General features: G+C 36.0%; 44 protein-coding genes and 2 pseudogenes (1 of these 46 cut by a window edge). 28 read left to right on the top strand and 18 right to left on the bottom strand.

The window, feature by feature from the left end; all coding sequences use genetic code 11:
• Nucleotides 1-289: 289 nt before the first annotated feature.
• Nucleotides 290-775, bottom strand: coding sequence for a helix-turn-helix domain-containing protein (locus tag P397_RS17690; protein WP_081776937.1), 486 nt, complete (start codon nt 773-775; stop codon nt 290-292).
• Nucleotides 776-1,239: 464 nt separating this feature from the next.
• Between P397_RS17690 and P397_RS17830 the strand changes: the two genes are divergently transcribed.
• From P397_RS17830 to P397_RS17890, 4 genes are all read left to right on the top strand, one after another.
• Nucleotides 1,240-1,737: a zinc metalloprotease gene (locus tag P397_RS17830; RefSeq protein ID WP_152539579.1), complete on the top strand. Its 498-nt coding sequence runs from the start codon at nt 1,240-1,242 to the stop codon at nt 1,735-1,737.
• A gap of 22 nt (nt 1,738-1,759) precedes the next feature.
• The gene (locus tag P397_RS17520) at nt 1,760-2,353 is read left to right on the top strand and encodes a hypothetical protein (protein ID WP_051523846.1); all 594 of its coding nucleotides are present in this window, start codon (nt 1,760-1,762) and stop codon (nt 2,351-2,353) included.
• Between the two features lie 405 nt (nt 2,354-2,758).
• The gene (locus P397_RS0100565; protein ID WP_028105299.1) at nt 2,759-3,940 is read left to right on the top strand and encodes a hypothetical protein; all 1,182 of its coding nucleotides are present in this window, start codon (nt 2,759-2,761) and stop codon (nt 3,938-3,940) included.
• Nucleotides 3,912-4,055, top strand: a complete 144-nt coding sequence (locus tag P397_RS17890) for a hypothetical protein (protein ID WP_156508421.1) — start codon at nt 3,912-3,914, stop codon at nt 4,053-4,055. Before P397_RS0100565 ends, P397_RS17890 begins: the two co-directional genes overlap by 29 nt.
• A 402-nt stretch (nt 4,056-4,457) precedes the next feature.
• Here the strand turns inward: P397_RS17890 and P397_RS0100550 are convergent, their stop codons facing one another.
• From P397_RS0100550 to P397_RS0100540, 3 genes are all read right to left on the bottom strand, one after another.
• Nucleotides 4,458-4,658, bottom strand: coding sequence for a hypothetical protein (locus tag P397_RS0100550; RefSeq protein ID WP_028105298.1), 201 nt, complete (start codon nt 4,656-4,658; stop codon nt 4,458-4,460).
• Between the two features lie 197 nt (nt 4,659-4,855).
• On the bottom strand, nt 4,856-5,059 hold the full coding sequence (locus P397_RS0100545; protein WP_235183937.1) for a hypothetical protein: 204 nt from the start codon (nt 5,057-5,059) through the stop codon (nt 4,856-4,858).
• Nucleotides 5,060-5,182: 123 nt separating this feature from the next.
• Complete coding sequence (locus P397_RS0100540; RefSeq protein ID WP_028105296.1) at nt 5,183-5,416, bottom strand: hypothetical protein; 234 nt, start codon at nt 5,414-5,416, stop codon at nt 5,183-5,185.
• Nucleotides 5,417-7,464: 2,048 nt separating this feature from the next.
• Between P397_RS0100540 and P397_RS17885 the strand changes: the two genes are divergently transcribed.
• The 4 genes from P397_RS17885 (at nt 7,465) to P397_RS0100515 (ending at nt 12,304) form a co-directional block, all read left to right on the top strand.
• Nucleotides 7,465-7,608 (top strand): hypothetical protein, encoded by a 144-nt coding sequence (locus P397_RS17885; protein ID WP_156508420.1) that lies wholly within the window; start codon nt 7,465-7,467, stop codon nt 7,606-7,608.
• Between the two features lie 540 nt (nt 7,609-8,148).
• Nucleotides 8,149-8,730: a PBECR4 domain-containing protein gene (locus tag P397_RS0100530; protein WP_028105294.1), complete on the top strand. Its 582-nt coding sequence runs from the start codon at nt 8,149-8,151 to the stop codon at nt 8,728-8,730.
• A gap of 950 nt (nt 8,731-9,680) precedes the next feature.
• Complete coding sequence (locus P397_RS0100520) at nt 9,681-10,694, top strand: tyrosine-type recombinase/integrase (RefSeq protein ID WP_028105293.1); 1,014 nt, start codon at nt 9,681-9,683, stop codon at nt 10,692-10,694.
• 71 nt (nt 10,695-10,765) lie between these two features.
• Nucleotides 10,766-12,304: a PIN domain-containing protein gene (locus P397_RS0100515; RefSeq protein ID WP_028105292.1), complete on the top strand. Its 1,539-nt coding sequence runs from the start codon at nt 10,766-10,768 to the stop codon at nt 12,302-12,304.
• Nucleotides 12,305-13,307: 1,003 nt separating this feature from the next.
• Here the strand turns inward: P397_RS0100515 and P397_RS0100510 are convergent.
• The 4 genes from P397_RS0100510 to P397_RS0100500 all read right to left on the bottom strand — a co-directional run bounded on the left by P397_RS0100510 (nt 13,308) and on the right by P397_RS0100500 (nt 15,985).
• Nucleotides 13,308-14,339 (bottom strand): DUF7014 domain-containing protein, encoded by a 1,032-nt coding sequence (locus P397_RS0100510; RefSeq protein ID WP_028105291.1) that lies wholly within the window; start codon nt 14,337-14,339, stop codon nt 13,308-13,310.
• Nucleotides 14,336-14,611: a hypothetical protein gene (locus P397_RS0100505; RefSeq protein WP_028105290.1), complete on the bottom strand. Its 276-nt coding sequence runs from the start codon at nt 14,609-14,611 to the stop codon at nt 14,336-14,338. The genes P397_RS0100510 and P397_RS0100505 overlap by 4 nt, the downstream gene beginning before the upstream one ends.
• 311 nt (nt 14,612-14,922) lie before the next feature.
• Complete coding sequence (locus tag P397_RS18160) at nt 14,923-15,264, bottom strand: ParA family protein (RefSeq protein WP_081776935.1); 342 nt, start codon at nt 15,262-15,264, stop codon at nt 14,923-14,925.
• Between the two features lie 163 nt (nt 15,265-15,427).
• Nucleotides 15,428-15,985 carry a recombinase family protein gene (locus P397_RS0100500; protein WP_028105289.1) on the bottom strand — a complete coding sequence of 186 codons (558 nt, stop codon included), beginning with the start codon at nt 15,983-15,985 and terminating at the stop codon, nt 15,428-15,430.
• Nucleotides 15,986-16,263: 278 nt separating this feature from the next.
• On the opposite strand from P397_RS0100500, the gene P397_RS0100495 reads away from it, so the two are divergent.
• The 3 genes from P397_RS0100495 to P397_RS0100480 all read left to right on the top strand — a co-directional run bounded on the left by P397_RS0100495 (nt 16,264) and on the right by P397_RS0100480 (nt 19,791).
• On the top strand, nt 16,264-16,686 hold the full coding sequence (locus P397_RS0100495; RefSeq protein WP_028105288.1) for a hypothetical protein: 423 nt from the start codon (nt 16,264-16,266) through the stop codon (nt 16,684-16,686).
• Between the two features lie 788 nt (nt 16,687-17,474).
• Entirely contained in the window at nt 17,475-18,497 is a 1,023-nt protein-coding gene (locus P397_RS17515) for a DUF4062 domain-containing protein (protein ID WP_051523845.1), read from the top strand.
• A 739-nt stretch (nt 18,498-19,236) separates the two neighbouring features.
• A complete protein-coding gene (locus P397_RS0100480) occupies nt 19,237-19,791 on the top strand; it encodes a hypothetical protein (protein WP_028105286.1) in 555 nt (184 codons plus the stop codon).
• A gap of 127 nt (nt 19,792-19,918) precedes the next feature.
• On the opposite strand, the gene P397_RS0100475 is transcribed toward P397_RS0100480, so the two are convergent.
• The 3 genes from P397_RS0100475 to P397_RS16975 form a co-directional block, all read right to left on the bottom strand.
• A complete protein-coding gene (locus tag P397_RS0100475; RefSeq protein WP_028105285.1) occupies nt 19,919-21,370 on the bottom strand; it encodes a HEPN domain-containing protein in 1,452 nt (483 codons plus the stop codon).
• Nucleotides 21,371-21,586: 216 nt separating this feature from the next.
• The gene (locus P397_RS18090) at nt 21,587-21,715 is read right to left on the bottom strand and encodes a hypothetical protein (RefSeq protein ID WP_268745009.1); all 129 of its coding nucleotides are present in this window, start codon (nt 21,713-21,715) and stop codon (nt 21,587-21,589) included.
• Between the two features lie 20 nt (nt 21,716-21,735).
• Nucleotides 21,736-22,059 carry a Fic family protein gene (locus tag P397_RS16975; RefSeq protein WP_268745010.1) on the bottom strand — a complete coding sequence of 108 codons (324 nt, stop codon included), beginning with the start codon at nt 22,057-22,059 and terminating at the stop codon, nt 21,736-21,738.
• A gap of 398 nt (nt 22,060-22,457) precedes the next feature.
• Here P397_RS16975 and P397_RS0100460 point away from each other — a divergent pair, with 398 nt between their 5' ends.
• A complete protein-coding gene (locus tag P397_RS0100460) occupies nt 22,458-23,222 on the top strand; it encodes a hypothetical protein (protein ID WP_028105284.1) in 765 nt (254 codons plus the stop codon).
• Between the two features lie 1,431 nt (nt 23,223-24,653).
• On the opposite strand, the pseudogene P397_RS18155 reads toward P397_RS0100460, so the two are convergent.
• A pseudogene (locus P397_RS18155) lies at nt 24,654-24,761 on the bottom strand (helix-turn-helix domain-containing protein); the annotation flags it as partial.
• A 225-nt stretch (nt 24,762-24,986) separates the two neighbouring features.
• Between P397_RS18155 and P397_RS16965 the strand changes: the two are divergent.
• The 9 genes and pseudogenes from P397_RS16965 to P397_RS0100405 all read left to right on the top strand — a co-directional run bounded on the left by P397_RS16965 (nt 24,987) and on the right by P397_RS0100405 (nt 34,071).
• Nucleotides 24,987-25,719, top strand: a pseudogene (locus P397_RS16965) (SDR family NAD(P)-dependent oxidoreductase).
• 146 nt (nt 25,720-25,865) lie between these two features.
• Nucleotides 25,866-27,299, top strand: coding sequence for a hypothetical protein (locus P397_RS0100440; RefSeq protein WP_028105283.1), 1,434 nt, complete (start codon nt 25,866-25,868; stop codon nt 27,297-27,299).
• A 1,090-nt stretch (nt 27,300-28,389) separates the two neighbouring features.
• Nucleotides 28,390-29,466, top strand: a complete 1,077-nt coding sequence (locus P397_RS0100435; protein WP_028105282.1) for a hypothetical protein — start codon at nt 28,390-28,392, stop codon at nt 29,464-29,466.
• 648 nt (nt 29,467-30,114) lie between these two features.
• Nucleotides 30,115-30,903: a ParA family protein gene (locus P397_RS0100430; protein WP_028105281.1), complete on the top strand. Its 789-nt coding sequence runs from the start codon at nt 30,115-30,117 to the stop codon at nt 30,901-30,903.
• Nucleotides 30,887-31,579 carry a DUF3102 domain-containing protein gene (locus P397_RS0100425; RefSeq protein ID WP_028105280.1) on the top strand — a complete coding sequence of 231 codons (693 nt, stop codon included), beginning with the start codon at nt 30,887-30,889 and terminating at the stop codon, nt 31,577-31,579. The genes P397_RS0100430 and P397_RS0100425 overlap by 17 nt, the downstream gene beginning before the upstream one ends.
• Complete coding sequence (locus P397_RS0100420) at nt 31,576-32,352, top strand: ParA family protein (RefSeq protein WP_028105279.1); 777 nt, start codon at nt 31,576-31,578, stop codon at nt 32,350-32,352. Before P397_RS0100425 ends, P397_RS0100420 begins: the two co-directional genes overlap by 4 nt.
• On the top strand, nt 32,349-33,155 hold the full coding sequence (locus P397_RS0100415; protein ID WP_028105278.1) for a hypothetical protein: 807 nt from the start codon (nt 32,349-32,351) through the stop codon (nt 33,153-33,155). The genes P397_RS0100420 and P397_RS0100415 overlap by 4 nt, the downstream gene beginning before the upstream one ends.
• Before the next feature lie 42 nt (nt 33,156-33,197).
• On the top strand, nt 33,198-33,689 hold the full coding sequence (locus P397_RS0100410; protein ID WP_064506624.1) for a DUF6036 family nucleotidyltransferase: 492 nt from the start codon (nt 33,198-33,200) through the stop codon (nt 33,687-33,689).
• Nucleotides 33,690-33,720: 31 nt separating this feature from the next.
• On the top strand, nt 33,721-34,071 hold the full coding sequence (locus P397_RS0100405) for a hypothetical protein (protein ID WP_028105276.1): 351 nt from the start codon (nt 33,721-33,723) through the stop codon (nt 34,069-34,071).
• 161 nt (nt 34,072-34,232) lie between these two features.
• On the opposite strand, the gene P397_RS0100400 is transcribed toward P397_RS0100405, so the two are convergent.
• Nucleotides 34,233-34,988, bottom strand: coding sequence for a hypothetical protein (locus P397_RS0100400; RefSeq protein ID WP_028105275.1), 756 nt, complete (start codon nt 34,986-34,988; stop codon nt 34,233-34,235).
• Between the two features lie 723 nt (nt 34,989-35,711).
• On the opposite strand from P397_RS0100400, the gene P397_RS18150 reads away from it, so the two are divergent.
• A complete protein-coding gene (locus P397_RS18150; RefSeq protein ID WP_407636690.1) occupies nt 35,712-35,798 on the top strand; it encodes an IS3 family transposase in 87 nt (28 codons plus the stop codon).
• Between the two features lie 120 nt (nt 35,799-35,918).
• On the opposite strand, the gene P397_RS0100395 is transcribed toward P397_RS18150, so the two are convergent.
• From P397_RS0100395 to P397_RS0100385, 3 genes are all read right to left on the bottom strand, one after another.
• Nucleotides 35,919-36,617 carry a hypothetical protein gene (locus P397_RS0100395; protein ID WP_152539577.1) on the bottom strand — a complete coding sequence of 233 codons (699 nt, stop codon included), beginning with the start codon at nt 36,615-36,617 and terminating at the stop codon, nt 35,919-35,921.
• Between the two features lie 252 nt (nt 36,618-36,869).
• Nucleotides 36,870-37,793 carry an FRG domain-containing protein gene (locus P397_RS0100390; protein ID WP_051523831.1) on the bottom strand — a complete coding sequence of 308 codons (924 nt, stop codon included), beginning with the start codon at nt 37,791-37,793 and terminating at the stop codon, nt 36,870-36,872.
• 99 nt (nt 37,794-37,892) lie between these two features.
• Entirely contained in the window at nt 37,893-39,197 is a 1,305-nt protein-coding gene (locus P397_RS0100385; protein ID WP_028105272.1) for an amidohydrolase family protein, read from the bottom strand.
• Between the two features lie 478 nt (nt 39,198-39,675).
• On the opposite strand from P397_RS0100385, the gene P397_RS16960 reads away from it, so the two are divergent.
• The 4 genes from P397_RS16960 (at nt 39,676) to P397_RS0100360 (ending at nt 42,933) form a co-directional block, all read left to right on the top strand.
• Entirely contained in the window at nt 39,676-40,566 is an 891-nt protein-coding gene (locus P397_RS16960; RefSeq protein ID WP_051523829.1) for a Cof-type HAD-IIB family hydrolase, read from the top strand.
• Between the two features lie 65 nt (nt 40,567-40,631).
• Nucleotides 40,632-41,168, top strand: coding sequence for a YczE/YyaS/YitT family protein (locus tag P397_RS0100370; protein ID WP_028105271.1), 537 nt, complete (start codon nt 40,632-40,634; stop codon nt 41,166-41,168).
• A gap of 17 nt (nt 41,169-41,185) precedes the next feature.
• Entirely contained in the window at nt 41,186-42,157 is a 972-nt protein-coding gene (locus P397_RS0100365; RefSeq protein WP_028105270.1) for a LacI family DNA-binding transcriptional regulator, read from the top strand.
• A 41-nt stretch (nt 42,158-42,198) separates the two neighbouring features.
• Nucleotides 42,199-42,933 (top strand): hypothetical protein, encoded by a 735-nt coding sequence (locus P397_RS0100360; RefSeq protein WP_028105269.1) that lies wholly within the window; start codon nt 42,199-42,201, stop codon nt 42,931-42,933.
• An 826-nt stretch (nt 42,934-43,759) separates the two neighbouring features.
• Here P397_RS0100360 and P397_RS0100355 read toward each other — a convergent pair.
• Nucleotides 43,760-45,028 carry a helix-turn-helix transcriptional regulator gene (locus P397_RS0100355; protein ID WP_028105268.1) on the bottom strand — a complete coding sequence of 423 codons (1,269 nt, stop codon included), beginning with the start codon at nt 45,026-45,028 and terminating at the stop codon, nt 43,760-43,762.
• Between the two features lie 188 nt (nt 45,029-45,216).
• On the opposite strand from P397_RS0100355, the gene P397_RS0100350 reads away from it, so the two are divergent.
• The gene (locus tag P397_RS0100350) at nt 45,217-46,467 is read left to right on the top strand and encodes an MFS transporter (RefSeq protein ID WP_028105267.1); all 1,251 of its coding nucleotides are present in this window, start codon (nt 45,217-45,219) and stop codon (nt 46,465-46,467) included.
• A 1-nt stretch (nt 46,468) separates the two neighbouring features.
• Complete coding sequence (locus P397_RS0100345) at nt 46,469-46,960, top strand: nitroreductase family protein (protein WP_028105266.1); 492 nt, start codon at nt 46,469-46,471, stop codon at nt 46,958-46,960.
• Nucleotides 46,961-48,261: 1,301 nt separating this feature from the next.
• Here P397_RS0100345 and P397_RS0100325 read toward each other — a convergent pair.
• A protein-coding gene (locus tag P397_RS0100325) for an NAD-dependent epimerase/dehydratase family protein (RefSeq protein ID WP_028105264.1) crosses the window boundary here: on the bottom strand, nt 48,262-48,865 show its 3' portion. 260 nt of this gene lie beyond the right edge of the window; the window shows 604 of its 864 coding nt (coding positions 261-864); the start codon falls outside the window, past its right edge — the gene reads right to left on this strand; the stop codon is at nt 48,262-48,264.

Below are 48,865 nucleotides of genomic sequence, written 5' to 3'. Positions count from 1 at the left end.
CAAGGCGGTGGGTTTAGAGCACGTTCCCCCACGAACTCTGATATCCGGTACCGGATATCTGTCTAGGGTTTTTCGATGACCCTCAACGAATAGGTGACCTGTGGGCGAGTTTTAGGAGAATCCCGCCAAACCATTTCTGCGTATATCCCGCTCATCCGGTCACAGATGAGGGACACGCCGGTATGTGATTGGAGTGACTGTCCTTAGCGATATGCTGCTACGGTCATCAATTCCTCTTGTCATTGATTAATGTTATTTCATAAGCAAATACCTATACATAGATGGCTTACTAATGAACTAGTATTTTACGTGAGACGTGAATCAATTCATCAGTCGGATGCTTTCGTTTCGCGATAACTTGATTCTCACCGACAACGGTCCGAATTCGGTAATAGAGTTGCGAGATTTCTTGTGTCTCCTGACTATCGCGCTCGATGGCAATCCTGCCATGGAGCTGATACGTCTTGCCGTCAAATGTGCGGACGGAATCCGCAAGCGGGAGTTCCGCTAGATCAAAGCGTTCTTGCTTGAGGTTCGACCAGTTCCGTTTCTTCTCCGTCCGGAAGTCGAATTCATCCCAAGGAATGGATCCCAACGTCTGATCACAGGCTGTCGCAAGAATCTGGACATCTAGGATAGAAGGAAGTGAACGATTCCGCTCATATGCGCTGATCGCTGCCTGCGAAATCTCGCCATATGTCTTTTCTGCTAACTCTACCTGACTCCAACCATGTTCTAAACGTTCACGTCGTAACCACTCTCCGAATCGGTACATACATATGCTCCTTTCCTTCGAGAACCACTGTGTGACAATGTTTTCCTGTTGATAGTTAGAATATAGCAGATTGTTCTGTTAATTCAATTCTTATTTTAATATGTCAAATACTTTACAATTGTCGATTGATGTCGAAACAACTAATGACAAGGGAGCAAGAACTAATAAATTTGAAAATTGCTGAATGTGTAGCAGAATTGTAAAAAACAAATCCAAAAATCCATATCGAATTTAAAAAGACAAATGGGGTAAATAAATTATAAAGATAGAAATATTTACTACTTTACTTTTATTCACGTAAATCTTTTTTTGAATTTCCTTCTCTTTATGAGTAAAAATATACATGCTTAAGTAAATAAACAGATATCTGAGGACTTAAGAACTATTTAGTTAATTTTGAATATTATGTAAAATTAAGTTATGAATTTCTTGATAATTCAAATAACTTATTTAGGAGCAAATCCATGCGAAAAACTGTACTTGCACTATCAGTAGTAGCAGCTACACTTATTCTTCCTTCAAATGTCGATGCTCATTTCTTAGGACATTCCTCTGTAGATGGGAAAGAAATCAGATGGGGCACCGCAAAAGGTACAACTGGATGGACTACAGCGCGAAATCACTCAATTAGTGTATGGAATACGATGGGGACTATTAAAATCGCAGGAGACACTACTTCAACTGTTGAAGATTTATCTTTTAAAGATGTTGATCGGAGCGATGTGACTTGGAGTGGCAGTCATTCCCCTCAAACTGGAGCAGACGTCATCTCCTACAATGATTATTATTTTTATGACTTCACGAGTTCTCAAAGAAAGCACACAGCACTTCATGAAATGGGACATGCTCTTGGATTAGATCATCACGGACTTGCTGGAAACGTGTTGAGATCTGGCTTTTACAGTTATGAAGTTTTAGGTTCGCACGATAAGTCAGATTATCGAACTCTTTGGGGCTATTAATCCAATATAAGGAGCGTTAACTATGAAAAAATTCTTAATAGGTTCAGTAGCAGCAGTTATTGGCCTGACTGTTTATGGATTTGATCATTACCAATCAGAAAAGAAGCCCGTTAAAATTGTTGATGCATATTTAAATGAAGTGGCTGATTTTTCTGATGATCGAATCTTAGTTGGTGCTGCTCAAAATGTGTTTGTAGGAGAAGTTATCAAAGAAGTTGGGAGTAAACGACTTGATGGAACACCAGAAACACAGTATTCAGTAAAAGTGCATAAAAATTTAAAGGGAAAGTTAAAAGGAGAAGTCATTGTTAATCAATTTGGAGGATATGATAAGGATTCGGAAGGAAATAGCGTTTTGATTTTATATAATGAAGATGAAATGTTAAAAGAAGGTCGTCAATACATGTTTGCTACACGTTATTTAGAATCTGAGGACTGGCATACTGCAATTACTAACCAAGGTACGGTAGAACTTAAAAACGCTGAAGAAGAAAACACTTCAGTTGGAGAGATCATGAGTGCTTTAAAATCACCAATTGTTCCGGAAGCCATGAAAAATAAAGAAAAGTACAATAATCGGAATAATGACGATAAATCAAAATTAGATAAGGAATGATTAAAAAAAGTCCCTCAGATTATAGACAAACCCTCATTTCAATTACGAAATGAGGGTTTGTTGTATGTATCCGTCATTAAAACGTTCAAGGTGCTTTTATTAAACTGCCCAAACTCAAGGGCTCAGTTTATATTAAGAATATCTTTCATGTTTTTTAGAACAGATTCATCATATGTTATACAGACACAAAAGTCGAAAATGATTGATGTATTGAACCGCACAAGCCTGCATTCCTTTTTTGCATTACACAAGTGTCCGCACTATTCCGATCAATCAGTTTTATAAGATACGTTCATTCGATTTAATATATTTTGAAGTAGAATCAAACTTAGGATCTATACATACATTTAAAGTAATCGATAGTACCCGTCATCTTTTTTTTTATTTTTTCAAGTATTTGGTATGATGAATAAAAAAACAGAGGTGTCTTATTTGGAAGTAAATAAAAATTTTAACACTCCTTCGAACGTTACCATCATCGTCTTCGGTATAATAATCATCCTTTCGACAGCTTCGTTACTGTATGTGTTCCCTGATAAATTTGAAATCATCTTCGGTATCGGAACGGTGTTGTTTGTTTCGCTTGGTATTTTCGTTAACTTGAAATCACTCGCGACAGCTCAATCAGCACGAGAGGATTCAAAAAGCTCCGCTGCCTCGGCAAAAGATTCTGTCAGGGTGGCGGAAAATGCTTTGGAGATTGCGAAAAGTGAAGCTGATGCAAATGCCATGCGATATCGTATTGAAAAAGGATCGTTCTTAGCTTTGAAGAAGAAAGAATTCCTTGTTCCGCTATTCGCTCCTCATTCATATAAAGCGAGGTTTCACACAACAGAAAGTTTGGACGCGTTACACAATCCGGGTGCGATGCTCTTAGAGAATAAAGGAATGGGGACAGCAACGAATGTCAGTTATAGCTTCCATCTTTTAAATGCGGACGACTATCGAAATTTAAAATTCGAATCAGATAATGTTGCGGATGATAGTGCGATAAACGAAAGCTTTTATCATTCCTACCACAGAGGATTTCCTAAGTACACTCTATACTCCAAGTTGTACACGGACCGCAAAAATGAACGTACTGGATTACTATTGACGTGTACAGAGGATCAGGGCAATTTTTCAGAACAGACTAGTCCGAGAAACAAAAAAGCTTTTCAAAGGTATATTGAGTCACCTGAAGCAATCCAAATCGGATATTTGGATAACAAAGAAGGGAAATGGATTCATCTACCATTATCATTTCGTGTTTTGAGTCATCAATACTTTTTAGAACAAAGAATCTTGAAAGAAGAATTTCAAAAAACCGCGAGTCCTCAATTGCTACTACGGGTCTATTACACGGAAGAAATCTCGGAACATATGAATCAGTTTGAAGAGTCGAGACGTGTGAAAGAATTTTTGATTACTTCTTCGAATAATATAAAAGTCGTACCCGAACCTGCCGACACTACACACGATCGGACCGGGAAAATGCTTTTGTGCCAATATGTAATTAAAGCATTAGGAAACGAACCGCTTTCAAGCTATGAATCAGAACAAACGGAGGTGTTGACAGATGGAAGCACTGGACCGACTGAAGGATGACTTGGCGAACAGCGCTGATTGGAACGTGACGATCACAGTCAGCAAGAAAGACCTGGAGAAGCTGGTCGCCGCCTATGAAGCATTAAAACAGGAACTAAACGAAAAAAAGAAATAAGATGAAACGTCTTCCAAGCCGGAGGACGTTTTGTTTAGTGATGGATGACGGCTTGATAGTGTCGGTAGGTCTCGTCCTTACAATGCAATATATAAATCTTGTCGTTCTAGTTACGACTGACGAACAACGAGGCGTAGAAATCGCCACGTCTGAGGTCTGAGCGTCTTGAAGAGGGTACCACCCGTAAACAGACTGCTGAACGTGCCACTGTCGGTGAACACGATATCGTCTTTGAGTGCAGATAACTGTTCCACCTAGAAATGTTGGCTGTCGCGGAATCCGAGCAGTTGATGACTAACAAGTCACAAAGTCACAGTTAAATCAGGCATAAAAAAAGAAGGGACGTATTGTCCCTGAAATCGCTGTGTGGATTCGGATGCAGATCATCAAACCCAAACGATTTCATTTGATATTCAATTCCTTCTTGCTCCAGCTCCAGCATAAGTCGAAATAGGTACCGATGACCTTCCCTTCGACGCAGATGAATCCTCGCTTGAGCAACGACAGCAATAGGTAGTTTCTTTCATGCCGCATCCCGACGAGACCTCTTTCTTCTAACTCGGTGTACCGAATGATTGGTGCTTTGACTGATTGTCTTCTCACTGATATCCCTCCTAACAGCTAGATATTCTTCATTGATTCCCGATATCCCGCTGTCTACACATCAAAAAGACGCGAAAGTCATTCTCCGGCGCCCGTAGCTTCTTATTGGTCTCGATCATCGACGAAATGCGGCAGGCTGAACTCATAGTCCTCGCCCCCACCAAACTGTGTTTGGAAGACGCGGAGGTTGTATTCTGTCACGACTTCACCATTTTCGTGATTGCTGTGATATTCTTACTCGTCAAGCGGGCAAATCCATACGTGAGTACCGTCTTCATGCCGTCTTCTACTGTCTGCGAGATGTGGACGTCGCTTCCACCGCTCACGAGATTCTTGATTTCCGTCAGAGTGATCGGGCGTGATGTCTTCTTTTGTTGACGTATCTTGTGCTGTGTCGTCATTGCCATCCGCTCCATTCCAAAGATGATCACCGCTTTCCTTGGTGTCTCCTTCATTATAAGGCGAGCGGAAGTCGATTTTTCAGCGGGTTACTTTGATCAAAAAAAGCACGACCGCAGTCGCACTCAATATTCACCGACTCTCCCTTCGTACCAGAGTTGGCCGTAGAGTGGTTCGTCGGTGTAGCGGGCATTGAATTTGTATTTCTTTTCTTCGATGATCCAGTAGAAGTGCGGGAAACATTTCTTCTTCCATATCCATGACCATTTGCCGATCTGATGAATCTTGGCTTTGCCGCGGGAGCGGATCTTTGACTTGAGTGCCTCGATTAAACAATTGATGTGCTTCGTGTTGTTCATGATGATTCCTCCTTTTTGTGTGTGGTTCACCTTATTAATCACAGTTATCAGGACGAATCATCGAGCACTCGTTTTGGCTTTTTGCGCGGGTGGGTTGACGACGAGGGGTGGAGTGTTTATCCTTACTTATCCTCTTTCTTTACATCCGCTCATTTTCCCATTTCGACGCCAGCGAAATGAACGAGACAATCTTGTAAATTGGAAATACACGTTAACTTTTTTACAGGTAAATGGACGAACCGACACAAAAAAATGACATCATGTTTTGGGAAAATTTCAGACTTCGAAAAATGGGTTGACACCGGCACACCAAGTGCTTTAGATGAAAAGGCGTCGGTGGTACCAACACTTTTTATTACGCGGTGGCCTCTGTGTTTCAGGTTCGTTCTCACCATCTTTACGGTTCGTTCTGAAACGCGAATCAGGTGAGACATAGACAAACGAGCAACGTTGTACACTTACCGTACTCGTTAAAACCGCGGATTCATTTGTTATGATCGAAATTCGTCGATCCCGTTCCAACCACGCACCCATTTACTGTGATCATCTTTCGTTCGAACGGTTCGCGGTCACAGTTTTCATATATGCTCTAAATATCTCTTGTGAAGATGCTGCCGATTCAGCTGGTCGGTGGCGGATTCTTCCACGTCGTGACACCATTTGAGTTCCAATCATATCGTTATATCTCTCGAAAAGGTAATGAAAAGCGAATCTAAGGTAAAGTATCCATACGAATCATTGGCGAGTCTCATTGCCACTATTTTTCCGTCATTTTGTATCGTTGAATTGTTTGCTGGTGACGGCGGCGTTTCGTTACATTTATGGCGTTACGTTTATGAAGTTTTTCGTTTGCGGATGTCCTTTTTTCTCTCGTAATTGCAAGTACGGGTGTAGAGGGGATTCATCGCTGGTGATAAGTTTGGTCGAACTGGGTACTGTTTCTACAGAAAAACACCAAAAAATCGCAAAAAACTACAGTTATTTTAAGGATTTACTCGATATCATTCATCAATGAGTCGAACTCTGGTCGGAACCCTGTCACAATAGGATACTCGTCATGCAGCGCTGAGACCTTCTATATGAATGGTGATCTTAATTCAGAAAGCATATCATTCCGCCATCGATTCTTTATTAGTCGTCTAACCCCCTCCCCTTATATCAGGGTGAGTATCTGTTGTACAATAAAACACATGTTCAGAGCGGATGATGTCCTTTGTATTTCGAAACCAATCAATTTACCGCAATGATATTAGAGCCATACCAGCATAAAACCTATCAGAATCAATGGATGGTTCGTTGCTTTGATTTGCGCGACATCTGCCGGCTTCGTTTTAAATGAATTTTTCGTAGTACAATTAAGAAACCGGTCCGAACGGAGTATTTCTTCAAATTTCGAAGATGGCTTCACGTCGCTATCTGATGGATGAGATTCAAGAGACTTTTCGGATAATGATTTCTTTTTGAAATTTCCGTAGTACAATACCGTATCGGACAAATCACTTCATGTTGTCTGAAATGGATTTATCATACGTTTAATGGGTGACAAGATCGGATTGGCCGTCCGTCGAGTCGCCGCCCTTCTATTTTCAATAGCGAAATGTTTTCATTAATCAATCATATCTATAATGCTAACTTTATTTTTGAGCTCACTTAAAAAGCAGTACTTTGTACTATATATTGTCTTGTAACGTTACCACGTCGTTACACGGTGCTTCGACCATCCTGATCAAATGGTTCTAGCCATCGCGTTCGATCGGTTTTATTCGAATCGAGGGCGAAAAACGCAGAAATCACGCAAAAAAGAGCAAAAATCACCGAAAAGTGACGCATAGATCGTCAAAACGTGTCGAGAGCCGTGCTAGCGGACTCTCACACGCCTTATGTGAAATGGTTTTCTTTTTTTTTATGCTTCATACTAAAAATAACAAGTTGCACGGTGCTTTCGCCATTCTCTTCGGGTATCAGTTGAGCGGGATTGCGGATCACGATTCCGGGGTAAAATAAGAACTTATGTTCTTATTTTTCGAAACCTAGAGGAGATGAAACACATGCCACGCTATGTCGACCGTGGAAACTTGGAATGGATACCGTTCCTCATGCCGGAACATAAGGCCATGCTCAAACAGTATTACCGGGAAGTACATCCAACTGGATGTCCCGAATTACGACAAGCGTTTGGACCCACAGATTGAAAATGTACTGAATGATGCAATCTTTAATGGAGGACTCCTCCGGATCGTCGTGCATCGCAACGGTATCGAATTCAAGTTCGATGCATACTTTGAGAAGCTCGACTACCAGACGGACACCATCACGCTACGCAAGAGTAACTATCAAGAAGAACTCGTAAGGTTCGATCAGAAGATCGGAGTATCTAAAGTATTCCGAGTATATGCCTGATATGCATGGTGATTGCCCCGCAATGCGCGGATTCGTCACATGCCAATACGACCTGAAACGTCCGAATCAGACACTAATTTGTCGAAAACGGGCGGAAAATGAGCAAAAACGCTTGTTTTGATTGTCGTATTCGGGGTAATATACTTATAGAAGGATACAGGTACTATCCGGACCCGCCCAGGGGCAGCATGTCTAACGCGCTGAAAAAACATACTGAGGACTATCCTGACTGGTGATTGTCCAGTCGTACCTTACGTTTAATTCTCGAGAGTGACTCTGCTGATGCGGGGTCACTCTTTTTGCGTAGAATCTAAACTAAGGGGTCATTGATCATGACTAATGATAAAAAATATTCGACGTTCAATCCTGATATTACGTTGCAAGAAATCGCGGAGATGTACCGGGACACATTCGTGGGGAAAATCTTTCAGTTCGACGTGGTAGATCAAGACACGCCGATCCGCGTCAAGTTTGACGAAAGTAATTTGAAACACTTGATCGGTTTGCATTACCTGTATCCGATGAAGGGGAAACGATTCCGTGCAGAAAAAATGTACCGTAGCATGCTTGACGGCAGTCTCACGTTAGAAATGCTGGAAAAAAAGAACCCCCAGGAATATCGTAAACGATTGATGCGGATCCAATGCTTCCAGCTCTTGCCGGAAGTACTCAAGCAATCGTATTGCGGCGTCGGGACGGCAACTGGACATCTGAAGAGTGTCAATTTCTTCTTCTTTGACGAGGCGATCGGTCGTTACCTCTACCTCGGAGTCATGCTGGAGGAAAATACTGGACTGTACTTGCCGATTACCTTCGTCGAGAACAGAAGTAAGAAGGTTCAATACACAAAAGATGGTGAATCGCTGATCAACGGACTACGGATTCTTGATCATAACGCCGTACTAGATCAGTAGAGACAACGAGGGACGTCGTCATTACATCCTTTTACTTAGCGATGAAGCGTCTTGTATACTATTAGGTACATCGTGCCTCTGTTGTAGTGAAGTGGGAACTCTCCACGTATAAAAGTTGAACGACAAATCTTACGTCTGAAAATTATACACATGTTTCTTGACAGGATGACCATCGTCACTCCATCAAACATCGGCGAATCATGTCCGAGAAAATCATAGTGCTCATCAAAGCGGTCTCACTCATCCTGATCGCGATCAGTACGACATACATTGCTTGGCACCTCGATGAGATCATCGATGTACTCAACCAAATCGCTGGAGGTAGCTAGACGATTTTCTCTATTCGGAAGAGGGAAGGCATAATTCTTTAAAGTAGGGGGATTTGAAGCTTACGACGTAAAAAACGCGTATTGTATCAGTTACTTCGACAAGCGGTACATGGCACCAATACATTTTTCGAGTCTTTCCTCTTCACTCATCGTCATCCTTGATAAATGGACGTGATCTGTCGATTAGCCACATGCTGCGTGACTCCCATACGTCGTATGAGTAACAACATGCAGATAACTGTCATCCACGGCTTTACAGCACAAAACTCCTCTTTATGAGACAAATTCGTTTTGACAGACTCTATAGGATAGTTAACGAGATTGTACTCGTATTCCATTTCTCCACCCTACCGTCATTTTCGCAATAATCAAGTTATGTCAACTGAATTTCCTATTTAAATTTACTTGTGATAATTAACTGTTATCACAAGTAGTTGTTTGTTATACTAAATATAAAGATTTTATGTAATACACTATTTAACTGTTTTAATTAGCCATAAATACATATGTATATCAGTCATAACTTTATATAATACATGATTATATAGTTAATTGATCAGTAAACTTAAAAAGAAGTCATCAAAAGAGGAAGCGTTGGGCAGATAGATGGGAGGATGGACCATGAATGAAAAAGGAATGATCGTGATCAGAGAAGAAGCAGTATTAGCATTTGCCGATAGTCGAGAGAAGTTACTGGCCGTGCTCGAGGATGATCACTTGAATATGGAGGCACTGAGCGACCTCGAAATCTTCGAACTATTTTGGGCCACAGAGTTATTTCCGATCTACAGCGCAAAAAGCCCGCATACGAAGCGGGCCTACAAACAAGATCTCGATTATATCTTACGTTTCTTTGTGACGAAGACGCAGGGCGTCAAGCAGCTGACGATCCTCAATCTACATGAGTACTTAAAGGACGTTCATGACCAATACGCGCCACGGACCGTCAAACGCCGCAATGCCATGTTGCGACGCTTCCTACGCTTCCTCCACATCAACGACTATCACACGCGTGATTTATCAATACAGGTGAAGGACCAGATGAAGCCGGAGCCGCTCCGTCGCGAGATTGACTTCGACGAGATGGAGGCAATTGCACTCGCCTTTCGACATACAGTAAAGCAAGAAAAACATCGTGAATTATTAAAAATGAGAAATGAAGTCATAGGATATCTTCTTTTAACAACAGGATTACGAGCATCTGAATTATTATCTTTAAAATTCGAAGATTTTATTAATAAAACGTATATAGAAGTTCAAGGAAAACGAAAGCAATGGCGGCGTGTTCCGCTCACAACAAAAACCTTGTCTTTAATTGATAGATTATCAGAACTATTAAGAATTGAAAATAAAACTCGAAATTATATATGTTTTAATTTACGTGATGATAGTCAACCTATTACTTATGAAAATCTTCGTTTAATTACTAAATCAGCAGTAAGCCAGTTATCTAAAGAAAAAATGCCTCCTCATTGGTTCAGACGTTCTTTTATCACTCAAATGTTATCTCACGGAATTCCGCTTTATGAAGTTATGCAAGTAGTTGGACATCAATCAATTAATACTACTAATCATTATCTTCAAGATAACAAAAATTCAATAATCTATAAACAATTTAATAATGTATTCGAATAAATAGACTGTACTTAAGTTAATCACGCTTATTAATTTTGTAAATACAAAAGTATATTATTTAAGGAGTTATTATGCCAGAATTAATTTCATTTGAAAATTTTAATACGTTTTGGGATGAAGATCCCATCGTTATAATCGATAGTTGTTCTCTTCTAGATTTGTATCGTTATGCTCCTAATGCCTCTAAACGAATATTAAATAATCTAAAAGAAATTCAAAGTTCTATTTGGATTCCATCACAAGTTATTAATGAATATTTAGAAAACAAAAGTGTAGTAATTGCAGATGCACATAAAAAATTTGAAAATGTTTCTAAAGATGTTCAAAAAATTATTAAAGATGCTGATTCCGATATCACAATGAAATTTCACAGATATGGAAAATTTAAATTTCCCAATATAAATAGATTCAGAAATGATATTAGTGAAAATATCGGCGAGTTACTAGAGAAAGTAGAAGCTTTTAAAGAAATAGTCACAAATGAGATTCAAGAAAACAAAGTAAATTTAATTGAAGATGATGTTAATTTATTTATTGAATCTTTGAATAAATTAACTCAAGTTGGAAAACCTTTATCATTTCACGACTCTTTAAAACTTTATGAAGAAGGAGCTCTAAGATATAACCATCTTATACCTCCAGGATATATGGATGCTTCTAAGGATAAAAAGGATACTACTAAGCTTAAAAAATTTGGAGACTTGATTATTTGGAAAGAAATATTGCTAATGGTATCTAAAGAAAAAAGGAAAGTAATATTTATTACAGATGACGAAAAGGAAGATTGGTGGGAAATTAAAACTAAAAATACACCTAATGGGATAAAAGAAACATTGATTGGACCAAGAAAAGAACTTCTTTCAGAGTTTAAAGATTATTACAATGAAGATTTTAGTTTCTTAATGCTAACACTTCCCGAATTTAATAAGCATATTTCAAAAGTCATTAGAGAAACAAATTACAAAGAAGCTTATTTGAATGATATTGAGTTAAATCCTTCAAAAATAGTGGAAGAACTTATTAAATCAAAAGACTGGTCATTAATTCTTAATAATTCAAATAATTTAACACATTCCCTTTTAAATGATGGTGAATTTCAAGAATTAATAAACGAGATATTAATTGATGTCGAGATATCAGATTATTTTGATCCGTCATTTGAAGATCTATATGTAGATTATGAAGATAGCTCTGAAACAAGTAAAATTTCTATTGAAGGTCGATTTAAATGTAAAATTGAAGTAAACATCGAAACAGCACTTTCCAAAGAGTATCATGAAACAAAAGAATATTTTCTATATTTATCCGGAAATATCAGCTTAGAGTTTGAATACTTCTACGATGAAGAACATGATCTTTATAAATCGTTTAATGAACAAATTAGTGTAGATAACACTGAAATTTTTAATTATGAAGATTTGTCCTTCGGAAAAGATTATTCAGAAATTGAATGTACCGTATGTAAAATAGCCTCTGGAGCACATTTTACCAATGAGGGTGAGCAAGTTTGTAGAGAATGTGTTACTCACTTTGATATATGTACAAAGTGCGGGGTTTTGTATCCCCATAATTCCTTAGGTGGTCAGTTCTGTAACAATTGCGAGGATTAATTTTTATTATTTGGACACATCTCAATCCAATTTCGATGAACTGGGCACTATATTTTGACAATTTTATAAAAATACTTTCATTTTTTAAGCTACTATGAGATGACTTCTGTATTGTGTAAGAGCACAAAAACACTTACGCGCTACTCGAGCGCTATCGGGAGAAAAGGTGATTGACTCAGTCAGGTCAATCGCCTTTTTTCTTACTATTAAGCGTTTTTTATTTTTGAAGGTTGACAATTCGCTTCAAATTGTCTGATTTGATTTAAAGTGAAGATGAATCTTTTCATGAATACCTCTCCCGTCTAAATTGAATAGGTAGAGTATATCGATATCTCTAAACACAAAAAAACCGAATGGGGTCTTTTATCAAGTGTCCACTATTCAAGGTTCAGTTCACACTTTCAACTAACTGTTTTTTTATCCATGGTATCTATTCTTTACTTTGAAGAAGAACGAACCTGTTGAAGTTCCAAAAAAAAAAGCATCCATTAGCGTTATAGTCTGCTTCTTAATCGCTATATCCAACAACTCTAAGATATCTTTCGGTACGTAATACATACGTTTTTTGATTCTTTTTGCCACTTTGGTTCTAAAATAGTAAGAAGATTTTAATTATTTTAGATTTATTAGAGTTTAACCCCATTTGTTTCAAACTGTCACAAAGATCACCAAGTTCTTTGCTTTGAAATTCAGTTAAATTTAGTAATTTAACTTCTTTCTCAACATCGCTTTTATCACTCATTTTAGTACGCCGAATGCATCTAATCAATTGCGACTTGTCTAATCCTTTATCTAGAACCTCTCGTAGTTGTTTACTTCCTTGTCATCCAAACTTTTTTTCTTAAAAAGCACAATTAACGGATTTTGACACCTAAAAATTATAGCGTTTCATACAACAACCTCTCTTACTATGTTTAATTACATCATATAAACAACAAAGAGTAATTTTCTTTACTATTAGTACTACTGATATCACTAGCATAAAAAAGAGCAAAGCTGCTCTTTATCCATATGTCTTAATCAAATAAATAATATTTGATGCTGTCATATGAAGAGCAAATTCGCAATGTCTTTTGTGCGTTTCAATTATTTCGTTTCCTTCCCCATGACCTCCATGTGCATTTCTTAATGAAGCTAATGTTTGTAAGCTATTTCGCATTCCTTCTAATGCAGTCTTATGGAATTTTTCTAAATCTCCATGTTCTAAAGTTGTATCTATTAGCAAATTTAATTGAGCATGTTCTAAAATTGTATCGATCAACAAGTTAGCGCTAGCTGCTTGTACACTTGGTGACTTCTTTTTGGGATTCCGATTAACAATTGACCAATTATTTTTATGAATAATAATTTTCATTGTACTTTCAAATGCTTTATTTGCTTGATGAATAGCGTCCTTAAATTTATTTTCTCTAAATTTTGAAAAAGCATCTAACATTTCCTTATTAGCTGTTGAATAAAGAGGATCTGATAAATATAAGAGAGCTGGACGGATTATTTCTAAATGAGTGATTTCATTTCCTTTATGAATCACGTGCCCTTTAACCAATTCATAACCTATTCCATTATGTCGAAATACTTCGTTAATTAATTCATCAATTTTTTCTGAGGACCCCTTTTTAAATCGTTCTAAAACTGAGTATGAAAGCAGATCTATCATATCTAAAATCAACAAATAATCTTTTTCGTCTGCATAAATGAGCAACTTAAAAAATTCTCCCTCATCTTTATCTCTCGAAAAAACACCATAGTCTTTTGTACTTCTCCGATTCATTTCTTGAATTGATGCTTTAGATAATAAATCAGCGAAATCTGTTACTCCTTTTCTTCGTTTAAGATTACTCATAAGTCCATAGTAAAAAGATCCTATATCATCGTGCTTACTACGAAATGTAAAAGTACGCAACATTGAACTTACTTGTTGAAAAATTTGAACACGTGTCTTCCGACTAATAACCTCATATGCTAATACATCATACTTAGTAGGAAACATTCTTTCAGAATACAATTCTCTTCCCAAGTAGCCTTCATTACTCATAGATGACCCTCTCTTTTAAATAATTCTCTTAGCGCAAGATTTACAGTAGCAGACTTTACTCCTCGTTGCTCCTTTTGCTGAAAACCATTTAAATTTTTTGCTAAGTCTTCTTCTATATAAAATCCTGTATATACCGTATTACTTCTCTTAGTATGCAAAATTTCTTTAAGAACGCTATTATTTACATTTTCACTAATGCTATTGCTAGCGTTATCAAATGGATCATTAGCAACTTCATTAAATCTCTTTAGTCTTCTTTCTTTATTACTCATTTCATAGTCTCCTTATCCAAGCTTCAATATCCAAGCTTCAATTCTTTTAATAATTCACTGTATATTTTGCCCCTTTAGAAGTAGGAGCTGCTAGCGACAAAGGTCTCTGATCAAAACCAACACTGGATGCAAACTCGATTGTTGTCGGTATAAACGTTTTAGTGATCTTTATTTTCGAGTTCATTGTGTAATCTTGTAAAAGTTCCATAATCCCTAAGTGTTCTTTGACTTACTAGTGTAGGGACGATCGCTCGCAGACGTAACTCAGGATTCATTTGACTCTAAAAATCATTCACTATCTTCAAGGGTTTCTATAATGATCGCATACCATATTTTTCAGGTTGGAATGGAATAATCATATCCTGGCACGCCACTAAAATGTTTCCTGGTATTAACCCCAAACTTGTTGGCGTATCGATCAATACATAATCGTAATCCATCTTAATTTTTTCAATTACTTCTTTAAGTAATGAAGATCGCTTTTGTGTAGGAAATTGTCTTGCATCTAACAATACATCGAACTTAAATGAGAGCATATCATCATTCGTAACTAGAAGATCGATATTCTTATCAACACTAACTAACGCCTTTTTAGGATCTGCACCTTTAATAAGTGCATCGTATAAAGAAAACTCTACATCTTCTTCTAACAGATCCGAGTTTTAGCCAAACGTTACGGCCACATCTGATTGTATTTCCATATCAACGATTAAGACTTTCTTATCAATTAATGAGAGTTGACCAGCAAGGTTTATTGTCATGGAGGTTTTTAATGTTACTTATGACTGCAATTACTTCTCCAGGCATCATTACAGCTCATACTTCCTCAGCTTTTTTTTTGCGGTACTTATAGAACGTAGGTGGTTTCAGTGGTAAGACATTACAAATATCCTTTACAGTCATTCCAGCTTCGAACATCATGTTAGCTTTATCAATGACTGATTGCTCAATCGGCTTTCTACCACCGACTCTCCCTCTACTTCTTGCTGCAGCTAATCCTGCCTTAGTTCGCTCAATTGTTAATTCTCTCTCCATTTCTGCAAGACCTGCCATAATCGTGAAATACAGCTTACCAGCTGGTGTATTGGTATCAACACCTAAAGTAAGTATTTTCAGTCCTATACCGTTCTCTTCTAACCACTCTGATAACTCGAGTAACTTTTTAGTTTGACGACCTAAACGATCTAACTTCCAAACAACCAATGTATCTCCAGGACGTAAATAATTTAAACAAGCTTCAAACTCTGGACGTTCTTTTACTGAGCTCTTCTTTTCTTCAAAAATCTTTTCACACCCGGCCGCCTTAACTGCATCAAGCTGCAACTCTAAATTTTGTTCAATAGTCGATACTCTGACATATCCAATGTTCGCCATCTAGACACCTCCTGTTTTTTTGTTTGCTCGAGCAAACAACGATCTCGTAGCGAGGTTTTTTTATATAAAACGTCAAATACAATCAATAAATAGATATTGATTAATATACGAGAAAATATAAGACTTTCCTGCTCATTATACTAAATTTATTAACGTATTGGTTTTTATATTAAACGACCGTTTAATATAAAAGTATCGAATCAAAATTTTAGAAAAATAAAGTTTATATGTAGTATAATTTAATATGAAATATCTTAAAAATATGGGAGGTAACTTAAATGCCTGGTAAAACTATGTATATTGATTGTTTAATAGATTCCAAAAATGCTGTATTGAGGGTAAACGAGGATCTTCAAGAAGTTGGTTACATGACATATTTTACTTCTAACGGAATTATTGTAGGAAAAGTAAGTGAGGTAAATAGCTTAGAAATGACGGATGATGGTAACTCAGAAGAAGAATTAGCACGTCGGTTTAAGGAAAACATTCCTGTTACAGTATTTGATGTAGCCGATGGTATGTTTAAAAATTTAGTTAAGGATTCAGAAGATAACATTGAGAAAGATAGTAAATCCATTATCTTAGAAGATGTTCAAATCCTGACTTACCCAAAGCATATTCTTAAGCTCAATTTTTTGGTATTGTTTACTGATCAGATTATAGGGATTGCTCCAGGAAGAATTGATTTAAACACCATGTAACTTTAATCGGAATGGTTAAAATGTTACTAAAACAGAAGTATCTATATGCCATATAAAAAAAGATAAGTGAACATTCTTTCGTAAGAATGTCCACTTATCTTTTTAGATGCTCTAATAAAAAATATTTAGTAGCTAGATATTGTATCTACATTCATGATTTTTTCAAAAGGGAAAGCATGTAGACTATTTTGTGAATCAATCAGCTTAATACATTGATTGGAATAATCTATTTGATTTACGTACCCTTTATATGATTTCATTTGACAAGTTACTTCATCATAAATAGTTAATTTATTCCTCTTTTCGTTTTTGATGTTTTCGAATTTGGTTTTTCCGTTGTCTCCTCGGGGCGCTAAAAGCCTCAATAAGGCTTATTTTTGCCGATTTGACACCGAATGCGGACACTCGCTGCCTACGACGTGTCAAGGGATCTCTTGAGGAAACTTTTATTCTCTGATCTTCAGAGAATGATACAAAGTTTCCGTCCCTTGATGAGGAGTCCAGGTCTAGGTGCTGGAGGATCCCGAGAGGCGAAGCCGAGGCTCGGGTCCTCCAACATCAGCCCTGGTCAGTGAAGTGTACGCTCCGTGGCAGCCGTCAAACGAAGGACAGGAACGTACAGATCCTAGCGCCTATTGGCGCTTAGGACACGTCGTTATCGGCCCAGAGTAGGATGACAGCGGTAGTTAGGGTCCTGTCAGCATATAGATGCGTTACAGGACCTTCTATGAGCCCTAAAGCTATTAATGATATTATGTAGTTATCGCAAACAAGGGGGATAATTCATTTTGGAGAGAAAGATGCAAGTTTTTATTTCATCAACATACACAGACTTAATCGAGGAACGTCAACATGCTGTACAAGCTGTTTTAGATGCTAACCATATCCCAGCTGGAATGGAACTTTTTAAAGCAGGTGATGAGGATCAGTTAACGGTTATAAAAAAATGGATTGATGATTCCGATATTTACATGCTTATTTTAGGTGGGAGATATGGATCACTTGAGCCTAAAACAAAATTAAGTTACACTCATTTAGAATTTGATTATGCGTTGAAAAGTGGCAAACCTATTTTTGCTCTTGTTTTATCAGACAACATGTTAAAACATAAAACTCTTCCTTCATCCAATATTTCTTTGAATGATAAAGACGTGTATGAGCAAAAAAATAAAAAAAAGTACATTGAGTTCAAAAGCTTAGTTGCAGGTCCTAATAGAACTGTAAAATTTCCTGATAATGTAGATCAGTTAAAAATGTACACTTTAACATCACTATACGATATGATAAGGTCCAAAAATTTAAGTGGATGGGTAAAGGCAACAGATAGTGAATTGATTGCTGAAAACACAACATTAAGAAAAAAAATTACTGAATTAACTGATGAGATAAACTCTTTAAAAACTGTAAATACCAATTCTTTTTCAAGAGTTGATGCTGGTTTAGCTCCTGCTCCAACTATAGATAATATCGGTGGTTTTACAATAAACGAAATTGTCGATGCCATGAAAAATGTACACATTGAAATGTACTCTCTTCCTTATGACATTAAAGTTAATACTGGCATCATGGATACACATGTTACTGCTCTTGAACTCTTTGTAAATCCTTTTGTGACCAAAGCATTTTCAGGCGTATTAGAACTTTCATCGTATAAAAATGACGATTTAATAGAACTAGTTGTAAGTGATGTTGTACCCTTACTACTTCGTTTTAATCTTGTACATGAATATGTATCAACTAATGGATATACACCAACAGGATATGCACTCAATCCTAATGGCCACTTCTTTTTAGGGAAATTAATTGACTAAAGTGATTACAAGTCATCAATGACTTGTAATCACTTTAGATTCTATTTGAATTTGTTTCTTAAGTTTTTCATAAAAAATAGTGTCAGAATCATTTTCTATATCAATCCCTTTTCCTAGCCACTCAAGAACACCATCATCAGAAATAAAATCTTCATTCCATGTTTCTGAATGAACAAATACAATACCCTCACTTATTTCAAGCAGTGTTGAGTTACAAACTGAAGAAAATCTTCTTCAGTTTGTAATTCAATTACTTCTTCGTTTTCCCATAAATAACTTACTTCTATCAAATCCACTTCATTTCACCCTGACATTGATTTACTAGCTATTAAGCTAGTAAATCAATGTTCCCTTTCTTCTCAATTGTCCAAATACGAATCAGCAATGCTTGTACGTTGTCAATTGATACTGATTCATATTGATGTGTCTTTACTCTTTCTAGCTCCCAGTTGAAAATTTCATCAATAACGTTCACTTTATTGTTTGGTTCAAGAATAAAATCTGTGACATGAAACAAGAAATCATTACCTAAGAAATTTACCGATATTTTTTTCTTTTTCGGTCAACATGATAACCTGTTCCACCATATTCATAGATAAGCTTTTGAGATATTTCACTTTTTAAATGTTCAAACGACCGTTTTCTATAAAAAAAACTTCGAGGACTCAATTTTTTTATAGAAACTTTGTATTTCTACTTTCGTAGATTATTTTATAAAAATTGAAATGAGGAACTGTCTATGAAAATACCATCAATCATTGCACTAATAATATCCTTATCTGCAGGAATAATCCCTGGAATCTCTTTAGTGTCTAAAACAAAATTTGAAAGTACATTTCTGACTACAGAACAAATCCTGAAGAGACATTTTTTTATAGTATTTGTCGCTGCCTTATACTTAAGCTTCTTACTATCTTTTTTCTATGTATTGGTGAGCTACTTTATTAGAGATTTAAGTTATGAATCTATCAACTGGTCAACTGTAATCATCATCGCCGTAAGCACCTTCCTACTTAGCTTCGTTTTTTCTATTTGTTATGCAAAACCAATCAGTAATTTTATTATAAAAGAAAAATCGGTATACAAAGTGCGCTTAGAAAACTTAGGCGAACTTTATATAATTAAGATGTTAGACCACGAAACATGTATCTGTTCTTACGATCCTAATGCTAATCTAAACAGTCCAGGGACTCAGATATATTTAGTGAAAGTAGACGATTTAATTAAACTACCTTTATCAAAAGAAATAATCACACTTCCGTCTCGAAGTTTTTACAAAAAGTTATTCGATTAAACATATAGGACTAAATTTCCTTTCACTAGACTTATTGTTTTTTTTAGCAATAAAATCTATCAAAAATGACTCACAGTTCAATCTTCCAGAAGATGAATCGTGAGTCATTTAATAATGTTCAAAGATATCAATTTGATAAAATCATTTTCATATCAATCATCTTCGCGTCGGTATATTCTTTATTTTGTAAAATAACTACTATGCATTCCTTAAGATACATTACAGCTAAATCAGCAGTTAGTATGGAACCTAAGCTTTCAAGTTCTATTTTACGTTTCTTTTCCCACTTAAGATCGCCGTGAACTATTAATGACCTGAATGAATATATATGCTTCATATTAATAAAAATCTCAAGCTTACTTTGATTTAATGAAGACAACTGCAACAGAAAAGCTATTCTCATAGAAAGTTTGTGTGTAATTTCTCCTTTTTCTGAATCACTCAACAAAGATTCTAGACCAATAACTGCATCTATAATGATGTCTCGTTCATCTTTCCTTAGATAACAGCTTTCTAATCTTTTACACGCTAATTGAATTTTTTTGTTTCCTTTTTCTTTTAAGCCATTATATATAGCAATTATACTTCTCAATTCTTCCATAGAAATACTAGGTATTGAAGGCCGCAGCCAATAATTTTCTTTGAATTCATGTGGAAAAGCATCTATCAAACCCCCGCTGAGATTTATGAGGTCAGCTTTATAACTATAAGTCCAATCGATTTGTTTAGTAATAACTTGAGCGTATCCTGTAGGGTGATCTATTACCATTCTTAGCGCATTAAAAAAGTCATTAATTATTTCTAGTGGATAAGAATTAGGATTTTTTAAAATTCTTGAATTTTCAAATCTACTTCCATTTGGAAGGTTGTAACCATCAATAACTAAAGCATGGGTAGCACAACTTAATAAAGGCTCATTAATATTTTTAATAAATGAATTTATTCCATTTCTCGATAATTGCATTTTTTCGTCTAATTTTTCTATAAAGAGATTCTTATTAATTTCGAAAGAGTCAAAATCAAACTTTAAAAATAAGATAGGAATATAAAAAGAGACTGAGAGATTATCTAAATAGATACTATTTTCAAAAGGCATATAAATTTCGGAAAATTTTTCTTTAGTAAGTTCAACTTCTTCTCCCCAATGATGTAAAGATCTAGATACAAGTCCTTTTATATGATTATTTATAGTGATTTCTAATAAATTTAAATCAGATTTCTCTTCGTTTGTCTCATCAGGATATCTATAAACCATTTGATATTTTTCATTTTCATATAAATAAGAGAAAACTTCTTTATAATTAATTAATTCTTCTAAGACTATAGAAGGGGTTTTTTCATTTTGGCTCTCAAAAAAATTTTCATACTCAATTGGAGAAGAACTTTCACTAAAAAAAGTCGTAGAAAAATTAGGCATACCATTAGGCCAATACGTTACTATTGGATAATTAAAATAGTACGGTGTATAGCTATAGTTCTTTAGCTTATTATTGCCAACAACTACTTTTACTTTTTCTACCCCGTCTACTACTAAAGGATATAGTAAGTCGAATAATACTTTCTTTTGTGGTTTGCTCATTTAAAACTACCTCTTATCTTTAATAAGTATTAAATTCACTTTTTCTAAATATACTAAAATAACGAAAAGATGAATATATAAACTCAGAAATAAGATTCTTAATTGAACCAAATAAAATTGATTTTTTAATGAAAATAGGACTAAATCATCCACTTCGAAAGAAGCTTTGACTCAGTCCTTTAACTTTATCTCTATTTTTTAGTTTCATTCCCTTTCTTAGATTGCTTTTTTTAATTCTTCATAAGCACTTATCAGCTTTTCAAGATCTTTTTTAATGACTGTAATAGTTACATTCCAATCTGCACTATTCTCAATATCTTCTTTCAATCTTTCAATTTCCTTCATACATGTTCACCCTTTTTTTATTACCTCTCTAAATCATAGTTATTTTTAATTATATTTATTGAAGTAACACTTTTACTATTTATCTGTGGATGATCAGATTTACTCTTAAAGTGTTTGGTTACAAGTACCTCTTCGAAGACTTTCTTTAAAGGTCTTCCAGTTCCATTTACTGATTCAATTGTTACCTCGAGTAATTTTTTAGAGTCTACCTTTTCTAGTTGGAGAGAATAACCTAGATTATCTGCTACTTTTTCAATAAATATTTTCTGTGTACGTCCGTTCCCCTCTCGGAACGGATGAATCATATTAAGTTCACCATAATAATAAGCTAACTTTTCACTTATGTTATTGACCGTAATAGACTTCGATGTGATATCTCTATTTAACTTTGTAACTAAAATACTCTAGTGAAGCTGGTACATACAGAGTATTGGCAAACATCGTTTTTCTTTTAACGATGTTAACCGTTCTTTACTCACTAGACAATCATGTATAATGCTTTTGATTTTGACCTACGCTCCTTGGCAGTTTTTACTTCGATTCCGTACAACTTAAGTCCATTGCCCTGATTAAAGCTATCAACTATTTTTGATCATTGAATACTTGTGTTTTATTAATACTAGCACTAGGGCGTTGCAAGCTATTTTTCAGATGAGAAGTATAAATTTCTAATCTATTTTTCTTTGTAAATATGTACAATAAAAATACAAGATGCATAATAATTTTTTAAGGAGCTGAATTCATGAACATCCGAAAAGTGTTCTTACTCGTCGTGCTTGCTATCGTTTATCTGTTACTCTTTACTCTCACCTTTTGGAGTCTAATTGGCTTATTCGTTTCCGCCCTTGGTCTGTATTTTTATTTCAAACCAAGACTTCGAAATCCAGTGAAGTATCCAGTCTTTGTCGTTTGGTTAGGCGTGTTTATTGCTTTTGCGACTTCTATCTATATGGTGGATGGAACAAATAAACCTCAGAAAATTGAAGCAAGAACTTCTTCAAAAGAAACCAAGATGTTGGAATCATTAAAGAAAGAGTCGAAGACGTTAGAGACGTCATTGAAAGACACACAACTTAAACTAAAAGAGCAACAACACGAAACGAAAAAATTGAAAGATGAGTTAGCACGAGAAAAAGAGTTACGTCTACAAACGGTTGAAAGTTACCAGGAAGAAGCAGACAAACGTGCTGCTTTAGAGAGTGAACTCAAAGAAGAAGAAACGAAACGAATTGCTGCGGAAGAGAAGGTCGATGAACTCGAATCGTCTTTAGCAAGTATCGAGATGATAGATGAAGATGAGAATATACCTGATGAGGGATACATAGACGAAGAAGAAACAGAAGTAGCAACTGATCTTGAATACGATCCATTTGGCGCAGATCGCGATTGTGGTGATTTTTCCAGCGCTCAAGCCGCTCAAGACTTTTATATAGCTGCCGGAGGTCCTTCATATGATCCCCATGACTTAGACCGTGATAACGATGGAAATGCTTGTGATTGGAACTGACGTCTTTGTCATATCTCTCTCAAGTGTCTTGAACTTCATACTTGCATCTTTTTTCTAATTCAACTTTATTTTATGTAAATACTTCAAAAATGATTTGATAGTAATACACGCTGAATAAAGCCCTAGATGATACCAATCATACGGTCTCAATTGAAGATGTCTGGGATCAAATCTCGACCAGTCGATCTCTATTAAGTGTTTCACCTTACTCATTCTAAAAAAGTGTGCGCCAGCGCACACTTTTTTTTCTTATAAGACCCATGGTAAATCCTGAAAGTACACGAACCAAGTTCCTCGTGACCAATCGGAGAATCATTCTACACATCTTCCATCAACCAACTCTGTCTTCAAACAATCAAATCATCTCGTTACGAGGTGTTTCTCACAGTGCATGATTTCATGTTTCACGTGAAACCTCATCTTCTATTTTGTGTTTTCCTAATTTCTACTTATCGAGCCTCAAAATCCTCTCGTCATATTTTATGGGCGTCGTGACGATGATCTCTAATCTATCTATTTCAGTCGATTCATGAAAACAAAAAATGACATGTTGATGATTGATGGCTTACTTTTTTTACGTAGATTTAAACTTCAAAAATCCCTCGTGATAAATTTATTTTTTCACATTAAATATGGTACGTGAAATAACAAAAAATATGCACCGGCGCATATTTTTTGTTATTTTCCTTTTACTTTTACGATACCCGTCCTCTTATATGTTTAGTTTCGAAATTCAAATCTGAGTTCTCTTCCAATTTACATAGTCACATCCTGGACTCGTACATTCAGGGATAATAACTTCAAAAAGAGGATAAACTTAGAAAGACTCTTGCTAAGTTTCCTTTTTAAACTAACTATAAATTCTATCCAAACGGGTGAAAGTAAATCAGTTCGATTGATTCCCTGTACCGCTTTTCGATTGTCTAGAATCCGCTTTAGTACAACACTCATCCCCATCCCTGACTCTACGCATTTAGGATAGACTCGATTGTATCGAACTCCATTATTCTAGGATCTGAATATCCCATTTCCTTTGCAACTTCAATCGTTTTGGTCCGGTACGTACACATAGTGTCACTATTATCGATGAGTGTCGGGCATCTATTTTTTCCTAACTTGATTTGACATCCAGGTGTGACCAGAGGACTACATTTTCAAAAAAAACTATATACAGATTCGAAGCGTTTTTCGTAAAACAATCGGTTGACGAATACTTCATCAATTTCACCATAGACAAGCATCTCTTGCAACCTCTGCTTGTTTTGTGTTTTCATCGACATGTAGATATCATTGTTTTATTCCATGAAGAGCGAAAAGATTTTTGGTAGCATCGCCGCCGATACGGTCTGTGTTGCATCAATGGCAAAGTCTTCTCTGCATTTCTTTTTGCTGATCGCGGATTTCGCATCGTGCATTAGCTTTAGGATGTCCTCAGCATACTCGTACAGCATAGTCCGTTACTTCCGTCAGTCTTACTCCACGATTACTAAGGATCAATAGACGAACGTCTAGCTCGTCCTCAAGAATCTTTATCCGCTGACTAACGTTCGATTAAACATAACATATCCCAACTTCTCAGCTGCTCTTGATATCGAATGTAAATCTGCTACATGCTTGAAAATCAATAAATTCTGGGTCTCCAATGTTATCCTCCTTTTTGACATCACTCGCAGTGATACCCCGGTCATTATCAAGATTTGTACTCCCGGCTCGAATAGAAAGATAACCAAATCAATCACATAAAAGAAGAAGGGAAAATTTTAGATGATTTTAAAGAATAAAGTAACCAACGTGACAGGTGCTGGGTCCGGCATCAGACGCGCGACAGCGCTCCGGTTAGCCGCTGAAGGAGCAAATGTTATCTTCAATTATAGTCAGTCTGAATAAGGGGCACTTGGGGTCATAGAAAAGATTTTTAACAATGGTTGTTTAGCATTCCCTTATCGAGCAGATATCTCAAAAGAGTGTGAGGTTCTGATATGGTCACCCTTACCCTCTTGATGTTTGGAAGGATTGTTTTTTTGGTGAACAACGCAAGCATCACGTCTCAGATTCCTATGAGTGAACTGAATGAAGTGACGGAAAAGTTATGGGATTCTCTATTTGCAGTTAACGTGAAGGGCATGTTCTATTGTGTGAAGGCGGTCTTCGCATACATGAAAAAACAATCCGCAGGTGCAATCGTCAACTACGGGAGCGTAGTGAGAGTTAGCGGTATCGGTTCTTCAATCGCTTATGCAGCCACGAAATCGGCCATCCATACGATGACACGCTCACTTGCCACCTTACTCGCACCTAAAGTTCGCGTTAACTGTATCTCCCCGTGAGCTGTCGCCAAGCGTTGGTGGGCTGGGAATGAGGAGCAGATGAATGGTTTGGCGGGTAACCTTCAATTGGAGAGAATCTCCACACCGGAGGATATATCGCGGATGTTATCCTATTTCAGTTGACACAATCGCTCATAATGGGGCAAGTCTTCGTGATTGATAACGGTTAAACGCTCTAAAGTTTAAACGATGCAAGATACATATAGACCGATGTATTTTTCAAAAAGTGTGCGCCGGCGCACACTTTTTATCAAGTCTCCTCACATTTAACAATACATGCTATGCTTATTGTATTGAATTAAGGGGGCGATGCATTATGGACTCTACCTCATCCGTCCAACATAGACAACTTGTTGTATCTCAAGCAGCGAAGACATTGCTCGAGAACGATGTTACAGAACAACTGATCTCCATCGATATCATCGACGTCGAAGCGTATGTAAATCAACTCTATGAAGAGTACTATGAGTTTCAGAACGAAGAAGATGTCTATACAAAACTTCGTTATTACTCATTTAAGAAACTGAAACGGCGCTGGGTTCGTGCAGCTGTTAAAAACTATCTTGAGAATAAAGGGCCGATGAAAGAATTACGTGGTCTTTATAAGATGTATCTTGAGTACTGGGACATTGCCGGGAAAGAAGGCTTTCAGCGAAAGTTCTCTGCTGATAGTGTTGAGAAATTAATGCAGGAACATATACAAGAGCTTGAAGAATGGGCCGAGAATAATAATTTACTCATTCATACCTATCCGCATTGGAGACAAAAAACGAAAAATCAACAAACTACGACGATGCGAACGGATATTTTAATGGTAATTGGAGAAGTTGCGAAGGAATTGCAACGAGCGCAACCAAAAGCGCATGTTGCTACTTCTACTTCAATTACTGTACCGTTTTTCGGAATCGCTGATCGTATGAAGAATATGACAGAAAAATTCAGTCAGGGTGAAAGCATGTTGAGTGATTTATCCCTCGATCTACATGACTATTCCGCTGTTGTACCTAAATACAAACAAGGTGTACCGACTAATTTATCTGTTCTTGTAAGTAACGAATTCATTGCCGAGCTCGAGGGAAATGTACCAGATCTTGACGCACGCGATTTTGAGGCACTTAATGAGATTCTGTCTTATCGAGATGTAACCTTCCAGACTAGTCGAAAAATTGTTTTTCCGATCTCGAAACTCGTCAAAAAGATTTATGGAAACGACAGTGGCAAAAGCTACACACTTACAACACAGCGTCTGGTAAAGCTCGGCTATTATCGTGTTGCAGTTAGAAGTGAAGAAGGCGATCTTTCAATCTTTGGTCTCTTCTCTTCTGTCAAAATTAGCGGAGCTTCTTCTGTTAAACGGGATACTCAAATCACTGTCACTGTTTCGGAAGAAGTCTATGATGATCTATTGAAACAACAGATCATTAGTATCTACGGGGAACAAATTGAGCGATTAAAGGGGACTTTTGCTTATCATTTATCCTTTGTTCTTCAAAAAGAACGGTTAAGTTCTTACCAACTGAATGAAGAAATGCCAGCAAAACGCCATTGGCGTCAGTTCACTCATTCTATCCGATTTAATAAAAGTCGGAAGGCGGAGAATTTGAAAGAGCTGGAACTAAACTTAGATCGCATTAAAGAACTTGATTTCATAATTCGAGACTGGCATCGATCTGGAGATTTCTACTTCTTGTACTTCCATCCGTTAGAACGCTGGGAACACCATGATCGGAGTAATGCACTTCTACTTTAAGCATGTGTTAATTGTATTTAAGAGTAAGTGTATTGAAAAACATATATACGAATAAACAAGAAAAGCGTACGAGATTTTTATCTTGAACGCTTTTCTTGTTGCTTATTTATTAATGTCGACTTAAATATGCTACAAACTTTTGTCAGGCTATTTTAAATGTACTTATTCATTCTTAAAGTAATAAGACTTCATTCCTCTGATCTTTTGACTACTTATACGATAGTAGTTGGTTGACGATCTGAAAGAGGAAATTACCTAAGTATTTTTTAGAGCTATATTGACTAGCTTCATGTAGTTGAATATCCATGCATATATACCAAATAATAATGATAAACAGAAAACAAATTGATCATTTTCAAAATAGTCGTTTTCACAATAAGAACATATGTTCTTATTGAATCAATTGTACCGTCTACGTCTTTAACATAGTGCATCTGAACATTTGTTTAACTACAAATTAAAGACTGATCAAAATGTCGAATCATGTCGTAAAGCGACCAATTTTCATTTTTAGTTGCCCCTTTCCATACTATAATCGTAATTTTATCAACACTTTAATAGCTTTTGGTCGTTTTAGACCGTACTGAAACGACATACTAATTATATTGGTCGCTAAGTTCCGTACCGAAACAACATTTTAATTGAAATGGTCGCCAAATCCCTTACTGAAACAACATTTATTAAAAAAAGTACTTTTTTAATAAAAATTTTTAAAGCTCTTTTTTTGTGTGTTGGTCGCCAGATCCCGTACTGAAACAGCACTTTTCACTATACTGGTCGTTAAATACCGTACTGAAACAACACTTTTAACCAATTGGTCGTCAAATACCGTACTGAAATGACACTTTTGCTTCATTACCTTTAAAAATTATAGAGCTAAAAAGTACTTCTACGGCGCTACTATGCGATTCTTTAGATTTTGGTCGTTTTTGACCGTACCGAAACGACATGTTTTTTGGCTCTGAAAACGGCTTCACACCAACGTTTTTAGCGTTTTGGTCGCTGCTTACCGTACCGTAGTTACATTTTGACAGTTGTTCTTTTGAACAGGATACTAGGTGTAATAGTTCAGAGTAGAGGAGGTGTAGGTATGTCATTCAACCATGAGAATCGTCACGTGTTAATTGCCAATAAAGTACTCATTGCGATGAGCGGTCTCACGCGATGGACAAAACGACAAGAAGGTTTTATGTATGAAAAGCACCATTATAATATCCCAGGGCCGTTTTTAGCTTTGAAATGGACAAAATCACGGATCCGTCATCTCATCACACTTTTGACTCACTGTGACGACAAAGGGATGCTCTCGCTAATTGAGAGCTCGCAATTAGCAGAATATGCCCATACTTCTGTTCGTTCACTCCATGATAACCTACGCCTCTTTGAAGAAGTAGGACTGCTGCGGTATTCTGTCCACTTCTCTGGGGTCATCTCGATCGAGCTGATTGACTACCTTGCAAACTATCGTGACCTCTTTGAGGAAGCTGGTACCTACCAGTCAAAAACCGGCTATACGTCTGTCTGGTGTGAAATGGTTCGTCACCTGATGGAAATCGAACACGTCAATATTTTACGTGTTGCGCTACGTGCATTGGTTCAGGTAGAACGGGATATCCATGTCCAATCTCAGAAACAAGCCACACTTACCTATGATGAAGTGAAAGGGTTCCTGCCACGCTATTGTGGCCATCGTCTTGCCGTCAAAGGCATGCTCGATCAACTTTCACGTCTCTTCCGTGTGCAGCTGGTTGAAAATACGAAGGATTTCCTCAGTGCTGTGAAAGAAAATCTCTCTTTACAGAAACGCATACATACTGTTTCTCGTCCTCTTATGTTTCACGTGAAACTTGAAGATCAAGTGAATAGCAAGCGCATCAAAGAAGCTGAACGTGCTGATACATTGATCGGATGGTTTGATCTTCGAGAGATTGCGCGTGACTTCGTTGATTTTGATGCACTTGAAGTACCTGTGTCTTCTCTCCAGTCCCTTAGCGATACCTATGGCTTCTCGGCCTGTGGTGAAGTCTTACGAACGATTCGAAACGACTTCCATCGCTATGGAGAAGGTCTTCAAGATACAGACGTGTACCGTCTTTTCTTTGAATCTCCAATTTTATATCTCAATGAACGTCTTCAGCAGCGTTCTAAAAAATCGGCCATCGCATGATGGTCTATTTGTCGTGCTCTTTTTTGAAATATCGTGTGAAAACAAGCAGTTTATCGATACAACCTACTCATTTACCGTGTGAAAAAGATAAAAATGTCTTTTTAAAGAGCTTAAAAGTTCAATCTTAAATGTGCTATACCTTTTTGGAAAAAAAACAAATTTTAGTTAATATAAATCAAATAAATTTTACTTATAAACAAAAAAGGTTGAATTTAATCATTTTTTAAATACTAAAAAAGCAAACATTTAAGAACTTCTCCTAATTCTTTTGTCTCTTTTCAAATACATATTTTGTTTCGAAATCGTTGGTATCAAAGGGATCTCGTGCCCTTTGCTTTTTCCAATTCTTTTTAATTCTTTTTTAACTCCTTTAATCTCTCAAAATGTATTAAATACTAATAATCTGTTCAGTATCACTATTATTTTTATTCGACCTGCAAGGTCCCAACGAATCGTTGATTCTATAGAAGACAGATCAGGAGAAAAATAGATTTTACAATTCAAAATCTGTATACATTTCGACGTCGAAATGTATACTATAAAAATTAATGTATACATGATTTTTATTTAAATATTGTTAGATTACCGATAAAATAATTGTTTTTCATGATCTCTTATGTGATGATGAAAAAGGAAAGGGGAGAAATTATGAATATATTAACGTTTTACATCTCAAAAGGCGGTTCAGGCAAAACCACATGCTCCTTAAATATGGGACATGCCTTAGGAGAGCTCGGTTACCGGACGTTACTAGTGGACCTTGATCCACAAGGTTCTCTCAGCAAATTGATGCTCAAGGAATCAGATACCATCCAATACATGACACTGTATGATGTCCATGCAAAAGGTCTTGCTATTGAAGACGTGTTATTTGATGATGAAAAACATAATATTAGTCTTCTCCCTTCAAATGAACGGAATGCACGACTCATCAATTTGATCTCGGAACAAGACAAGATCTTCTTGTTGAAAGATATGCTTGCTCCACTTGCAGAGGAATTTGACTGGATTATCTTGGACTCAGTGCCTTCTATCAATGAACTGTCAAAAGTGGTCCTGTCGTGTGCGGATCATGTAGTCGTACCCTTTATGCCAAAGAAGCTGGTATTCGATCAATTAGGTAGTACCATTCGTACCATTCGTCAGGTGAAAAAGTTCTATAATGCTGATCTCGATTTAACCGGTATTATGCCAGTTGCCATCGATTTAGGACTAAAGGGGGATCGGGAATATGCAGAGGCGATGAATCAGTTAGCACATGCGGAGAGTCTTGCCGTTCTTCCGGCCGTTCGCCGTGCTGCCTTTATTGAGAAAGCAGCAGACAATGGAAAAAGTGTTCTTCAATACAAGTCAAAGGAAGGACTAGAACTTGCGCTACCATTTCGAGAACTTGCACGTCACATGACCGGAGGCAATCAAAATGAAGGCACGGAATAAACAGATTCATAAAGTGAAGCCGCAAGAGCAACATCCTTACCGGAGTGGTTTAACCGATATCGGATCTGTTGTGCAAAAGTTACCGGTCTCACGTGATCTTGAAAATCTTGCGGTTGAGATTAAAGAGCTAGCGAAGGTCCAAACCATCTCAGTCTTTGAAATTGGAAAACGTCTTTCAATCGCCCGATCGGAAATGCATGATAAGCAAGAATGGCGAAACTTTTTAGATGTCATCAGCTTCTCCAATTCGCTTGCCTCACGCTACGTTAAGGCCTATGACACATTACAACCATTTGAAGAGTCACTTGGTACATTACCGGCTTCAAAGATCTTTGAATTGATGTATGTCGAGGATCCGGAAGATGTTGTGCTACATGGTCTTCCTGTAGAAGATGGACGTAAGCCCATTGAGCAAGCAACAGTTCGAGAGATTCGTGCCAATCGTTCTAGTACATCTGGTGTAAAAGTCCGTGCTTTTCGACAGAAAGAAGTGGCATCGACGGTTGTCTCAGCGCGAGTGCCAACAGAAACGTCTGAACGTATTCAGATGATGGCGAGTGCGAAAGGACTCAGCATTAGTGAGTACCTCTCAAACATTATAGAAGACACGATCAGCCGTGACATTTTGGAAAATGATCAGAATACGAATAGGCTAGAAGGGGAGGAAGAACAGTGAAGAAAATCGCATTATACAATCGTAAGGGAGGCGTCGGGAAATCGACGACGACGATTAACCTTGCCCATGTGTACGCACGACAAGGACTACGTGTCCTCGTCATCGATGCAGATGATCAGGCTTCAACAACAAACGGTCTTGGATTGACAGATGACTACGACGGAAAAGTACTTCTCGATTGTTTAATGGAAGAACATGATCCTTTCTATGTGCCGATTGAACAAGTCATTGTCACGTGTGAATATGAGAACGGTACGATTCATTTAGTACCTACACGTCGCTCAGCATCCCCAACAGGACTGACGAGTCAATTAGGGTATGAGTATCGCTTAAGCGAAGAGCTCGCTCGTTTAGAAGAGTTCTTTGATATTTGTTTGATCGATTGTCCAGGATCCACCTCTGCATTAAATCCATATGCGCGTTGCGCACTTGTCGCACAGGACCGAATTATTATGCCGGTTCAAATGCAGAAGTTTTCGATGGATGCTGTTTATACCGCTCCTGAGGAATTAGAGGAAATGAAACGGTACAAAGCAGATATCCATATCGCTGCTTTTATTCCAACCATGGTGAGCGCACGTTCGAAAGGAGACGTGACGACGGTGGAAGAACTGAATGAATTAGGGCAAGAGGTTGGAATTCCTGTTTTAACTACAATCCCATACATTTTAAAGATTCAGTCGCTCCAACGTGAATCCCGTCCAGTCATTGATCATAAAAGTCCGGCAACCGATGCCTATTTACAGTTAGCAGAGGAGGTACGTGCCTTATGAGTCGAAGTCGTAAAAAGGGGCAGCCCACGTTCAAGAGCTTTCAAGGAACGGTAACAGAACCGTCAGTTAACGATAGTGCAACGGAATCCTTACGTGATGAACAAATAGAGGCTGTTAAAAAATTTGCAGCACCTGCGATCTCGAATCCCTATCAATCCCTTCCGGCAACTGGTCTATCGCGTATTTTAACAAAACGGCTCCCACAAGATGTCGATGGACTGGTTCAGTATTATAATCACATTGATACCATCCAAGCGACCAGCTTTGTTGAAAAATGTCGAATCTTAGCTCATGCAAATGCTTTATTCCATAGTGAAGAAACAAGAGCTCAGTTTAAAGCAGAGCAAGGAAGCTGGACAGATTTCTTAACTAAAATTGGACAAACACGTTCTCAAGTCAGTCGATACGTATCCTTTTGGAATGTTTTTGGAGAGAAGATTCTTCAGAAAGTGATCGATGTTGATTTTAGTGCCTCTAAGCTAGCAGAATTGTTAACTTGGCCAGAAGATCCAAAGTTAGCTTTACTAGAAGAGCGGAAATATCCGACACAAAACGGAGAATTGACGGTATATGAGATGACACGTGAACAATTGCGTGAAGTGAAGCGGATGTTGATTGAACGTCAAGAACAACGTACGCTTGAGGCCGAAGTGAAACCCGTAAAGCCAATGAAAGTACAAATCCGCTTTCCAGACTTAACAGATCCGTTATTTATTGGGCTAACACAAGCTGCGCGCAAAGAGCAGGTATCAGAAGATGAAATTATTCGTCGTGCTCTTCAAGCCTATTTAAAGACAAATTAAACGAAGTGACTCTGAAAGATGAAATAGATAGTATGTATGACGATGATTGCTAAATCATCAATTTCGCATGAAATCGTTATCGTAAGCGCCTTAGGAATACTCATATTTATTGAATTGATGAATAAGAAAACGATGTATCGACCTACACGAGACATTGATATTCGAATAACGGAAGGAACAGTGACACAAGAACTTAAGGCTGCGCTTCAGGAGTATGAAATTGAAATTGTCGAAGGTGTTATTCAGTTTCCGCCACGGGAAGATTTTCAGGAAAATGATTTCCGAAACAAGATTGAAGGGCTATTTGAAGCGATTGAAGTCTATGTACCAGATATCGAACTCTTAGCGTGTACTAAAATCTTTTCTTCTAGACAGAAAGATTTAGAAGACCTTGAAAGTACGAATTTGTTGGAGTTGTGTGATAAAAGTAAGCCACTTGAGCTTGTCGAAGAGTACAAATCAAACATGACCTGGAACGATCCATTTTGTAATGTGCATGACTTGAGTCGAATTTTTCAGGAAAAGGGTATATAGTTAGTAAAACTATTTGGGAGGAGGGTGACACATGACCGGTGAAAAATATGCACGGTTCCGAGAAGAACTGACAAACGAATTGAATCGTCTGCAAGTAGGCAGTTCGAGTTACCGTCAACAGACCGTTCAAAAGGCGCTAGATTTAAGTCGGCATGTTACGGCACCTGAATCTTTACGTGATCGTGAAACTGCCCGTCACTATGTTAAAAATGCTCAGTTACAGATGCATGAAGATCAACTAGAAGACGTAGCTAAAATGATGAGTATGGCAGCACGGTGTGCTTATAATTCGCCGGAGGGCGCATTTTCAGTAGACATGAAAGTAAAACTAGAAGAAAAACGTAATCGATTTAAAGCTTTTGGGTTACTCATTAAGTCTTAATGCATCTTCTGTTAAATCCTAAGCAATGATTAAACGAAGTAAAATCATACAAAAAAGGGATCGTATTCATTCCAATAAGAATGTAAGATCCCTTTTTGTGTGTTGTAAAACAGAGAAGCCAGGTAAAACGGTCCGTTGAGGAATTAGGCGTAGTATAAAAATTAGTCATTTTCGTTTTTAGAATATTGTTGCGTCCGCTCTCGTAAAACAGCTAATTCTACTTGTTCTTGAAGTCGCCGTTCAAAGGCCTCTTGATCGCGTTGAGTAATGGCTAGATCTAACAATAATTTACGATTTTCTTCTTCAAGTTGCTCTGCTCGGTGACTTCGTGTTTTAAACTCGTCCACCATATCAGCTAATGTTTTATTTTGTCGATACAATTGATCACGTTCTTCTTCTAATTTTGTAATTGTACCTTCCATATGAAAGACTTCCCGCTTTATAGATGTTATCTCTTCTTTTTTCGTCACTTCAAAACGTTCTCTTTGCTCCTTTGATTGTGCCAAAGCAACTTCGACTTTTTCAAGTTTATCTTGTAATTCATCGATTTCTTGCTGATGGAAAGACGTTTTTTCCATGTACTCTATTTCCAAAGCTTCTTTTGTCTTTGCGACGTCTGCTTCTAAATGTGTTACCGCTTCTAAATGACGCGATTGAATCCGCTGATTTTCATATTGAAACTTTTCAAGACGTGCAGCTCGTTCTTGAAAAAGAAGAGTAATTTGCTTGAGCGAAGATTCTAAAACAGCATCTTCTTCACTCAGTTTTGGGTCGATTACTTTTTGCTCCGCTAATACAATAAACTCTTCAAATAGTTGATTAGTCGTAATTTGACGTCCTTTTAATAATTCACCAATTTTGTCCGTTACTTCTTCAGATAAACGGAAAGATTTATTTTTCATTTCTTGGGATGACATATGCATACCTCTCTTAATACAAATATATTTCTTCAATTATATCTCACACGGAGATTAAAGATATGTAATTTAGAATTGTTTTGTATTTCTAATAATACTTAATATCGATAAGTATTAACTGAACCCCGAATGGTGGAAACTTGATAAAAAACTCCATTCGAGGTTTTTTTGTGTTTAAAGATATCGATATAATGAAACTACTTAATGTAAACGGAAGAACTATTTATGAGCAAACGTACCTTCAATCCAGATTAAATTAGACAACTTGAAACGAATCTTCACGTAGCCTCAGTACCAGATCTTACGATTCATACAAAGGAGAATTCAAAGTTCACGCTGTAGGTGAGAATTTAGCTGGTAAACGACCGATACAAATCTTTGAAGAAAGCAGCTTTGATCTAGCCATGATCGGTAAGTAAACAACGAACGAAGCGTTGAAACGATGGTGGAAGACATATCGCATTTAATTAGAAGAAGGACTCTTGAATGAGAGACGTGGAATATACATCTAGAAGCCATGATTCATTCCAATCAAAGATTCCGTTATACGCATTCTGCTTATCAAATACGCATATTTGAGATGGCCATGCTTCAATCTATGTCCTTAGAGGAAACTACCTCGACAATGCGCCTATGGAATCGTTCTTTGGGCACTTGAAAGATTATGTCGATTATAAATTAGCATTTGACCTCGATGAAGTCTGTACCATAGTCGATGGATAAATTGACTGTTACAATATCGAACGAAGACAATGGAAACTACAAAAGATGAATCCGGTACAATACCGAAGTCATCTCATAGTAGCTTAAAACTATGAAAGTGCTGTTATTAAACTGTCCAAACTCTAGGGCTCAGTTTAAATATAATAACTCAATCTTGTATACTCGGTAGTGTTGGTTGATTTGGATAGATTTCTTTAAGACAAAGACTCAATTATTGGATTCTTTTATCGTTAGACCATTAATTTTTTTTAGTTCTAAAGTAAAGTTATTTAATTTATCAGAGTCAATTTTTATAAGTTGAAACTGTGAAGAAAAGGTTTTAGTCTTTAAATCGACTTTAGAAATGAGAGCTTTACTATTATCTAAATGTAAAACAACATAGCTAGTATTAGAAGATAAGTCTTGAATTACTAATTTATTTGTTTGAATTTTTTCAAACAAGAATCCTATTGTAAAAAATAATGAGAGTATAAAGATAACTAAAGTAACAAAAGCAATTTGTTTTTTTTCCGCAAGATAATAATAAACTGTAAATAATAAAAATGAAATTAGAACAACTATAAAAAAATCGAAATATTCAAATAAAAACGCAACTATAATAATATATAGAAATGAATAAACTCTGATTTTTTTTTTGAATTCATGAATAACATTGGTAGTAAATCGATTTTTGAGTGGTACTAAAATTATTTCTTTTAATAATTCTAAATAAAATAAAACTAAAATTGAAATAATACTTAGAATCACTAATGAACTTAGTAAAATATTCGAATTAATTTCTATAAAAGAAATTGGTATGGAGTAATAATAAAATTTCCCCCACTGAAAAAAGTATACAATTAAATAACTAAGCGATGACAGAAAAAAGATCGTTAAAGCCTCATGCTCAGTAATTTTTTTATTCAAATTAAAACACATCCCTCAAGAAAAATATTATTAAAAAATAAAAAATGCTCCTTTATTTTATGATAATATTTCTTACAGTAGAAAACTTATATTTAAAAAGGTAAAAAGGTCAATACTATGAAAAGGTCTAATTTTTAGTTAGATAGAAATAGCATTTCATTACAAGGTATAAAATTAGAATATTGGATGAGGTCTCTGAATCTATTTTCCGCATTCAACATTCTAATCCCCGTAATCATATTGACTAATCTATTAAAAATCAGTCTCTACTTCCATTTCTTTTACATAAGAAGATGAGAATCGAAGTTCTTCTTTCTTCCGTATTTCATAAGATAAGGTATCTAAACCAGGATATATAAATGATTCATTTATACCTAAATTAGATAAGTCTTCTCTTATTTCATCAATGCATCCATAAGGTATAAAAATTTTCTGGATTTTTTGCTGAAGTATTTCATAATAATCCAGTGACCAGATATTAGAACCATGGAGAGTAAAGTTACCTGACTGTGCTCGAATTCGATCCTCTAAATAATTACCTAAAACACATATTGGTCCAAATTCTTGATTGTCTGAGGTCTCACTGTAACCTTTCCATGTATTAGGTGAAGCCGCAATATCGATTGGATGAGGTATATCATGAAAAATAAGATTAATTTCAGCTGGATTAATTACAAAAATAGCAACACCTTCATCAGTGAGTTCATTTCTTTCGTATTCTTTCAATGCGTTATCAATATTTTTTTCTGATTTTCGTTTATCAGTACTTTTGCCTAAAGCAAAGTAGAGGGCAATTAACGGATTAAGTGTCCAGTCTAACAATTTTGTAGGTAAGTGATAGTGCTGTGCGAGAAACATCCATTCGAACTCATTTGTAGGACGTTCATTTAAAAATGGAAGCGATCTTCTTTTGAATTCACTTAACATGTTAGATAAGCTTGGTCCAACATAAGTATCACCATAAGTAGTACTTTGAGAATCTATTTTATAGCCTCTGCTATTGAGATAAGGCTTCATATTTCTTACTCCTACTGGTGATAAACGCCAAGATGCATTCCCTTGACCTCGATACCATAATTCTTCACCATTCTCTTGGAAAGGCTTATTTATCTGTTTAATTACATGAAGGTACTCGTTAATCGTAGTAGCGGTATGCTTTATAAAGATATCACTCATGATTTATCTCCTTTAAAGATATGTATTTTGATTTTAACTCAGTACAATTCAATACTGGAATGAAAATCACCTTGTTAATTTACTATTTATTTTAAAAAATTAAATAAATAGTAAATCTGGATTAGTAGTCGTAAGGTGAGTTCTGGTTTTAGTCTCATCGACAAAACTGAACGGTACGATTTCTTGAGACTTTAGTTGGTTTAAGTGGTGTGCTTCACGAAGAGGTGTAAACGACGTTAAATTCCAAATGTCTGATTCGTTAAAACCAATCGATCGAATATTATGCATGAGTCGATCAATCGTGTAAGATCCTGCAGCCACATATCCTTTTCCTTGATACCATAGATTGTTTTCCCCGTTTTTCTTCAGTTCCTGTCCACACATGACATCTGTATCGATGCGATCAGTCATCGCGATGATATTGCTAGTACCGATCAACTCGACTACTTTGCGGACGATTTCTAAATCAACATGTTCACTGTCGAAATTCATACAAATAGTGATGTCACCTGCAGCCGCAGCTTTGATTAGTGTTCCCGGAACCTGACCCACTTTCTCACAAATATTATCGAGCGACCAACCTTGGATTTCTGATTCGTATAACTCTTGCAATCTGACTTTTCTCTCTTCCGATGTTCTCCACGTATGCTTAAAGTTTAAAGGCATGTCATTGAACAGATGGTCTGTAATGACTGGTGTAGAGTCCATAAATCTATTTGTATCTTTAGCAATTTTAATGACCTGCTTGATTAATTCAGAAGTATGGATAGGATCATTCTTTTGAAAATGTCCTAACGCAGGTTTAATGCCGTTTTCGACGAGAGTCTTAACAATCCATTCGATGGAAGGATGGTCATCAGTAATTTGCTCCTTAAGATAAGAATCTTTGGTCATCGTATCTGGAGAGAGGACTGTATAAATTAATCCTAAATTTCCACATGAAGCAATCATTGACCACTCTTCTTTGGTTGGAGCCCAGTTTCCTTTAGCGGGAGTTCCAGCAAAACTAGCCAGAAGCGGACCTTCTAATGAAATACCTAAAATATTTGAAAGTTTTCCGTTTGACTTCTTCACCGCGAAATCATTCATCATCAAAATAAACAAATCAAGTTGATGGTGCGGTAGAAAGATAGAGGGCACACAGTAAATGCCTTCTTCTTCAGCCAGTACGTTGACTCTTTCCAAATCTAGCTCGTCAAGATTACTAAAATCGTAATCGCCGATTCCATGACAATGGAATTCTACAGGTAATGAGGGGACGAGATATGAACCTGATTTCTTATATTGTCCTTCTCCAAGAATTTCATAACGTTTCCAGTTACCGTTTTCGAACTGTATTTTGGCCAGATGCATGGTAGCATCGACTTCAAGAAGCGATGGACTATTAAATTTTATATTTGACATAGTGACTCCTCCTAGTGAATCTAATCTCTTTTTGTACAAATCAAATTTCTTCAATGAGTACTATCGAAGAATAAGATATGAAACGTGTCCCAGGTCAACAGAAAAAAAGAAAAAATTCCAAAAAATAATTATTTTTTGGAATTTAAAATCTTTTCATAGTTCATAATTCTTTTATCAAACTCTATTAGCAATTGGTTAAGCTCAAAGGCCTTCAGGACCTCCATCCTAATCTTAAGAGGAGCTTTTTTTTCGTTTAACCATTTAAAAACCTCTAATTCCTCAGTGCTCAACAAAGAAATTCACCTCCCTTAGGAAACCACTGGTAATGACGCCGTCTCCGTTACGCTTACCAGTGTTAGACTTACCATAATTTATGAAATGCATTTCAGGTCAATAGTTTTTTTAGTTGTTGCTCTGAAACGCGTTTCAGAGATTAAGATAAAATCAGATAGAAAATTAATCTAGGTGGAGGAAAAATATGAAGTTATTTGCGATTGATTTAGATGGTACTCTCTTAAAATCTGATCATACGATTTCAGCAGAAAATGTTTCAGCAATTAAGAAAAGGCAAAAAGATGGAGATATTATTCTCATTGCTACAGGAAGAGCTTCTTTTGATGCACAAAATATTTTACGGAAGCATCACATACATGGTTGTCCTATAATCGCTTCAAATGGAGCTGAGCTTCAATATAAGGTAAACGAAAATTCAATTAGAAGTAGTACATCAATTGATCCGCAGACAAGTGAAAAAATATTTCGTTATTTAAATGAGGAAGAGTTGTACATACAAGTTTATTTGGAAGACAAAATTCTTCTGGAGTCAGATGCAACTGATACTTTACTTTCGAGGGCGACAAATGAGAAAGTACTAAACCGATCTTTTAGCTATGATACATTTATCCATTCGATTCAAGCACAATTAGAACAATATGGTGTGCATCCTATCGATTTAATTACTAAAAATGATTTATCAAAAGTTATAAAATTTATGATTGTATCCCCAAATCAAAGTCTTTTAAAAAAAGTAGAGCGAAGACTATCTATGATTAATTCTTGTTCGATCTCTAGCTCGGGTGCATATAATTTAGAAGTTATGTCAGCAGGTATAAGTAAAGGAGAAGCACTAAAGAAAGTGACATCTGACTACGAAATTGAACTACGAGATACGATTGCAATTGGTGACAATCAAAATGATTTATCTATGTTCCAAGTAGCGGGAAGTAGCATAGCAATGAAGAATGCTGATGAATCCATAAAAAATATAGCTACTTATGAAACACTAGATCATAATCACAATGGTGTGGCGAATGCTCTAAATGACTATCCTTCGAATTTAATTGAACGTCTGAAGCGAGTAAATATATGAATCGAAAAAGAAAATGGATTATGTACCTGGGGGGTCTACTGACACTTTCATTCGGTGTTGTTCTAATGATTCAAGCCAGAATTGGAATAGCGCCTTGGGATGCTCTTAACGTCGCGTTAGAGAAACATTTGGGTATGAGTATTGGATTTTGGGTATTTGCAGTAGGGAGTATCCTCATTATAATAAATGGATTTATTAAACAAGGAATGCCGAATCTTCTAGGCTTCATACCCATTATCATAATAGGTTTATTAATTGATGGGATAAACTTCTTATTCGCAGATGGGATGGATTCAAACAATAAGATTACAGGATGGTTTTTATTTATCACCGGACTATTGGTATTAAGTTGCGGGATCGCATTTTATATTCGCTCTTCTTTACCTGCCGTGCCAAATGATGAATTTATGATTGAATTGAGTAAACGGACTGGTTGGAGCCTTGCACTGACTAAGACTTGCGGAGAAGGTCTAGCATTTTTAATTGCCTTTTTATTAAATGGACCGATTGGTGTCGGAACCTTAGTTGTTGTATGTCTTTTAGGTGTTTTGATCAATGTGGCATCACGCTTCTTTGATATGATAAAAATACCAAAATACTGATATCGAAAGGAAAGCGAATGGCAAACATAACAGAAATTGCGCGACAGGCTAAAGTATCGCGCTCTACGGTATCACGAGTTTTAAATGATCATCCATATGTAACTGTACAAAAAAAAGAAGCCGTTTTAGAAGCGATTCGTTCACTAGATTATGTTCCTAATCGAAATGCGATTAACCTATCAAAAGGGAAGACGAACATCATCGGTGTAATGGTCCCACAGATCAATCATCCGTTTTTTAATAACCTAATCAGTGGAATGGGGGAAGCTTGTTCTCGTTTAAATTTATCATTACTTGTCACTCCAACAAATAATGATTTTGAAAAAGAAAAAGTATCATTTGATCAATTGCGTTATAAACAAATAGATGGCCTGGTCATTGCCTCTACTGTAAGCTCGGCAGAGTTTTTAGCAGAAGTGAATAGACATGGTCCCATCGTATCTTGTGAATGGTCTGAAGGTAGTCATAGTCAGGTTTATATCGATCATTCAAACGGCATTGAATTAATAATGAACCATTTAATTGAAAGAAGTTATGAGAAGATAGCCCTCTGTTTAGGAAATCCAGATAGTGGTGTCGGAAAAAGTCGAAAAAATGCATTTTATGAATTTGTTGATAAAAGTAAGATTATTCATCTCAAGGAATGGTACTTTGAGAAGAAGTATAGTTTTGAAGATGGTAGAGCCGTTATGAATGACTTGTACGGTCTCTCAGCTCTTCCAAGAGCTATTGTGGTAGGAAATGACTATGTCGCAGCAGGAATCATTCATCAAGCTAAACTACTAAATGTAAAAGTTCCTGAAGATCTTGCCGTTACTGGATTTGATAATCAATCGATTTCCGAAGCAATGGGTATCACGACGATTGACCAACCGATTCATCAATTGGGGATTGAAGTGATTAAAACGATAGATAGTTTGATCAATGGTCAACACAAAAATGTGGGAAATACATTACCCCTCCAGTTAATATCCCGGCAATCTACCTAAATACTTATTATTAAAATTTGATTTTTAAGGAGATATAAATAGTGCGGAAATTGATTATATTCCATAAGAATACCTATAAACCAAAACCAATTAAAGAAAGATTTAAAACAAAAGAATTTGCAATTAGTGTCTCTTGGATAGTAGCCTTTCTTTTAAGTGTTATCTTTGTACCGCTATTGAATAAACAATTCTCATTAGCCATTCTCTGGCTCATTCCCGCACTGGTTGCTATAGGTATGTATCGTCACTTTAACTATTTAGAGAGGGAAACAGAATTCTTTGTAAATGATGATGAAGAATATAAAAAATCATTAAAAGCATTTCTGAACAACATAAATATCATCAATAGCGCTCAACTTGATGTACTTATTAAATCGCTAGTAGAAGAAAGGGACAGTAATCGAAAGCAAATGGGTGTAGCTCTTCCGTTTGTAGTTATTGGTGTAACCTTGATTTCTATTATTTCGAACAAAGTTCAAATAACGAATAAAGAATTAATTGTTTATTTTGTCATCTATTTTATTGCAGTATTTGTACTTCATGCGATATTGAAAATGTGTGAACCCTTCTTTAATCTGTATGCAGACAATGTTTCAACGCTTATTAATTTTTTAAAACAAATTCAGATAGAGTGGCTAGATGATCGTTCAACAGATATCGCTAATAATGTGGTTCTAGACGAGGGGGATGAAAGAAAACCAGAAGGAGAAAAATTACTAGTCGAGATTGAGGATGAAAATGTGTTAAATCTAACTGAGACGAATCAATTAAGTTAATCTACAAATAAGCGTATGTATGAGTAAGCGATAGTATTTGTTACTTTCATAAAAGTAGTGTGTCCATTTCTAAAAATAAACATATGAAATTAATTTTGAACTGTTCTTTATAGTTTTGATAAACTAATAAATGTACCTTTAATGTTTAAGCTACTATGAGATGATTTCGGTAATGTACCGGAGTCATTTTTTGTAGTTTTCGATATTTTTGTTTAATATTTTAATAATCAATGTACGTATCGACCAGATGCTAATGGATAATCAACTGATGCGATTTTCAAGTGCTTAAAGAACAGAGGATTTTATCGCACAATTAATGTCCATCTCACATATACGTGCCTGATAGGCAAGATGAATATAATAGAACCCACATTCACAATGTATTATGGCTTTTGGAAGGGTATTTCCTTGAAGTTGCTCGTGAAGCGTTTTCGTCATGGAAAGAACAAGTTTTATGTAAAGGTCTCTTAGAAGTAACAGTTTGGCTAGATCGGAATCTCAAATCGTTTAATTATTCAAAAAGTCGACTTAATTGGTGAATTTTTTTATAAGACTAAAAAAAAACAGTATACATTTCAACGTTGAAATACATACTGTTCTAAAAAAACAAATCAATTATTTTTTTCTGAAATTACTCGTTCTTTACTTGAGCTTTTTAGGAAATTTAATATACACGTCTCATTTCTACCAACCAGCGAGATCCTAAAGAGCAATGATAAAATTGGAATATACAGTCGAATCGAGAAAGATATTTGAGAAGTTAGGATTGAAGTATAAAGTTTCTGTAACTAGATAAACGGTGCACTTAATATACAATTTAGTCCTCTTATTTTGAATTTTCGCTATGATACTTGTTGAAAAAATAAGATGATTTATCAATTAATCCAAGATTGAAATAAATTTTAGCGAAATATAAGTCTTTCTCTGAAAAATTATCGGTGTTGTTAATGAGATTTAAGGCTTCTTCATATTTTTCGTGAGATAAATAACATGTCAACATTGTAATATATAAGTCTGTTTTCAAGTTGATAAAGGCGTTAGGTAAATATGTGATTAGACTTCTAAATTCTTCTTCAACATTATTTATTGTGAATTTATCTTCTAATAGTGTACTTTTAAATATCTCAATTTTGCAGTTCCAAATTTGATAAGTATCATTTAATTCTTCAAAATTTGTTTTTGCTGTATATAAATATTCTAGTGATTTTGATGCATTATTCATTTCTCTGTAAATAATACCTAAGTTAACTAAAGTACCCGCTTTATTGAAAGTGTTATTAAATAGAGTGAAAAAGCTATTGGCTTTCTCATAATACTTTTTTGAGGCTTTTAAGTCATTTATTTTTTTATAACAAATTCCTAGAGTCATGAATAATTCTCCGCTTTTATGAGTAGAGTTCGAAAGCTCATTAATGTGATTAGCCTCATTGCATAATCGAATACTTGAGTAATACTCCCCAATCCTTCCGTGGCAGATTCCCATATTAAGCAAAACTTCTATCTTCAATAAGTTACTTAGTTGTGATGAGACAATTAAATTATGTGCCTCATTTAAATACCTTAGAGCATCGTGGTATTGATTTTTTTGAATGTAACATTTAGATATCTGAATTAAAAATTCTGTATGATGGACGTCCGAATGATTTTGCTTAGAAATATCAAGTCCTTTTTCAGTATATTTTAGAGATTCATCGTATTTTTTATCCAAAAAATAATACAAAGAAATTGAATAATAGTAGTCACATTTTTCACTTACGCTTAGTTTATTCAATTGATCTAATGGCAATTCAATAAGCTTTTTGACGGAATTTTTAATACTGTATGCTTGATTCAATTGTAATTGTTGCTTTGAAGTTCTAATTAAATTTTTTATCTCAGAAATCGAAAGTACTACTAATTCTGTTTCACCATAAAAGATAGATACATCAATATCAAGTCGTTTAGATAATTGGGTCATCGTTTTAAATGAAGGTTGAACCAAGTTTTTCTCAATCTGACTTATATAACTCCTGTTTACAATGCCTTTAGAAAGCTGATCTTGGGTCATTTTCCGCTGCTTACGAACTGATCTTAAAAGTTCTCCTACACTGGACATACAATCTTCTCCTTTAATTCATATTGTTACTTAAAAGTAGAAAAAATAAAGATAACAATAATGTTGTTTCATATTGACAATATGATAGTAAAAAATTAAGTTTATGATATGCAGTAAAAAGTTATTTTTTTTAACTTTTTAAAAATTTTAATGATTTTTTATTTATAATAACAAAAAAGGGGATTAACATGTCAAAAGAGTTTAAATTATTTTATATCTCAAATATAATATCTGTTTTAGGAAATAGCGTTTCTTACATAGCTGTATACTGGTTTAGCGCTCAAATTCTGAATCCTTTTCAATTATCTTTAATGATTGCTTCTGTATTCTTAATGAGGTTTTTATTTTCTACTTTTGGTGGACCAATTATAGATCACTATGATGGGTTTAAGCTTTTAAAAATATCAATTAGTTTAAGAGTGATATTACTCTTTACTGTGTATCTTGCTATTTTTAAAGAAGAATACACAATAACATTTCTAGTTTTACTAGTTCTTTGTCAAACTGCGATTCAAATTGTTGCGTCAAACGCTAGTTTTAAATTAGTAAAAATCATTGTAGAAGATGAAATGTTGTTAAAAGCAAACTCTTACTTGAATACATTAGATCGAATTGGGAGTTTAGTCGGGTTGCTTCTCGGAGGTATTTTTATAGCAAACTTCAGTATTCAAAATATCATCTTTTTTGAAGCGGTAGCTCATGTATTTGCCTTATTACTAATTATAAATTTAAAAAGTAATAAAGAGAGCGATGAAATAGATAATAATGTAAAGTCTTTTGAATACTTTAAATCTTTAAAAATAGGATTTAGATATCTAAGTAAAGATAAAGCACTTCTAAAAATCCTAATAGCTGCGATTTTAGCAAATTTAATAATTACTCCATCTAATACTTTATTAGCTCCATTTGTAGAAAGAGTATTGGGTAGGGGGGCTGAATGGTTTTCGTATATTCAAATCGCAACAGTAGTAGGAGGAATCCTAGCTTCACTTTATTATGCAAAATCTTCTCTAATGAAAAATATAAAGTTAGAACATATGTTTTATATTTCTATAATGCTACAAGGGATATTCATGATAGGATTATCATATTTTGAAAATATTGTGCTGAGCGTTTTAATGTTTACATTATTAGGTGCAGCGCTAAGTTTATTTGGTATTCCATTTGCGACAATGCTACAGCAGAATACACCAGAAAACTTGCTCGGTAGAGTACGTTCTTCTATGGTGGCACTTTCAACTCTGAGTTCAACGTTTTTCTATTTTTTATCTGGTTATATGACCAAGTTTGTGAGTGTAAAATTAGTCTTTTTAAGCTTTTCTATTACTGGTTTTATTTTTGTAACTTTACTAACTTTCATAGCTTTCAGTAAGAAAAAAGTTACTATGAGAGAAGAAAACTTAAAGGGTGAAGTAAGTCAAACCAAGGTAGGTAAATAAAATGACTTATGAGAAAATACATGGAGATTTAAACCATCAAAATTATTTAGAGTTCACAAGTAAAATTCAAAAATTTTTTAACGAAGAAGAGGTTAAAACAAAAAATAAAAAACCTTTTAAAAAAAACAAGTTAAAAATAGAGAACAATTTACTAACTGTATTGATGAATAGAAAATCTACTAGGAATTTTAGCGGAGATTCTATGTCTAAAGAAATACTAGAATATCTTCTCTACTATAGCAATTTTTATCCTTCAGCTGGTGACTTAATGAGCTTGAAAATTGGGATAATAATAAATAATGTCAGTGAAGTAGAAAATGGCGTGTACCTATACGATGATCAGTTAGATGAACTGATTCCTGTAAGATTACTTAATGCAAAAGAGTTTATTCAAACTGCAAATTTACAGCATAGTAATATTATTGGAAGTAACGTAGTACTTTTTATCATTTCCAAATTTGACAAAGTTGAAAAGAAGTATGGAACAAGATGATATCGCTTTATTAACTTAGAAACTGGTCACTTACAACATAATATTTGTTTACTTTCTGAAAGCGTTGGTATCAAGCACTTTATATGTGGTGGATATTTTGATCACAAATATAAAGATTTATTTGATCTAGATGAGGACGAAATAATCTTAAGTCAGATAGTTATAGGAACATAAAATCGTAAAAATCCGTATTCTCTTTACTTGAATCGAACTCTAAATGATGTACATCTGATAAAAAATTACATTCCGAACTACTCCATAAAAGTTGGACATTTAAATCCAACTATTATGGAGTGTTTTTTATGATCAGGTTTACGAAAGTATTCAAATTGAAAATTGTTAAACGTTACTTGACAGGTAACAATGACTATACAGTGTTAGGACAAAGAAGGTGACGAGGATGTGAAGGAGTGCGGGAAAATCGTTCTCAAGAGATTAGAGGAACTGATTAGAGCAGACAGACTCATCGTAGCTCAAAAAAATTTGGATGAAGTTAGCTGGTACAGCATTCATTCCTCGTTGCAGGGAACGTTCTATAGATTATCGATTAGCGCACTTCTACACGAACGTCCCCGTATTATCCAGAAACAGAATAATGAACCGAGTACTGGGAATAGCTCCTATTGAGCTCGCGGCGACTTATTACGTGTTGAACAAGGAAGGGAAGCGAAGGAACTGTGTGAACAGCACATGGGACTGCTTGATGACGACGGTATGCTAAAAGTAAAGATGCTGTCTGTTCCTTCTCGGACAGATCGAACTCGATTGACAAGAAAATACCACGGCCTTACGATTTGTCGAGAAGGCGATGAGGTCGGCAGAAAAGCAGGGGATCGTACATTGCTCCGTGAAGGCTAATATTTCCAAAGGACAGGGCCTAGTCGAGGAGGCATTCGAACATCTACTATCCATGGTCCGGATGTATGAGTCGATGGTAGACAAGTCGTGATCCTGATGTTTGCTGAGGCCATGCGAATCTCAATATGAAAGAAGAAGTAGAGGAAGGAACGTTATTGGATCTGAAAAAATTGGAGAACGCTGATGAGATGTTGAGGTGTCTTCCGTCTTTCTTAGTATCGTCAGCAGCGGAAGGTCTCCCGACCGAAGAAGTCGATTCGTTCTATGATGAGAAATTAAGACGCCTTAGCCCCGAGAACACGAAAGACCTGGATACTTTCAGCTGAAAGTATCCAGGTCTTTTCACATTATCCATTTTTCATTTGATGCTATTTGGAGCGTCCTACTGAATTCATGAAAAACATTAAGAATTTGCGACTTACTTGATCTATACGAGATGAGAGTCATGTTCTGAATGACGAAATCAGTTCCTCCATCGTCTTCTCGAAACTTCGGATGGGACGATAGCCAAGCTCATACATCTTCTCGTTCGAGTAGGTCGGGCGTTCGATAGACCTATTTGGAATGTGATAAGGCCTTCCGCTGGCCTCAATCAGTCGCATACGGAAAGATGTTTCGGGAACGTTCAAGTCAATCGCATTGAAGATGTCTCCATCCCGTCCCTTGCTTAGCGTGAGGATGATCATTTCTACTAAATTGTCGGCATGGACCCATGGGACGATATCTTTTGGATGGACCCATGTTACGTAATCAGCCATCTTCATCCTCCGCACCTGATGATCTCCCCAATGCGAGTTGACCTCTGCACATATTGCTCCGGGACGTAAGATGATGACATCCGTGTGCGGTGTTTCTTTTAAAAGGATTTGTTCAGAAAGAATTTTAGTTTTGATATAGACTTGATCCGTGTCAGACGTTGGGGATTCTTCGGTGAAATGACCATCTGTCTCACCGTAAACAGAAGTCGTTGAAAGATGGATGATACGCTTTACGCCAGCGTGTGTCGCTGCCTTTGCCAAATTGGATATGCCAGTAACGTTTGCTTCT

It is taken from the genome of Exiguobacterium undae DSM 14481, assembly GCF_000620805.1.
Classification (GTDB): Bacteria; Bacillota; Bacilli; order Exiguobacteriales; family Exiguobacteriaceae; genus Exiguobacterium_A; species Exiguobacterium_A undae.
The sequence above is the reverse complement of the archived record's forward strand: the minus strand, read 5'-3'. Positions and strand labels throughout refer to the sequence as shown.

Excerpts from the sequence above, each read along its gene's own strand:
- P397_RS0100530 (WP_028105294.1), top strand. The coding sequence starts at position 8,149 with ATGACTAATGATAAAAAATATTCGACGTTCAATCCTGATATTACGTTG.
- P397_RS0100435 (WP_028105282.1), top strand. The coding sequence starts at position 28,390 with ATGTCATTCAACCATGAGAATCGTCACGTGTTAATTGCCAATAAAGTA.
- P397_RS0100545 (WP_235183937.1), bottom strand. The coding sequence starts at position 5,059 with ATGACGACACAGCACAAGATACGTCAACAAAAGAAGACATCACGCCCG.
- P397_RS16960 (WP_051523829.1), top strand. The coding sequence starts at position 39,676 with ATGAAGTTATTTGCGATTGATTTAGATGGTACTCTCTTAAAATCTGAT.
- P397_RS0100500 (WP_028105289.1), bottom strand. The coding sequence starts at position 15,985 with ATGGCGAACATTGGATATGTCAGAGTATCGACTATTGAACAAAATTTA.
- P397_RS0100495 (WP_028105288.1), top strand. The coding sequence starts at position 16,264 with ATGCCTGGTAAAACTATGTATATTGATTGTTTAATAGATTCCAAAAAT.
- P397_RS0100350 (WP_028105267.1), top strand. The coding sequence starts at position 45,217 with ATGTCAAAAGAGTTTAAATTATTTTATATCTCAAATATAATATCTGTT.
- P397_RS0100505 (WP_028105290.1), bottom strand. The coding sequence starts at position 14,611 with ATGAGTAATAAAGAAAGAAGACTAAAGAGATTTAATGAAGTTGCTAAT.
- P397_RS0100475 (WP_028105285.1), bottom strand. The coding sequence starts at position 21,370 with ATGAGCAAACCACAAAAGAAAGTATTATTCGACTTACTATATCCTTTA.
- P397_RS0100540 (WP_028105296.1), bottom strand. The coding sequence starts at position 5,416 with ATGAACAACACGAAGCACATCAATTGTTTAATCGAGGCACTCAAGTCA.
- P397_RS0100345 (WP_028105266.1), top strand. The coding sequence starts at position 46,469 with ATGACTTATGAGAAAATACATGGAGATTTAAACCATCAAAATTATTTA.
- P397_RS0100480 (WP_028105286.1), top strand. The coding sequence starts at position 19,237 with ATGAAAATACCATCAATCATTGCACTAATAATATCCTTATCTGCAGGA.
- P397_RS0100460 (WP_028105284.1), top strand. The coding sequence starts at position 22,458 with ATGAACATCCGAAAAGTGTTCTTACTCGTCGTGCTTGCTATCGTTTAT.
- P397_RS0100510 (WP_028105291.1), bottom strand. The coding sequence starts at position 14,339 with ATGAGTAATGAAGGCTACTTGGGAAGAGAATTGTATTCTGAAAGAATG.
- P397_RS0100430 (WP_028105281.1), top strand. The coding sequence starts at position 30,115 with ATGAATATATTAACGTTTTACATCTCAAAAGGCGGTTCAGGCAAAACC.
- P397_RS0100355 (WP_028105268.1), bottom strand. The coding sequence starts at position 45,028 with ATGTCCAGTGTAGGAGAACTTTTAAGATCAGTTCGTAAGCAGCGGAAA.
- P397_RS0100400 (WP_028105275.1), bottom strand. The coding sequence starts at position 34,988 with ATGTCATCCCAAGAAATGAAAAATAAATCTTTCCGTTTATCTGAAGAA.
- P397_RS17830 (WP_152539579.1), top strand. The coding sequence starts at position 1,240 with ATGCGAAAAACTGTACTTGCACTATCAGTAGTAGCAGCTACACTTATT.
- P397_RS17885 (WP_156508420.1), top strand. The coding sequence starts at position 7,465 with ATGCCACGCTATGTCGACCGTGGAAACTTGGAATGGATACCGTTCCTC.
- P397_RS0100425 (WP_028105280.1), top strand. The coding sequence starts at position 30,887 with ATGAAGGCACGGAATAAACAGATTCATAAAGTGAAGCCGCAAGAGCAA.
- P397_RS17690 (WP_081776937.1), bottom strand. The coding sequence starts at position 775 with ATGTACCGATTCGGAGAGTGGTTACGACGTGAACGTTTAGAACATGGT.
- P397_RS0100565 (WP_028105299.1), top strand. The coding sequence starts at position 2,759 with ATGAATAAAAAAACAGAGGTGTCTTATTTGGAAGTAAATAAAAATTTT.
- P397_RS0100415 (WP_028105278.1), top strand. The coding sequence starts at position 32,349 with ATGAGTCGAAGTCGTAAAAAGGGGCAGCCCACGTTCAAGAGCTTTCAA.
- P397_RS18090 (WP_268745009.1), bottom strand. The coding sequence starts at position 21,715 with ATGAAGGAAATTGAAAGATTGAAAGAAGATATTGAGAATAGTGCAGAT.
- P397_RS0100405 (WP_028105276.1), top strand. The coding sequence starts at position 33,721 with ATGACCGGTGAAAAATATGCACGGTTCCGAGAAGAACTGACAAACGAA.
- P397_RS17520 (WP_051523846.1), top strand. The coding sequence starts at position 1,760 with ATGAAAAAATTCTTAATAGGTTCAGTAGCAGCAGTTATTGGCCTGACT.
- P397_RS0100515 (WP_028105292.1), top strand. The coding sequence starts at position 10,766 with ATGCCAGAATTAATTTCATTTGAAAATTTTAATACGTTTTGGGATGAA.
- P397_RS0100365 (WP_028105270.1), top strand. The coding sequence starts at position 41,186 with ATGGCAAACATAACAGAAATTGCGCGACAGGCTAAAGTATCGCGCTCT.
- P397_RS0100385 (WP_028105272.1), bottom strand. The coding sequence starts at position 39,197 with ATGTCAAATATAAAATTTAATAGTCCATCGCTTCTTGAAGTCGATGCT.
- P397_RS0100410 (WP_064506624.1), top strand. The coding sequence starts at position 33,198 with ATGATTGCTAAATCATCAATTTCGCATGAAATCGTTATCGTAAGCGCC.
- P397_RS17890 (WP_156508421.1), top strand. The coding sequence starts at position 3,912 with ATGGAAGCACTGGACCGACTGAAGGATGACTTGGCGAACAGCGCTGAT.
- P397_RS0100370 (WP_028105271.1), top strand. The coding sequence starts at position 40,632 with ATGATTCAAGCCAGAATTGGAATAGCGCCTTGGGATGCTCTTAACGTC.
- P397_RS0100390 (WP_051523831.1), bottom strand. The coding sequence starts at position 37,793 with ATGAGTGATATCTTTATAAAGCATACCGCTACTACGATTAACGAGTAC.
- P397_RS0100440 (WP_028105283.1), top strand. The coding sequence starts at position 25,866 with ATGGACTCTACCTCATCCGTCCAACATAGACAACTTGTTGTATCTCAA.
- P397_RS0100520 (WP_028105293.1), top strand. The coding sequence starts at position 9,681 with ATGAATGAAAAAGGAATGATCGTGATCAGAGAAGAAGCAGTATTAGCA.